The organism is Promicromonospora sp. NPDC023987 (assembly GCF_040639055.1).
Classification (GTDB): Bacteria; Actinomycetota; Actinomycetes; order Actinomycetales; family Cellulomonadaceae; genus Promicromonospora.
On record NZ_JBEZZF010000011.1, the window covers coordinates 56,672 to 112,538 of the forward strand.

45 protein-coding genes (1 of these 45 only partly in view) are annotated in these 55,867 nt (G+C 71.3%); 20 read left to right on the forward strand and 25 right to left on the reverse strand.

Annotation, left to right across the window (positions count from 1 at the left end):
• Positions 1 to 242 carry the 3' end of a sugar transferase gene (locus AB0F40_RS07770; protein ID WP_357465551.1) on the forward strand. Its footprint begins 1,318 nt before the window's first position, so 242 of the gene's 1,560 nt are visible here — the last part of the coding sequence; its start codon lies off the left edge, out of view; its stop codon occupies positions 240 to 242.
• A gap of 6 nt (positions 243 to 248) precedes the next feature.
• Here the strand turns inward: AB0F40_RS07770 and AB0F40_RS07775 are convergent, their stop codons facing one another.
• Both AB0F40_RS07775 and AB0F40_RS07780 read right to left on the reverse strand, forming a co-directional pair.
• Positions 249 to 722, reverse strand: coding sequence for a GNAT family N-acetyltransferase (locus AB0F40_RS07775; RefSeq protein ID WP_357465552.1), 474 nt, complete (start codon positions 720 to 722; stop codon positions 249 to 251).
• Positions 723 to 735: 13 nt separating this feature from the next.
• Complete coding sequence (locus tag AB0F40_RS07780; RefSeq protein WP_357465553.1) at positions 736 to 2,754, reverse strand: S9 family peptidase; 2,019 nt, start codon at positions 2,752 to 2,754, stop codon at positions 736 to 738.
• Positions 2,755 to 2,778: 24 nt separating this feature from the next.
• Between AB0F40_RS07780 and AB0F40_RS07785 the strand changes: the two genes are divergently transcribed.
• Positions 2,779 to 3,327: a PaaI family thioesterase gene (locus AB0F40_RS07785; protein WP_357465554.1), complete on the forward strand. Its 549-nt coding sequence runs from the start codon at positions 2,779 to 2,781 to the stop codon at positions 3,325 to 3,327.
• 107 nt (positions 3,328 to 3,434) lie between these two features.
• Here AB0F40_RS07785 and AB0F40_RS07790 read toward each other — a convergent pair whose 3' ends face one another.
• Together AB0F40_RS07790 and AB0F40_RS07795 are read right to left on the reverse strand one after the other, a co-directional pair.
• Complete coding sequence (locus AB0F40_RS07790; RefSeq protein WP_357465555.1) at positions 3,435 to 3,917, reverse strand: DUF456 domain-containing protein; 483 nt, start codon at positions 3,915 to 3,917, stop codon at positions 3,435 to 3,437.
• Between the two features lie 24 nt (positions 3,918 to 3,941).
• A complete protein-coding gene (locus AB0F40_RS07795) occupies positions 3,942 to 4,295 on the reverse strand; it encodes a hypothetical protein (RefSeq protein WP_253869033.1) in 354 nt (117 codons plus the stop codon).
• 509 nt (positions 4,296 to 4,804) lie between these two features.
• Here AB0F40_RS07795 and AB0F40_RS07800 point away from each other — a divergent pair.
• From AB0F40_RS07800 to AB0F40_RS07815, 4 genes are all read left to right on the forward strand, one after another.
• Positions 4,805 to 6,520 (forward strand): nitrite/sulfite reductase, encoded by a 1,716-nt coding sequence (locus AB0F40_RS07800; RefSeq protein WP_357465556.1) that lies wholly within the window; start codon positions 4,805 to 4,807, stop codon positions 6,518 to 6,520.
• Positions 6,517 to 7,377 (forward strand): phosphoadenylyl-sulfate reductase, encoded by an 861-nt coding sequence (locus AB0F40_RS07805; protein ID WP_357465557.1) that lies wholly within the window; start codon positions 6,517 to 6,519, stop codon positions 7,375 to 7,377. The genes AB0F40_RS07800 and AB0F40_RS07805 overlap by 4 nt, the downstream gene beginning before the upstream one ends.
• Positions 7,378 to 7,512: 135 nt before the next feature.
• Positions 7,513 to 8,823, forward strand: a complete 1,311-nt coding sequence (cobA, locus tag AB0F40_RS07810) for a uroporphyrinogen-III C-methyltransferase (RefSeq protein ID WP_357465558.1) — start codon at positions 7,513 to 7,515, stop codon at positions 8,821 to 8,823.
• Between the two features lie 265 nt (positions 8,824 to 9,088).
• Complete coding sequence (locus tag AB0F40_RS07815) at positions 9,089 to 11,890, forward strand: immune inhibitor A domain-containing protein (RefSeq protein ID WP_357465559.1); 2,802 nt, start codon at positions 9,089 to 9,091, stop codon at positions 11,888 to 11,890.
• Positions 11,891 to 12,034: 144 nt separating this feature from the next.
• Here the strand turns inward: AB0F40_RS07815 and AB0F40_RS07820 are convergent, their stop codons facing one another.
• The 5 genes from AB0F40_RS07820 to AB0F40_RS07840 all read right to left on the reverse strand — a co-directional run bounded on the left by AB0F40_RS07820 (position 12,035) and on the right by AB0F40_RS07840 (position 18,473).
• The gene (locus tag AB0F40_RS07820; RefSeq protein ID WP_357465560.1) at positions 12,035 to 12,730 is read right to left on the reverse strand and encodes a hypothetical protein; all 696 of its coding nucleotides are present in this window, start codon (positions 12,728 to 12,730) and stop codon (positions 12,035 to 12,037) included.
• A 174-nt stretch (positions 12,731 to 12,904) separates the two neighbouring features.
• Entirely contained in the window at positions 12,905 to 15,670 is a 2,766-nt protein-coding gene (locus AB0F40_RS07825; protein WP_357465561.1) for a choice-of-anchor P family protein, read from the reverse strand.
• Positions 15,671 to 15,787: 117 nt separating this feature from the next.
• A complete protein-coding gene (locus AB0F40_RS07830; protein WP_357465562.1) occupies positions 15,788 to 16,264 on the reverse strand; it encodes a hypothetical protein in 477 nt (158 codons plus the stop codon).
• 101 nt (positions 16,265 to 16,365) lie between these two features.
• A complete protein-coding gene (locus tag AB0F40_RS07835; RefSeq protein WP_357465563.1) occupies positions 16,366 to 17,067 on the reverse strand; it encodes a response regulator transcription factor in 702 nt (233 codons plus the stop codon).
• On the reverse strand, positions 17,064 to 18,473 hold the full coding sequence (locus tag AB0F40_RS07840; RefSeq protein ID WP_357465564.1) for a PspC domain-containing protein: 1,410 nt from the start codon (positions 18,471 to 18,473) through the stop codon (positions 17,064 to 17,066). Before AB0F40_RS07840 ends, AB0F40_RS07835 begins: the two co-directional genes overlap by 4 nt.
• Before the next feature lie 136 nt (positions 18,474 to 18,609).
• Between AB0F40_RS07840 and AB0F40_RS07845 the strand changes: the two genes are divergently transcribed.
• The 4 genes from AB0F40_RS07845 to AB0F40_RS07860 all read left to right on the forward strand — a co-directional run bounded on the left by AB0F40_RS07845 (position 18,610) and on the right by AB0F40_RS07860 (position 23,015).
• Positions 18,610 to 20,256: a PspC domain-containing protein gene (locus AB0F40_RS07845; RefSeq protein ID WP_357465565.1), complete on the forward strand. Its 1,647-nt coding sequence runs from the start codon at positions 18,610 to 18,612 to the stop codon at positions 20,254 to 20,256.
• Positions 20,253 to 20,921 carry a hypothetical protein gene (locus AB0F40_RS07850; protein ID WP_357465566.1) on the forward strand — a complete coding sequence of 223 codons (669 nt, stop codon included), beginning with the start codon at positions 20,253 to 20,255 and terminating at the stop codon, positions 20,919 to 20,921. The genes AB0F40_RS07845 and AB0F40_RS07850 overlap by 4 nt, the downstream gene beginning before the upstream one ends.
• 111 nt (positions 20,922 to 21,032) lie before the next feature.
• Positions 21,033 to 22,208: a glycosyltransferase gene (locus AB0F40_RS07855; RefSeq protein ID WP_357465567.1), complete on the forward strand. Its 1,176-nt coding sequence runs from the start codon at positions 21,033 to 21,035 to the stop codon at positions 22,206 to 22,208.
• 171 nt (positions 22,209 to 22,379) lie between these two features.
• Positions 22,380 to 23,015 carry an A24 family peptidase gene (locus tag AB0F40_RS07860; RefSeq protein WP_357465568.1) on the forward strand — a complete coding sequence of 212 codons (636 nt, stop codon included), beginning with the start codon at positions 22,380 to 22,382 and terminating at the stop codon, positions 23,013 to 23,015.
• 72 nt (positions 23,016 to 23,087) lie between these two features.
• Here the strand turns inward: AB0F40_RS07860 and guaA are convergent, their stop codons facing one another.
• The 4 genes from guaA to AB0F40_RS07880 form a co-directional block, all read right to left on the reverse strand.
• On the reverse strand, positions 23,088 to 24,680 hold the full coding sequence (guaA, locus tag AB0F40_RS07865) for a glutamine-hydrolyzing GMP synthase (RefSeq protein ID WP_357465569.1): 1,593 nt from the start codon (positions 24,678 to 24,680) through the stop codon (positions 23,088 to 23,090).
• A 95-nt stretch (positions 24,681 to 24,775) separates the two neighbouring features.
• Positions 24,776 to 25,924 (reverse strand): galactonate dehydratase, encoded by a 1,149-nt coding sequence (gene dgoD, locus AB0F40_RS07870; protein WP_357465570.1) that lies wholly within the window; start codon positions 25,922 to 25,924, stop codon positions 24,776 to 24,778.
• A complete protein-coding gene (locus tag AB0F40_RS07875; RefSeq protein WP_357465571.1) occupies positions 25,921 to 26,544 on the reverse strand; it encodes a 2-dehydro-3-deoxy-6-phosphogalactonate aldolase in 624 nt (207 codons plus the stop codon). Before AB0F40_RS07875 ends, dgoD begins: the two co-directional genes overlap by 4 nt.
• Positions 26,541 to 27,569, reverse strand: coding sequence for a 2-dehydro-3-deoxygalactonokinase (locus AB0F40_RS07880; RefSeq protein ID WP_357465572.1), 1,029 nt, complete (start codon positions 27,567 to 27,569; stop codon positions 26,541 to 26,543). Before AB0F40_RS07880 ends, AB0F40_RS07875 begins: the two co-directional genes overlap by 4 nt.
• A gap of 69 nt (positions 27,570 to 27,638) precedes the next feature.
• Here AB0F40_RS07880 and AB0F40_RS07885 point away from each other — a divergent pair, with 69 nt between their 5' ends.
• The gene (locus tag AB0F40_RS07885) at positions 27,639 to 28,424 is read left to right on the forward strand and encodes an IclR family transcriptional regulator (RefSeq protein ID WP_357465573.1); all 786 of its coding nucleotides are present in this window, start codon (positions 27,639 to 27,641) and stop codon (positions 28,422 to 28,424) included.
• Between the two features lie 3 nt (positions 28,425 to 28,427).
• On the opposite strand, the gene AB0F40_RS07890 is transcribed toward AB0F40_RS07885, so the two are convergent.
• The 5 genes from AB0F40_RS07890 to AB0F40_RS07910 form a co-directional block, all read right to left on the reverse strand.
• Positions 28,428 to 29,093, reverse strand: coding sequence for an OmpA family protein (locus AB0F40_RS07890; protein WP_357465574.1), 666 nt, complete (start codon positions 29,091 to 29,093; stop codon positions 28,428 to 28,430).
• Positions 29,090 to 29,737, reverse strand: coding sequence for a hypothetical protein (locus AB0F40_RS07895; protein ID WP_357465575.1), 648 nt, complete (start codon positions 29,735 to 29,737; stop codon positions 29,090 to 29,092). The genes AB0F40_RS07890 and AB0F40_RS07895 overlap by 4 nt, the downstream gene beginning before the upstream one ends.
• A 271-nt stretch (positions 29,738 to 30,008) precedes the next feature.
• Positions 30,009 to 30,518: a hypothetical protein gene (locus AB0F40_RS07900; protein WP_357465576.1), complete on the reverse strand. Its 510-nt coding sequence runs from the start codon at positions 30,516 to 30,518 to the stop codon at positions 30,009 to 30,011.
• 226 nt (positions 30,519 to 30,744) lie between these two features.
• Positions 30,745 to 32,490: an ABC transporter ATP-binding protein gene (locus AB0F40_RS07905; RefSeq protein ID WP_357465577.1), complete on the reverse strand. Its 1,746-nt coding sequence runs from the start codon at positions 32,488 to 32,490 to the stop codon at positions 30,745 to 30,747.
• Positions 32,487 to 34,328, reverse strand: a complete 1,842-nt coding sequence (locus AB0F40_RS07910) for an ABC transporter ATP-binding protein (RefSeq protein WP_357465578.1) — start codon at positions 34,326 to 34,328, stop codon at positions 32,487 to 32,489. The genes AB0F40_RS07905 and AB0F40_RS07910 overlap by 4 nt, the downstream gene beginning before the upstream one ends.
• A gap of 60 nt (positions 34,329 to 34,388) precedes the next feature.
• Between AB0F40_RS07910 and AB0F40_RS07915 the strand changes: the two genes are divergently transcribed.
• Positions 34,389 to 34,796, forward strand: coding sequence for a DUF3817 domain-containing protein (locus AB0F40_RS07915; protein ID WP_357465579.1), 408 nt, complete (start codon positions 34,389 to 34,391; stop codon positions 34,794 to 34,796).
• Here AB0F40_RS07915 and AB0F40_RS07920 read toward each other — a convergent pair.
• Positions 34,784 to 35,602, reverse strand: coding sequence for a hypothetical protein (locus AB0F40_RS07920; RefSeq protein ID WP_357465580.1), 819 nt, complete (start codon positions 35,600 to 35,602; stop codon positions 34,784 to 34,786). The two genes, AB0F40_RS07915 and AB0F40_RS07920, sit on opposite strands and share 13 nt — an antisense overlap.
• A gap of 126 nt (positions 35,603 to 35,728) precedes the next feature.
• Here AB0F40_RS07920 and AB0F40_RS07925 point away from each other — a divergent pair, with 126 nt between their 5' ends.
• Positions 35,729 to 36,895 carry an aminotransferase class I/II-fold pyridoxal phosphate-dependent enzyme gene (locus AB0F40_RS07925; RefSeq protein WP_357465581.1) on the forward strand — a complete coding sequence of 389 codons (1,167 nt, stop codon included), beginning with the start codon at positions 35,729 to 35,731 and terminating at the stop codon, positions 36,893 to 36,895.
• Between the two features lie 81 nt (positions 36,896 to 36,976).
• Here the strand turns inward: AB0F40_RS07925 and AB0F40_RS07930 are convergent, their stop codons facing one another.
• The gene (locus AB0F40_RS07930; protein WP_357465582.1) at positions 36,977 to 37,879 is read right to left on the reverse strand and encodes an SURF1 family protein; all 903 of its coding nucleotides are present in this window, start codon (positions 37,877 to 37,879) and stop codon (positions 36,977 to 36,979) included.
• 117 nt (positions 37,880 to 37,996) lie between these two features.
• Between AB0F40_RS07930 and AB0F40_RS07935 the strand changes: the two genes are divergently transcribed.
• The 4 genes from AB0F40_RS07935 to AB0F40_RS07950 all read left to right on the forward strand — a co-directional run bounded on the left by AB0F40_RS07935 (position 37,997) and on the right by AB0F40_RS07950 (position 47,333).
• On the forward strand, positions 37,997 to 40,486 hold the full coding sequence (locus AB0F40_RS07935; protein WP_357465583.1) for a phosphoketolase family protein: 2,490 nt from the start codon (positions 37,997 to 37,999) through the stop codon (positions 40,484 to 40,486).
• A 49-nt stretch (positions 40,487 to 40,535) separates the two neighbouring features.
• Entirely contained in the window at positions 40,536 to 42,653 is a 2,118-nt protein-coding gene (gene pta / locus AB0F40_RS07940; RefSeq protein WP_357465584.1) for a phosphate acetyltransferase, read from the forward strand.
• Positions 42,650 to 43,876 (forward strand): acetate kinase, encoded by a 1,227-nt coding sequence (locus tag AB0F40_RS07945; protein WP_357465585.1) that lies wholly within the window; start codon positions 42,650 to 42,652, stop codon positions 43,874 to 43,876. Before pta ends, AB0F40_RS07945 begins: the two co-directional genes overlap by 4 nt.
• A gap of 175 nt (positions 43,877 to 44,051) precedes the next feature.
• A complete protein-coding gene (locus tag AB0F40_RS07950) occupies positions 44,052 to 47,333 on the forward strand; it encodes an RICIN domain-containing protein (RefSeq protein ID WP_357465586.1) in 3,282 nt (1,093 codons plus the stop codon).
• 1,004 nt (positions 47,334 to 48,337) lie between these two features.
• On the opposite strand, the gene AB0F40_RS07955 is transcribed toward AB0F40_RS07950, so the two are convergent.
• Positions 48,338 to 48,652: a hypothetical protein gene (locus AB0F40_RS07955; RefSeq protein ID WP_357465587.1), complete on the reverse strand. Its 315-nt coding sequence runs from the start codon at positions 48,650 to 48,652 to the stop codon at positions 48,338 to 48,340.
• A 373-nt stretch (positions 48,653 to 49,025) separates the two neighbouring features.
• Here AB0F40_RS07955 and AB0F40_RS07960 point away from each other — a divergent pair, with 373 nt between their 5' ends.
• Positions 49,026 to 49,937 carry a DUF4031 domain-containing protein gene (locus AB0F40_RS07960; RefSeq protein ID WP_357465588.1) on the forward strand — a complete coding sequence of 304 codons (912 nt, stop codon included), beginning with the start codon at positions 49,026 to 49,028 and terminating at the stop codon, positions 49,935 to 49,937.
• Between the two features lie 200 nt (positions 49,938 to 50,137).
• Complete coding sequence (locus tag AB0F40_RS07965; RefSeq protein WP_357465589.1) at positions 50,138 to 50,761, forward strand: YdcF family protein; 624 nt, start codon at positions 50,138 to 50,140, stop codon at positions 50,759 to 50,761.
• A 12-nt stretch (positions 50,762 to 50,773) separates the two neighbouring features.
• Here the strand turns inward: AB0F40_RS07965 and AB0F40_RS07970 are convergent, their stop codons facing one another.
• The 4 genes from AB0F40_RS07970 to AB0F40_RS07985 all read right to left on the reverse strand — a co-directional run bounded on the left by AB0F40_RS07970 (position 50,774) and on the right by AB0F40_RS07985 (position 54,808).
• Positions 50,774 to 51,256: a hotdog fold domain-containing protein gene (locus tag AB0F40_RS07970; protein ID WP_357465590.1), complete on the reverse strand. Its 483-nt coding sequence runs from the start codon at positions 51,254 to 51,256 to the stop codon at positions 50,774 to 50,776.
• 211 nt (positions 51,257 to 51,467) lie between these two features.
• The gene (locus tag AB0F40_RS07975) at positions 51,468 to 53,102 is read right to left on the reverse strand and encodes a succinic semialdehyde dehydrogenase (protein ID WP_357465591.1); all 1,635 of its coding nucleotides are present in this window, start codon (positions 53,100 to 53,102) and stop codon (positions 51,468 to 51,470) included.
• A gap of 105 nt (positions 53,103 to 53,207) precedes the next feature.
• Complete coding sequence (locus AB0F40_RS07980) at positions 53,208 to 53,687, reverse strand: GNAT family acetyltransferase (RefSeq protein WP_357465592.1); 480 nt, start codon at positions 53,685 to 53,687, stop codon at positions 53,208 to 53,210.
• A complete protein-coding gene (locus tag AB0F40_RS07985; RefSeq protein ID WP_357465593.1) occupies positions 53,684 to 54,808 on the reverse strand; it encodes a GuaB3 family IMP dehydrogenase-related protein in 1,125 nt (374 codons plus the stop codon). Before AB0F40_RS07985 ends, AB0F40_RS07980 begins: the two co-directional genes overlap by 4 nt.
• A 171-nt stretch (positions 54,809 to 54,979) precedes the next feature.
• Here AB0F40_RS07985 and AB0F40_RS07990 point away from each other — a divergent pair, with 171 nt between their 5' ends.
• Complete coding sequence (locus tag AB0F40_RS07990) at positions 54,980 to 55,702, forward strand: exonuclease domain-containing protein (RefSeq protein ID WP_357465594.1); 723 nt, start codon at positions 54,980 to 54,982, stop codon at positions 55,700 to 55,702.
• Positions 55,703 to 55,867: the final 165 nt, after the last annotated feature.

Genomic DNA, 55,867 nt, shown 5'->3' on the forward strand with positions numbered 1-55,867 from the left:
TCGTCGGCCCGCGCCCACCGCTGCCCCACGAGGTCGCGGCCTACGAGGAGCGGATGCGCCGCAGGCTGCTGGTCAAGCCCGGTATGACGGGGCTGTGGCAGGTCACGGGACGGTCGGACCTGTCCTGGGAGGAGTCGGTGCGCCTCGACGTCTACTACGCCGAGAACTGGACGCCGTTCCTCGACCTGCTGATCCTGGCCCAGACGGCCCGCGCGGTCGTCTCGGGCCGCGGCGCCTACTGAGCTCCGTCAGCCTCGCGTCAGCCGCATCGGGGTGTGCGGGATCCCGTCCTCGAGGAACTCGTCGCCGTCCGGCTCGAACCCGTGCTTGCCGTACCAGCGCGTCAGCGGGGACTGAGCGTCCAGCACGACGTCGCGGTCGTCGCCGGCGTCCTCGATGTACCTCAGCGCCGCACGCATGAGCTCGTCGGAGTGCCCCTTGCCTCGGGCGCCCTTGACCAGCGCCACGCGGCCGATGCGCCAGACCCCGCCGTCGTCGAGGACGCGGGCGGTGCCGAGCACGCGGGTGCCGCCGTCGGACACGGAGTCGGGCGCGGCCTCGCCGAGACCGACGACCTGCACGGTCGTCGGCTCGAGGTCGCGCCCGTCCAGGTCGTCGTACGGGCAGTCCTGCTCGACGACGAACACGTCCTGGCGCAGCTTCCAGACCCCATAGGCGATGGCGACATCGAGCTGGGCGAGCGGGGCGGTGATGATCTGCACGGGGACGATGCTCTCATCCAACCGGCAGGTGCCGCTTCCACCAGTCCAAGATCAGCTCGAAGCGCTGCTGCCGGTGCCGCGGGCGGCCGGAGCGGGACAGCTCGTGGTTCTCGCCGGGGAAGACCACCAGCTCCGTCTCCACGCCGTGCCGCTTGAGCGTCGAGTAGTAGCGCTCCGCCTGGGACAGCGGGCAGCGCAGGTCGAGCTCCGAGTGGATGACGAGCGTGGGCGTGCGCACCTGCTCCGCGACGGCCTGCGGCGACTGCGCGGCCACCTGCTCCGGGTTCTCGCCCACGTACTCGAGGCCGAAGAACGAGCCGATGTCGCTGGTCCCGAAGAACACCTCGGGGTCGAGGAAACCGCGCTCCACGATCGCGCCGGCGAACCGGTGGTCGTGCGCGATGGTCCACGCCGTGAGGTACCCGCCGTACGAACCGCCGAGCACGCCCACGCGGGACCCGTCCAGGCGCCCGTCGGCGGCCACTGCGCCGTCCAGGAAGTCCAGCACGTCGTGCAGGTCCACGGTGCCCATCGCCTGCCGGATCGCTCTGCCGTGGGCCTGCCCGTAGCCCGCGGAGCCGCGCGGGTTGCAGTACACGACGGCGTACCCGGCGTCGACAAGCACCTGCGTCTCGTCGAACAGGTCGACGCCGTAGGAGCCGTAGGGGCCGCCGTGGATCATCAGCAGCGTCGGGTGGTTGCCGGTTCCTTCCGGGACGGCGAGCCAACCGTGCACCGGGTGTCCGTCGCGCCCCGTGACGGTCAGCTCCTTCGGGGTCACGAGGCCGGTGGCGCGCAGCGGCGCGGAGAAGTCGGTCCGACGCCGGAGCTCCCCACCTCCCGCCAGGTCGACGACACCCAGGTCGCCGTAGCTCTCGGGGTCCGCGTACGCGACGGCGAGGGTCCCGCCGCCGAAGCCGATCTCCGAGACGACGACATCACCGCTGGTCAGCTGGGTTGTGGCGCCGTCGTCGGCGACCCGGAGGACCTGCTGGGTGCCGCGGCTCGCGAGGGTGAGCAGCACTCCGCCGTCCGCCAGCGGCAGCGGCTCCCCGCCGATCTCCTGCGTCTCCGGGTCGGTGAGGCGACGCGGCCCGGGGTCGGCCCACGCGGACAGCACGTACAACGCGGCGTTGCGGGCCACGAAGTCCTTGCCCTCCGCACCGAGGTCCTGCGCGACGACGTACAGCTCGCCGCCGGGGCCGAACGCGATCGCCTGCGGGGCGAGCGTGCCGAGGTCGACGTCGGAGCCACCGCCGGCCGGTGCGGCGAGCGGCAGCACGCGCACGATGCCGCGAGCCACCTGCCCCGGACCTTGCTCGCGCTCGGCGATGACACCGATCGAGGCTCCGTCGGGTGTGAACGCGATCCCGCTGTGGTCGACGTCGTCGGTGGTCACCCGCCGCGGCTCCGGCACAGTGGGGCGCGGCTCGGCCTCCCCCTGTGCGGTCGGTGCGGGCTGCACCACCGGCTCGGCGGCGACGTCGGGCACGTCCACGACGAACACGTGCTGCGGGCGGTCCCGGTGATAGCCGACGCCGTTGCGCGTCCAGCTCCACTCCGTGATGCGGCGCGGCGGCTCGGCGCCGGGCGCTATGCCCTCGACCGAGCCGTACCGGCCCGGCTCGGGTTCGCGGCTCAGGAAGGCGAGGCGCTTGCCGTCCGGCGACCAGCGGAAGTCGCTCACGCCCAGCGTGCGGTCGGTGACCTGGACGGCCTCGCCGCCATCGGTCGGGAGCACCCAGAGCTGCGGCGCGGCCTGGGGCTGTGCGCGCAGGAAGGCGACCCGGGCGCCGTCGGGCGACATGCGCGGGGCCGTGTCACGGAAGCCGCGGGTGAGGCGACGCGACAGATCGTCGGTCGAGCTTGCCGAGCCCCCGCCCGCCGATCCCAGCGGCACCCGCCAGAGCTGCCCCACGGTGGCGTCGGCGTCGAGGTCGGGGCGGGTCACCGACACGACGGCCCAGGTGCCGTCCGGATGGACGGTGGGCCGCGAGACGGTACGGATCAGAGGAAGGTCAGTGGCCTGCATGACCTGGACATTACCCTTACCGACATGTCCGAAACACAGCAGACAGACGCCCCCACGAGCGCTCACGAGGCCTGGGGCGAGCCACGCACCCGCGAGCTGACCTGGTACGACCCGATGCAGCTCGCAGCACAGGCGCCGCTGACGTCCGGCGTCGAGTTCCTGCGCCGGATGCGGGACGGCGTCATCCCGCCGCCGCCCATCGCCGCGCACTTCGGCCTCGACATCGACGTCGTGGAGGAGGGGCTGGTCACGTTCAGGTGCTCGCCCGACGAGTCCGGCTACAACCCGATCGGCACGATCCATGGCGGCGTGCTCTGCACGCTCCTGGACACGGTGTGCGGCTGCGCCATGCAGTCGGTGCTGCCCCAGGGCAAGGGCTACACGTCGGTGGAGATCAAGGTCAGCTACGTCAAGGCAGCGCGTCGGGGCGGTGGTCCGCTCACCGCGGAGGGCACGGTGGTCAAGGCGGGCTCGCGCGTCGGCTTCACCGAGGGCGTCGTGCGGGACGCGACGGGCGCGGTCGTAGCGACGGCGTCGAGCACGCTGCTGGTGTTCGACCTCCCGGTGGCGTGAGCCTGGCGGTTCGCACGCGAAGGTCCGCTTCGAGAATGTGATCAGGCACGGTTTCGGGTATGAAACCGTGCCTGATCACATTCTGGAGGCGGACCTTGCCCGCTGCGTCAGGTGATGAGGAGGCCGATTACCCAGACGCCCGACGCCAGGAGCGCGCCGACCAGCTGCACGCCGATGGTGATCAGAGTGGCCTGGACGGCAGTCTTGGTGGACCGCCAAGCCGCCGGCACATCCTTGTGCCGGGCCCACTCGAGCAGGAAGATCGCGCCGACGAAGAAGAGGAACAGGCCGATCACCGGCACCACGAAGAAGCCGATGATGCCGGCGACGCCACCCACGGCGAGGGTCAGCCAGGGCACCTTGGCCTTGCGCATGTGCTTGCCCGCGATCACCCACTGGGCTATTTCCGCGATGACGATGACGACCGCCGCGATGCTGAACACGACCCACGCCTCGACGCCGCCGGTCATGATCGCCCACACGAGGATGCCGCCCAGCACGAGGACAGCGCCCGGCAACACCTGGACGACGATGCCGATCAGGCCCACCAGGATGGCCACGCCGACGAGTACTTCTCCGAGAACGCTCACGGCCGCACCCTAGCGGTCGGGCGATCAGTTCCAGAACACCGCGACCAGGATGTTTACCAAGGTGAGGCCGAGCACGGAGCCCTTGAGGCCCGGTGAGACGTCCTCGCCCTTGCGGACGGCGAGCACGGCCAGCACGGCGACGGCGAGCGCGACGACCAGCTTCACGCCGATCTTCGCCATGTCCAGCTCACCACCGCCGAAGGGCCCGGCCATCTCCGCGATGCCGACCATGATGATCCCGGCGGCGGCGGCACCCATGGCGCCGTGCGAGACACCCTTGTAGAGCGCCTTGGTGCGCAGCGACGCGATCGAACCGCCGAACACGAGAGCCCAGCTCGCGAAGTGCAGGAACACGAAGACGTTGTAGAGGAACTCCATGGCCGTCAGCCTATCCGCGGCGGACACCGTCAAGGCACGTCATGGTCCACGAGGCACGCCCTGATCCACCGATCCAGGCGAGTTCCGCAGAAGATGGCGTGGCACGCGGACGATGGCGTGGCCGGCAACGCACGAACCGGACATGCATAGGCAGCGTCGATGCGAGCGATAGGCATCCACTATGTGGACGTGGCCTTCCGCCCGTCACCAACCGGGGTTAACGTCTTCGCCATGACCAAGGCAGCGCGCATCTTCCTCGTGACGACTCGTCACGAGATGCCCATGTGTGCCATGCCGACCGGTGCCTGCGACTGCTGTCGCAGCTGTCAGCTCTGACGCGCTCCCTCGCCCCTGCACGCTCGTCCCCGCAAGGTCGCCACCCGCCGTCGAACCGCAGCACCGAGTCCCTGGTCATCCCCGGGAATCGGCTACCTGTGCCCGCCCGACGCGCACCACTCCCCCAGCTCAAGCTCCACGCCCGCGCGCCCCGCACGAACAGGACCCCACACATGGTCAACACCGCCCCTGCCCCGACCAAGACCGCGAAGCGTCCTGCCCGCCCGAACGGCCAGTGGAAGGTCGACGGCCCCGCTCCGCTCAACCACAACGAGGAGTTCAAGGCGGAGTCCGACCCCCTGGAGGTCCGCGACCGCATCGAGCGGATCTACGCCAAGGAGGGTTTCGACTCCATCCCCGGCGACGATCTGCACGGGCGTTTCCGCTGGTGGGGCCTGTACACGCAGCGCAAGCCCGGGATCGACGGCGGTAAGACCGCCACGCTCGAACCGCACGAGCTCGAGGACAAGTACTTCATGCTGCGCGTGCGGATCGACGGCGGGGCGCTGAGCACCGAGCAGCTGCGGGTCATCGCGGGCATCAGCACCGAGTTCGGCCGCGGCTCCGCGGACATCACCGACCGTCAGAACATCCAGCTCCACTGGATCGAGGTCGAGGCGATGCCGGAGATCTGGCGGCGCCTCGAAGCCGTGGGGCTGAGCACCACCGAGGCCTGCGGCGACGTACCGCGCGTCATCCTCGGCAGCCCGGTCGCGGGGGTCGCGAAGGACGAGCTCATCGACCCGACGCCGGTGATCGAGGAGATCCAGAAGCGCTTCATCGGGGACCCCGCGCTCGCGAACCTCCCCCGCAAGTTCAAGACGGCGATCACCGGCCACCCGAGCCTCGACGTCGTGCACGAGATCAACGACGTGTCGTTCGTCGGCGTCGAGCACCCCGAGCGCGGCATCGGCTACGACGTGTGGGTCGGCGGCGCCCTGGCGACGACGCCGCGCTTCGCGGAGCGCCTCGGCGCGTTCGTGTCGGCCGAGGAGGCGCCGGAGGTCTGGCACGGCGTCGTCCGCATCTTCCGCGACTACGGCTACCGCCGGCTGCGCAACAAGGCCCGCCTGAAGTTCCTGCTCGCCGACTGGGGCGTCGAGAAGTTTCGCGACGTCCTCGAGACGGAGTACCTGGGCTACCGGATGACCGACGGCGACGCCCCGCCCAGCCCCGCCGAGCTGGGCCTGGCCGAGCGCGGCGACCACGTCGGGGTCCACGAGCAGCACGATGGCCGGTTCTACGTCGGCGCAGCGCCCACGGTCGGCCGGGTCGCCGGCGAGAACCTGGCACGGCTCGCCGACGTCGCCGAGGCGCACGGCAGCCGCCGGGTCCGGCTGACGCCGCTGCAGAAGGTGCTGGTCCTCGACGTCGCGGAGGACCAGGTCGAGCCGCTGATCGCCGGCCTGGACGAGCTGGGCCTGCACGCCCGGCCGAGCCTGTTCCGCCGGAACACGATCGCCTGCACGGGGATCGAGTACTGCAAGCTCGCGATCGTCGAGACCAAGGCCACGTCGGCCGAGGCGATCACGCAGCTCGAGGAGCGGCTCGGGGACCTCAAGGACCTCAAGCCGCTGACCCTGCACGTCAACGGCTGCCCCAACTCCTGCGCTCGGATCCAGACGGCGGACATCGGCCTCAAGGGTCAGCTCGTGATGGACGACGACGGCAACCAGGTACCCGGCTTTCAGGTGCACCTCGGTGGCGGGCTCGCCTCGGTGGAGCGGGACGACGCCGGTCTGGGCCGCACCGTGCGTGGCCTCAAGGTGACGGCCGACGGGATCGGCGACTACGTGGAGCGCGTGGTGCGCCGCTACGACGCCGACCACGACGGCGACGAGACGTTCGCGCAGTGGGCGCACCGCACCGACGAGGAGGCCTTGCGATGACCACGGTGGAAGCAGCTCCGACGTCCTCTCTGTCGCTCTCCGGGCACGACGCCGTGGCGAACCCGCGGCTCGCGCGCGTGCGCGCTCGCGCCGCCGCCCGCGAGAGCATCCGTGCGGTCCGGCCGACCGCCCGGGCCAGGCGCCGCCGTCGGACCCCCGAGGAGCTGCGGGCCGTGGTGGAGCGCGGTCAGGCCCAGCTGAACGCGAGCGAGGGCACGCCAGAGGCCGACGCCCAGGCGGTCATCGCGTGGGCGGTCCGGGAGTTCGGGCCGTACATGGCGGTGGCCTCCTCGATGCAGGACACCGTGCTGTCGCACCTCGTGGCGGAGCAGTTCCCGTTCGTGGACGTGCTGTTCGGCGACACGGGCTACCACTTCGCCGAGACGCTGGGCACGCGCGGCGCCGTCGAGATCGAGCTCGACGTCAACGTCGTGGACGTGCGCCCCGAGCTGACGGTGGCCGAGCAGGACGCAAGGTACGGGCCACGCCTGCACGACCGCGACCCCGAGGCCTGCTGCGCCATGCGCAAGGTGGCGCCGATGAAGAAGGCGCTGGAGAACTACGAGGCGTGGGCCACCGGCGTGCGCCGCAGCGAGACGGCCGCTCGCGCCAACGCGCCGCTGGTGAGCTGGGACGAGCGCAACGGTGTCGTGAAGATCAACCCGATCGCCGCGTGGACCGACGACCAGGTCGCGGACTACGCGAGCCGGCACGGCCTCGTCGTGAACCCGCTGCTCGCCGACGGCTACCCGTCGGTCGGCTGCGAGCCCTGCACCGCTCGGCCGCTGCCGGGCGAGGACGCGCGCTCGGGCCGCTGGGCGGGGCGCGACAAGGACGAGTGCGGTCTCCATGTCTGAGGCCGTGCAGACCGTCCGCCGGACCGGCAAGGTCCGCCTCGAGCATGCGATCGCGCATGGTTTGCGGCTCGAAAGCATGCGCAATCGCATGCTGGAGGCGGACCTTTTCCGGACCGCTCACGGGAGGCCACGATCATGAGCCACGACGTCTATCCGCTCGGACTGAAGGTCGCGGGGCGGCTCGTCGTCGTGGTCGGCGGCGGGCCCGTCGCCGCGCGCCGCGTCCGCTCGCTCGTCGAGGCTGGCGCGCGCGTCCGCCTCGTCGCGCCGCACTCCGTGCTCGCCGAGTCCGGTCTGCCCGTGGCGTCCGAGACCCCCGAGCCGACCGACGGCCCCGGTCCGGCCGAGATCGAGTGGGTCCACCGCGACTACCGCACGGGCGACCTCGACGGTGCCTGGCTCGTGCACACGGCCACGGGTTCGGCGGTGGTCGACCGCCAGGTGTCCGACGACGCCGAGCACGCCCGGGTCTTCTGCGTCACCGCCGGCGACGCCTCGGTGGGCAGCGCGTGGGTTCCCGCGGTTGCCCGCACCACCCTGACCGACGACGCCGAGGTGACCGTCTCGGTGACCGCCGGCCGGGACCCGCGGCGTGCGCAGGCGATCCGCGATGCGGTGGCGGCCCAGCTCCAGTCGGGCAGGCTGCCGCTGCGCCGCCACCGGCCCAAGCTGCCGACGCAGGTCGAGCCCACCCCGCTGGTCGAGCCTGTCGAGACCCCCGTCGCACTCGGTCGCGTCTGGCTCGTCGGCGGCGGCCCCGGCGACACGGGCCTCATCACGGCGCGCGGCCGCTCGGTCCTCGCTCAGGCCGACGTCGTGATCGTCGACCGGCTCGGTCCGCGCGCCCTGCTGGACGAGCTCTCCCCCGACGTCGAGATCGTCGACGTCGGCAAGACCAGCGGCAACCACCCGGTACCGCAGCACGAGATCAACGCCCTGCTGATCCAGCACGCCCAGGCGGGGAGCGACGTCGTCCGCCTCAAGGGCGGGGACCCGTACGTGCTGGGCCGCGGCGGCGAGGAGCTCTCGGCCTGCCGAGCCGCCGGCATCGAGGTCGAGGTCGTGCCCGGCGTGACGTCGGCGGTGTCGGTGCCGGCGGCGGCGGGCATCCCGGTCACCCACCGCGGCGTCGCGCGCGGGTTCAGCGTCCTGACCGGGCACGACGGCGCCGCCGAGGTACCCGGCGGTGCCGACCACACGCTCGTGCTGCTCATGGGCGTCACCCGCCTGGCCGACACGGCCGAGGCGCTCGTCACCGCTGACCGTCCCGCCGACACCCCGGCCGCGGTGATCGAGGACGGCTACGGGCCCGGGCAGCGCGTCACCGTCGGCACGCTGGCGACCATCGCGGACCGCGCGGCCGAGGTCGGCGTCAAGCCGCCCGCGGTGATCGTGGTCGGCGCGGTGGTCCGCCTCTCCCCGGCCTGGCCCCACCAAGCTCGTTGAGTGCTGGGTATCTGTTGGCGCGAAGGCCATCAACCCGACAGATGCCCAGCACTCAACGGATTTTCCTGCGGGTGAATTCAACTCGCTAATGCAGGAAAAGCCCCTGTTCCCCTATCGCCATAGGTCGAGTTCCGGTATGCATGCAAAGGCCGCCACATTCCCGCGGCCTTCTGCTCTGCCGTAACGCCATCAATGTTGACGGCCTGATCTGGGAGAACGCATGAGAACACAGACACGACGTGCGCTTCGGTGCACGGTGGCCGCGATGCCTGTCGTCGCGCTCACCGTGGCCGGGCTCGCCGCGACCGGAGGGGCGACGACGGCGTCGGCCACCGGGAGCGGTGCGCCGGCCGTCGAGAGGTCCGAGCACTACATCAACTATGCCGATGTCGCGGCCCAGCCCGAGATCGGCGACGACGTCGAGATCACCGCCGACGGCCGCACCATCGTCCACAAGGCAGAGGGCAAGAGCGGCGTCGGCGTCGACTCCTCCGTCCAGACCGCGTCGGACGAGCTCGCCAAGAAGTTCTCCAACGGCAACCCGGCGGCGGCGGAGCAGCTCGCCGAGCTGGAGAGCCAGGCCATCCGCACGGGCAGGAGCCCAAAGGAGATCAAGGAGTCTCGCTACAAGAGCGCGCCCCGGACCCAGGAGGCTCGCCTCCTGACCATCCTCGTCGAGTTCGACGAGAACGCGAACGACGACTTCACCGACCAGATGGTGCCCACCTTCTGGGGCTCGTCGGAATGCATGCCGGGTAACGTCCAGAACGGGCCGCTGCACAACAACATCCCGAACCCCGCAGAAGCATCGCAGCCCGACAACAACACGATGTGGGTCGAGGACTTCTCGTCGGAGCACTTCGACAAGATGCTCTTCACGGACGAAGGCATCACCGAACGGGTGCGCCCCGACCTCACCGGACCTGACGGCCGGCCGGGCATCGACATCTCCGGCTACACGATGAAGAACATGTACGAGGAGATGTCGCGCAACGCCTACACCGTCTCGGGTGAGGCCACACCGTGGGTCAAGGTGCCGCACTCCGAGGCCTGGTACGGCGCGCAGCGCTGCTTCCTCAACGACGAGGGCGAGTGGGAGGCCGGTGCCTACCAGACCATGAACGGCCACCCGGACAACCCGAGCGGTCCCGGGCAGCTGCCGATCGACGCCGTGGCGAAGCTCGCCGCGATGCAGCCCGACTTCCCGTGGGCCGACTACGACATCGAGGACCAGGCCGACCGGGACGGGGACGGCAACGTCCACGAGCCGGACGGCGTGATCGACCACGTGGTCCTCGTCCACGCGGGCAAGGACAAGTCCGGTGGTGGCGGCGAGCAGGGCACGTACGCCATCTGGGCCCACTCGTCGAACGTCCCCGGTGGCGCGCCCATCCCGGGCACCGACCTGAGGCTGTCCAACTACATCGTGCAGCCGGAGGACTCCGGCGTGGGTGTCTTCGCCCACGAGTACGGCCACGACCTCGGCCTGCCCGACCTGTACGACACCGCCAGCGGCGGCGACTCCGACGTGGACTTCTGGGACCTGATGAGCTCCGGGTCGCACTCCGGCCCGATCTTCCAGTCGATGCCCACGCACATGGGCATCTGGGACAAGTGGGTGCTCGGCTGGGTGGACCCGGTCGAGGTGAACCCGGGCGACGACAAGCTGGCCGTCAAGGTAGGCCAGGCCTCGCGCCCGCTCCGGGGCACCCAGGACGGCGTCAAGATCAACCTGCCGGACAAGCGCATCGAGCTCGGCGTGCCCCACAGCGGTGAGGCCATGTGGTACACCGGATCGGACCAGAGCTGGGCCGACGTCCGGCTGAACCGCACGCTCGACGTCCCCGCCGACGCCACGTTCTCGTTCTGGGCCGACTACAGCATCGAGGCCGACTGGGACTACGGGTTCGTCGAGGTCTCCACCGACGGTGGCGCCACCTGGGACGAGCAGAAGGTCCTGGACGACGCCGGCGCCGAGGTCACCACACCGGACGGGTATGCCGACCCGAACGGCCGCATGGCCGACTACGGCACCAAGAAGTACGGCCTCACCGGCACCACCGAGGGCTGGGCCCACCTGAACGTGGACCTGTCCGCGTTCGCCGGGCAGACCGTCCAGGTACGCCTGCGCTACGCCACGGACGCGGCGTTCGAGGACCGTGGCTGGTTCTCCGACGACTTCGAGCTCACGAGCGGGAGCGAGGTCGTGTGGAGCGACGACGTGGAGTCGGGTACGGCGGGCTGGACGCCCGAGGTCTCGACCTTCACGGACACCACGGGCAACGGCTGGCACATCTACTCGGGCTCGTCCGTCCAGGAGCACTTCTACCTGGTCGAGTGGCGCAACCTCGACGGGTTCGACGAGGGTCTGAAGTACGCGTACGACACCACGTACGCGGCTCCGCAGACTGACGCGTGGAAGGTGGAGAAGCTCGCCTACAACGCGCCGGGCATGCTCGTCTGGTACCGGGACACGACCTTCGGCCGCCAGAACCACGTCCTGAACAACCTCTCCGAGCTGCCGAGCACCGGAGCGAAGGGCGGCCTGCTGCTGGTGGACAGCCACTTCGACCCGCTGCGGCGCGACGACTCGGCAACGCCGGACACCTCGGCACTGAAGAACCTTCCGTCCCGTCCGCAGTCCTCGAACGTGGCGTTCGGCCTCCAGCCGACGTACCCGTTCACCGAGTGCGTCACGGGTGAGGACACCACCGTGGAGTTCTGCACGGACTTCGAGGCCCAGGCACCGGTGCGCACGTTCACCGACGACGCAGGCTGGTACCCCGGGATCGAGGTCAACGACGGCAGCCTGTTCTACCGTGACAACGACGCGTCGACCGTGGTGCCGTCCGTCGACAACTCGCCCTACACGGTGCGGATCGTCGACGAGAACGGGGAGCTCCTGCCGGACGAGTTCGGGCAGGACTTCGGCATCGGTGCCATCACCGGCACCGGAGACCCGGCGGACGCCGGTGTCGGCTACGGCACCGTGATCCACCTCAAGAAGGCCTTCAAGGGCAACACCTCTGCCCTGATCAAGATCACGCCGCCCCTCTCGGGGCAGTGATCCACACCGCCGGGCGGGCAGCACCGCTGTCCGGTCGGCAGCAGTCACAGAAGTAGTCACAGAACAGGGCGGGGCCACCAGCCAGGTGGCCCCGCCCTCTGTGACGTTCCGGTGCCGGAACGACTCCGGGGACGCGTCAGGCGCTCACCGTATTTCTTCCGCTCGCACGAGGACGTAGCGGAGCAGGTCGACGTCGGCTGTCGGGACCGCGATGCTCCAGGCCCCGGACCGTGAGGCACCTTCGAGCTGCGTGTACGCCGACCTCTCGAACGCCCCGCGCGTGGGCGGCTGCGTCCCGAACAGCCGGTGCGGTGCCGCGCCCAGCACGGACTCCAGCGACTCCACGGACGCGTCGTCCAGCCCGACCCTGAGCGAGACCCGACGGACCTTGCGCTCCATCAGGTAAGCGACCACCACGACGGCGCTGCCGCCCGTGACGGTCGCCAGGTCCTGGGCCGGGGTGGGCCGGCGGCCGGCGGCCAGAAAGAGGTCGTCGAGCGCCGTCCTGGAGCCCGCGCTCCGTCGCACGGCCGTCGCCACGTGCGATCCGCGCGCACGAGCACCGGTCCCCCGGCTCTCGCGGACGCTCAGCACGAGCCACTCGGCCGCCGCGGCGATCGTCAGGGCACCCGCAGCGATCCGCAGGACGAAGTTCACGGGATCCCAGGAGTTCGACGCGTTCGCGTAGGTGCTCACCATCCAGATGATGGCGGCGATCACGGCGATCATGAGGCTGACTAGTCGGCTGGTCCGCATGGAGGTCGGTTTCTTCGTCTCGGTCGGTCGGGCCAGCCGTCGTCTGCTCGGCATCAGCAGCACCATCTCGCCGAGACCCTGCACGACGAATGCTCCCCGCTGGGGGCACAGAGCGTACCAATGCCTCCCTGCAGGTCGGGCGTGTTCCGGCCTTCTTCATCCCCCGAGGTGGAGGTCGGCGGCCGGCCTCGAGACCGGCCCGGGTTGGGACCTGTCTCGAGGCGAGCCGCCGACCTCATGCACGGCTGCCGGCCAGGCTCAGCTCGCGCAGTTGTGCACCCCGCTCGTCGCGGACGCCACGACGACGTCGGCCAGGCCGCCCTCCAGCGCGGTCAGGCGCAGGGCGCGGACGGTCAGCCCGTGGTCGGCGTCCGGATCGGGGACCTGCTCGTTGACGACGATCCGGGCCACGCCGGGCAGGTCGACCTCGGTGTTCGGCTCGGTGCCGATCTCGATGACCTCACCACCGACCCGCAGCGTCATCTCGGTGCTGCCGGTCGCCGAGCCGTCGCCGGCACACGTGCTGGTGGCCTGGGCCGTCGCGTTCTCCAGCTCGATCACCGGCAGCCCGGGGATGCCGATCCGTACCTCGTCCACGCTCGTGGTGGCGACCGACGTCCCTGGCGCGAGGCTCGTGGTCACGTTCGGGCAGAGGGCGTCGGCCTGCAGCAGGATCAGGCTGAGCTCGGCCAGGCAGGGCGTCCCGGTGGAGGTCGCGTCGGCCGTCCTGATCTCGCCCGTGTCGGGTGTCGGCTCGATGTCGAACCCGACGAGCGGGAGCGGGACGCTGCCGCTCAGGCCGTAGGCCCTGCCGGTGTAGTACTCGAGCAGCACCGTCGCCGACGCGCTCGACGGCTCGTAGTAGTCGTCCCCGCCGAACTCCACGGAGACGGGCACCGTCGCGTCCGCGTTCAGTGGCTGGTCCACCGGGTCGATGGTGCAGGCAACGGCGCCCGAGGAGCCGGTGGTCCCCGTGCACTCCTGCCGGTCCGCACCGGCGCCCAGTGCCAGGGTCACCTCCCGGTCCGCGACGCCAGGGCCCTCTGTCGTCTCCTCGGTGAGAACACCGGAGAGCTCGACGGCGGTCCCGTTCGCCACGCGTTCCGGGCCCGTGTACCGCAGGGCCGTCTCCTGCCGGGTGACCGTGAACGGCGCCGAGTCGCTCGACGGCGCCAGCGTCGCCGTCCCTGCGAACGTCACGCCGACCGTCGTGGAGCCTGGCACGTCCGTCGGCGTCATCGAGCAGGTCGCCACGCCCGAGCCGTCGGTGGTGGCCGAGCACTCCTGCGACCCGCCACCTGAGCCGAGCGAGAACGACACGGTCTGCCCCGACACCGGGTTTCCGCCCGCTGTCAGCGTCGCCGACGCTGCAAACAGGTCGTGGAAGTCGGCCTCGGCCGGCCCCGTGTAGGTGACCACGGTCGGCTGCCGACCGATGGTGAAGGCGACGGTGTCCCTCGCGGGCTCCACGTCCCGGTTCCCCGCGAAGTCCGCGGTCAGGGTGGTCTCGCCCGGCGCGTCGGTCGGGGTGAGCTCGCAGCTCGCCTCACCCGCACTGTTGGTGGTCCCCGAGCACTCCTGTGACCCACCGCCGGAACCGAGCGAGAACGACACGGTCTCGCCCGCCAGCGCGCTACCGCCGGCGGTCAGCGTGGCCGACGCCGTGAACGTCTCGTCCAGCGCCGCCGACGTCGGACCGGTGTAGCTCAGGCCCGACTCCTCCTGGGGCAGGGCCGCCGCCAGGTCGATCCGCGGCGTCGTGACCTCTCCGCCGTCGCTCGGGTACGGCACATCGAAGCCGGTGTCCTCCAGCAGGGCCTCGAGCTCGTCCACCGAGTCGCCGGGCCGCTCCTCCCGCAGCAGCGCGAAGGCGCCGGCCACGTGCGGGGCGGCCATGGAGGTGCCGCTCTTGGTGCCGTACCCGTTGTCCGAACCGCTCGGGACCGACGACTCGATATCCGTCCCCGGGGCGAACACGTCGAGCTGCGCGCCGCGGTTGGTGTAGCCCGCCACGCTGTCGTCGTCGTCGGTAGCGCCCACGGTGATCGCCTCCGGCACGCACCCGGGGGAGCCGACCGCGGCAGCGTGGTCGTCGTTGCCCGCCGAGATCACGGGAGCGACACCGGCTGTCCGAAGCCCCTGCAGCACCTCGCGGTAGTCGCTGTCCTCGCAGTGCTCGCCGTACTCGCCGGAGCCGAGGCTCAGGTTCACCGCGGCGATGTCCCGGTCCGCAGCGAGGCTCTGGACGTGCTGCAGGGCCTCGATGATGTCGTCGTCCGACGCTTTGACGCACGGCGCCTGCCCGACCCCGTTCTCGTCCTGGCAGTCCTCGTCCTCGTCGTAGCGGGAGAAGACCTGGATCGCGATGATGTCGGCCGCCGGGGCCACACCGTCTCCCGGGGCGTTGCCGGTGGCAGCGCCGGCCGCGGTTCCTGCCACGTGGGTGCCGTGGTCGCACAGCGCTTCGTCGCACTGGGCCGCGCCGGCTCCCGTCTGTTCCTCCTCGCCGTTCGGGCACAGGCTCTCGCCGTCGCCTCCGGCGGAGAAGCACGCCTCGGCGGCCACCTTGCCGCCGAAGAACTCGTGCGCGGCGTCGATTCCCGTGTCCAGGACCGCGACGGCCTGCCCACCGCCGGTGATCCCCCGCGCATGCAGGTCGTCACCGTTGATGACCGGCAGGCTGGAGTCCATCGTGGGCTCGTTGAGGCGGTTGGGATGCACACGGACCACGTCGGGCGACTGGGCGAGCTCCTCGATCGCCTCGGCGTCGGCGGTCACGGTGACCAGCGGATACAGGTCGAAGACCGTGGTGACCCGGATCCCGCTGTCCCTGGCCCGCATCTCTCCGAGCACCGCTCGCTGGTCACCGACGCTCGGGACCTGCACGATGACGCTCTGCGGTCCGTCGCTCTCGGCCTTGGCGATCAGGGCCCGTTCCCCGGCGTCCGGTGGCGAGCTGTCGGGTGGTAGCGCCGCCCCCGCAGGGGACGCCACCCCGATGAGGGCCGTACAGGCCAGTACCACGGCGAGAACCGCCGCGGCCGGTCTCCGAAAGTGCCGTCGCTGAACGCGCATTCGACTATCTCCCTCTGTCCGGGTGCGGTGCAGATCAATGGAGCAAGGTGGTCGGGGCAGGCTGATTCATTCGAGCGGGATCGACTCGTTCTCCCAGACGCGGGTCACCCGCGACGAGTCGAACAGAGCGACCAGGCCGTCCTCGTCGACGGTGAGCGTGAGCTGAGCGGTGTTCCTGAAGCGCGTCTGCACGCTCACGTGGGCGGGGTCGAGCTCCGCGATCAGGTCGTCCTGGGCCTCGGCGACGAGCCGCTGCCGCTCCGCGGTGTTCAGCTCGGCGGCCCCGTCGAGGGACACCTCGACGATGACGCTGGTGGTGCCGTCGGCACGGACCTGGTCGAGCAGTTCTTGTTCGTCGGGGGTGCGCGAGGCGGTCGCGGACGGCTCCGGGCTCGCCGGGGTCGGCGTCGGCGTGCCCTCGGCCGAAGGCGACGCCGGCGTCGAACCCTCCGCGGACGGTGAGGGCGACGATGGCCCGCCGGTACATCCGGCCAGGAGCAGCAGCTGACCGGCTACAACAGCAGCAACGATGCGGCTCGGCACGGTGTCCCCCTGCGGATCTCGGCGTCAGGCCGTCGAGATCGACACTCACATACAGGATGAAGCGGGCGCAAGGAAAGTCTCTTCAGCCGACCAGGTCCCGGTCAGAGCAGCCTGCGCGCCACCGCCCAGCGGGTCAGCTCGTAGCGGGACGAGAGCTGGAGCTTGCGGAGCACCGCGCTCACGTGCGTCTCCACGGTCTTGATCGAGATGAACAGCTCGCTCGCGACCTCCCGGTACGAGTAGCCGCGCGCGATGAGGCGCATCACCTCCTGCTCGCGCTTCGAGAGGCGGTCGAGCTCGTCGTCGGCCACGGCGATGTCGTTCGCGGACGCGCCGAACGCGTCCAGCACGAACCCGGCCAGCCGCGGCGAGAAGACGGCGTCGCCGCCGGCCACCTGCACCACCGCCGACGACAGGTCGGCCGGAGCGATGTTCTTCGTGACATAGCCGCGAGCGCCTGCCCGGATGACGGCGACGACGTCCTCAGCGGCGTCAGAGACGGAGAGGGCGAGGAATCGCACGCCCTCGGCGAGCAGGTCGGCGCAGCGCTGCACCACCTCGGCGCCGCCGCCGCCGTTACCGCCGGGCAGGTGCACGTCGAGCAGCACGACGGGAGGGCGGTGCTGGTGCACCTGTGCCACGGCGGTGTCGACGTCGGACGCCTCGCCCACCACGGTCACCCGGTTGTCCAGGGAGGCCCGCACGCCGGTGCGGAACAGGTGGTGGTCGTCCACGAGCACCACGGGCACCGGGATGGTCACGGTGCCCTGCGTGCTGCCCGACGGCGTCGCGGGGGTTGTCATCTCGTCGCACCTTCCACAGTGGTGGGCGCAGTACCGGGGGCCGTCGTGGCCCGCGCTCTGCCGTTCTTGTCGGTCTTCTTCTCGCCGTTCGCGGGCTTGTCCAGCGGCATCCGGAGCCGCACCTCGGTACCCCAGCCGGGCCTGCTCACGACCTCGGCGGTGCCGCCGCGACGGCGAACCCGGCCGAGGATCGACTCGCGGACGCCGAACCGGTCCTGCGCGATCTCGTCGAGGTCGAAGCCGTCGCCGCGGTCGCGGACGAACACCTCCGCCACGGCGTCAGTGACCTCAAGGTATACGGACACGGGCGGCGCGCCGTGCTTGAACGCGTTGAGCAGCGCCTCGCGGGCCGCCTGCAGCATTGCCGAGGTGCTCTCGGTGGGCGGGCAGTCGCCCACCACCACGGTCTCCACGGTGAGCGGCGCCACGGCGTCCTCGATCTCGGCGACCAGCTCCTTGAGCTCTGCGGCCACGGAGGTGCCGGGTTCCTGCCGGTCGTCGTAGAGCCAGCCGCGCAGCTCGCGCTCCTGGGCGCGGGCCATGCGGGACACCGCCTCGGGGTCGGACGCCTGTGCGCGGATCAGGGCGAGGGTCTGGAGCACGGAGTCGTGCAGGTGGGCGGCGATGTCGGCACGCTCGGACTCGCGGGCGTGGGCGGCGCGCTCGTCGCCGAGCTGGCGCACCAGCCGGAACCACCACGGCAGCGAGACGAGCGCGATGCCCGCGACCATGGCGATGGACGCGACGGTGGCCTGCATCAGCACGCTCGCGGGGGTGTCCTGGCCCACCAGCATCAGGACGCCGAGCATGGTGAGCACGACGCCGCCGGCGAGGCGGAGCAGGGCGGTGCGCGAGCGCAGGCCGGTGCTGGTGCCGTCCACCCACCGGCCCCGCTCGGTGGCGTCGATCTGGCTCCAGGCCAGGGCGACGCCACCGAGTCCGATGAGGGCGGGCAGCACCCACGACGCGACCGGGTCCCAGTCCGCGCGGAACGCGAGCATGAGCGCGGCGCTCGACAGCAGGACCACGCCGATCCAGATGTCGCGGACCGCGAGGCGGGACACCGGTCCGGAGAGTCGCACCCGGTCGGCGAGCGATCTCGTCCGGTCCGCGGCACCGGCGTCGGCGTCAGCGTCGGTCGTCAGGCGCGGGGCGAGGCGCCGGCGGTCGGCGGGCAGGACGTCGTCGGCCACGGCGGGGACGCCCGCGGGGACGGTGATCCACCAGAAGACGTAGGCCACCAGGCCGGCTCCGGCGAACCAGACGAGGATCAGGAACACGACCCGGACCAGCCACACGGGCACGCCAAGGTGGGCCGCGAGGCCGGCGGCGACACCCGCTACCCAGCGGCCGCTGTATCCCGGTCCCGCCGCGGCGGGCCGGCGAAGGGTGAGTCTCTGCTTCACACCCCGATCGTCACATGCCCGAGGGCCCCTGAACACGGCTGTGCCCGGATCTCAGGGTCCCGCGCAGGGCTAACCAGGGTTGGTTCAGGGCAGGTCCCGATGCCGGATCTGGCGCCGGTCGACCAGCATTGTCATCATGAGCACCGACGAGACGCGTCCAGAGGGCGCCACGAGTGAGCCAGGCGGCTCGGCCGACGCCGGGCCGGCCAACGCCGGGCCGGTCGGCCCGGACGTCCACCACGCCGGCCCGGCCTTCGAGCCGGCTGCCGATCCAGCGACCGGCCCGACCGCCGATCCTGCACCGGTACCACCCGGACAGCGGCCCTACCCGGAGTCCGGCTTCTTCGCATCGATCCGCCGTGGCCTGTTCCCGCGCTCCGAGCAGCGCTGGGTGGGCGGCGTCGCCGGCGGTCTCGCCGAGCGGGTGGGCTGGGACCCGCTGCTGGTGCGCGGCCTGCTGATCGTGAGCATCTTCTTCGGCGGAATCGGCCTGATCCTGTACGGCGCGGCATGGGCCCTGCTCCCGGAGCGTGACGGCCGGATCCACCTGCAGGAGGCGGCGCGCGGCAACTTCGACGTGGCGATGCTCGGTTCGGTGGCCGTGTTCCTCATGGGCTTCGCCTGGGGTGGCCCGCTGGGCGGGTGGGGCGGCGCCGAGCTGCAGCTGCTGAACTTCCTCTTCTGGCTGGCCGTGGTCGGCGGGGTCGTCTACCTGATCGTCCAGGGCGTGCGGCGGCAGCGCGAGAACAACGCCGCCCGCCGCACGGGCGCCGTCCCCGCGCAGGTTCCGACGGTGCCGACCCCGGGGGGCCCCGCTGCTTCCGGTACGCCCATGCCCGGGGTACCGAACCCCGGCGGAACGCCGGCACCATTCACGCCCGCTCCGCCGGTCGACTACCGCCGGTCCGACGGCCTGGTCTACGCGACCGGCGCAGGCCCTGCCCCGCACCGGCAGAAGCAGGCGCCCTACCGGTCCGGGCCTGCCCCGGCCCTGGCGCCGGCCCCGCAACCGGTCTACACCCCGCCTCCGGTCCGCCCGCACCGCGGTCCGGGCGGCACCGTCGTCGGGATCACGATGGGAGTGATCCTCCTGGCCGGTGCCCTGCTGCTGGGCATGCACCGCCTCGGCGGAGAGCTGCCCGGGGACGCCGGGCTCGCCTCGGCCTGGCTGGGTGTCGGAACCGTGGTGCTCGGTATTGCGATCTTCGTCTCGGCCATGCGTGGCCGCTCGAGCGGTCTGCTCGGGTTCTTCGCGATCGTGGCGATGCTGTTCGGCCTCACGTACGTGTCGGTCGCCGGTGCGGCGGGTCCGCGCTGGGTGGACGAGGCCGTGACGAGCGGCCGCGAGATCGGGGAGTACGTGAACGAGCCCAACGACCCCGACGCGGCCACCCTCACCGAGGGCACCGTGGCCGTGCAGACCCAGCGTGAGGCGGAGAACGGCTTCTACATCCGTTGGGGCGACCCGGTCATCGACCTCTCCGAGCTCGACCTGTCCGAGGTCGAACCGGGTAACCCCGTGGTAGTGCCCATCCAGCTCGGGGCGGGCATGACCGAGGTGCTGGTGCCGTCCGGCGTGGCGGTCGAGGCGAACGCCTACATCGCCGCCGGCGCCGTCCAGTGGAACGTCGACGACATGGGCCGCGCCGCGAGCGGCGTCGGCTCCGACAACTACTTCGCGAGCGACGAGGTAGGAGACGACGGTGCCGTGCTCAGCCTCGATATCGAGGCCGGGGCCGGCGAGGTCATCGTCAGCGAGATCAAGTCAGGGAGCACGCCATGACCGAGCACCCGAACGACCGAGAGAACCAGAGCGACACCACCAGTCGGCCCGAGGGCCGGGACACGAGCGAAGCCATGGACAACAAGACCACGCAGGATCCGGACACCACCGAGGTGCTGCCGTCCGCGGAGACCCCGTTGACGCAGGAGATCAGCCAGGCCACCCAGCGGATTCCCCAGGGTTCCGCCGCCGAAGGAGAGGTGCACCCCGCCTACGGCGTCGCCGCGGCACGGGTACAGGAGCAGGAGGCGGCGGACGCCGCCGTCCAGGACGCTCCGGCGCCCGACGACTCCGACCCGCTCGCCCCGCTGCGCGGTCCGGCGCCCGAGGCGACCACCCCGGCGGCGGACCCGGAGCCCGGCACGGCGCCGACCAGCACCGAGTCGGCCCAGGCAGCCCAGTCGGCCCAGGCACAGCCCGTCCAGCAGGTGCAGGCAGGTCAGCAGGTGCAGGCAGGGCAGCTGGCGGCGCCGGCGGCCGTGCGGCGCGGGCCGCGTGTCGGGACGGCGGTGTGGGGCCTGATCGTGATCGCGGTCGGCCTGGGGATCCTCGCGGTCTCCGTCGGCGTGCTGTTCGACCTGGGCGTCGCGCTGATCGTGCTGCTCGGCACGGCGGGTGTGATCCTCGTCGTCGGTTCGGTGATCTCCAGCCTCCGGCGGCGCTGAACCGTCGCCGCGGCGCGAGGTCGGCACATTGCATCGAGGTCGGTCCAGGTCTGGACCGACCTCGATGCGTTCTGCCGACCTCGACGGTGAGTGCCTGAGAAGATGGACGGCGTGCGGATCACCCATCTGTCGGACACCTACCTTCCGCTGCTCGGCGGCATCGAGGCCCAGGTGAGCCGCCTCGCCCTCCAGCAGGCGGCGGCCGGGCACGACGTCGAGGTCATCACCACCACTCCGGCGGCCCCCGGCGCGCACGGGGTGAGCACCGCCGTCGAGAAGGGTGTGACAGTGCACCGCATCGCCGCGCGGGTGCCGGGCGGCTGGCCGGTCCACCCGCGCTCCACCGCCCACGTGACCGCGCGTCTGCGGGAGGCGATCGCGCGGGGTGAGCGGCCCGACGTCGTGCACCTGCACATGGGAGTGCTCGCCCCCACCGCGCAGGCCGCGCTGCGACCGGTGACCCGGCTGGGGCTCCCCGCCGTGCTGACCGTGCACAGCGTGTGGGGCGGCGCCTGGCGCGTGTTCGCGGCGACCGACGCGGTGCTCCGTTGGTCGCGCTGGCCCGTGCGCTGGTCGGCGGTGAGCGAGCTGACGGCGGCGCCGCTGCGGCGGATCCTGGCCTCGGACGAGGCAGGCCGGGGCGACGTGGCGATCCTGCCCAACGGCCTCGACCTGGACGCCTGGCGGGTACCGCGTACCGAGCGCGGAGCACGGCCGGAGGGTTCGGCGGTGCACGTGGTGTCCGCCGCCCGGTTCGCGCCGCGCAAGCGGATGCTGCCGCTGCTCACCGCGGCCGCCGACGCCGCGGCCAGACTCCCCGACGGCGCACTGTTCGTGACGCTCGCCGGCGACGGTCCTGAGCGCGCGGCCACACGGCGGTTCGTCGTGGAGCGCGGGCTGCGCGACGTCGTCTCCCTGCCCGGGCGGCTCACCGCGACCGAGCTCAAGCGGCTCTACGCGCGGGCCGATGTCTTCGCCGCGCCCGCCGTGGCAGAGGCCTTCGGCCTCGCCGCGCTCGAGGCGCAGGCCGCTGGGCTCACCGTGGTGACCCGCTCGGGTTCGGGCGTGGCCGAGCGAGTGGTCGACGGCGCCACCGGCCTCGTGGTGCCCGACGACGACGCGCTGGCCTCGGCGTTCGTGCGGCTCGCGACCGACCCCGCCCTACTGGACGACCTGCTGGAGCGAGCGGCGACGCCGCCGTCGGGCATGACGTGGCCGGAGGTGCTGACGGCGACGGAGCGGGCGTACGAGGAGGCGGCGGCCCTGACTGCCGCGGGCCGGGGGTAGTTCCCCTCCCGGATGTGGCCTCCTGTCGCGTACCTCTCCTTCGAGGCCTAAGTTCCTCGTCTTTGAGGCGGCTGAAAGCGAAGAAACTTAGGCCTCGAAGGGGATAGATCGACGCCGCTCGGCGACCGCTGTTGTGGTGCGGTCAGCGGGGGCCGCCGATAGCCTCGCCCGGTGAGCCCTTCCGACCCGGCTACCAGCGGTGCGACGACGCCGGCCGAGCCTTTCGTCGTCCGCCAGTACGGACGCGCCCGGGCCGAGGTGCGGCCGTACGCACGGGCCATCGGCCTCGCCGCGATGCCGGCCGCCGGCTGGGCCGTCTGGGCGAGCGGCCTGGGCTGGCTGACGCCGGCGTACCTGGTGCTGGCCGTCGCGGGCGCGGCGCTCGCCGTGATCGACGCACGCACCCACCGGCTGCCGAACGCGCTGGTCTTCCCTCTGACCTGGGCGACGGCGGTCCTGCTCACGCTGGCGGCCCTGGGCACCGGCGCCTGGGGTTCGCTCGGGCGGGCGGCCCTGGGGGCGCTCGCGTTCTTCGCCGTCTACCAGGTGCTCTACCTCATCGCCCCGCGCGGCGGCCTGGGGTACGGCGACGTCAAGCTCGCCCTGAGCCTCGGCGCGCTGCTGACGTGGCACTCCTGGTACATCCTGCTGGTCGGCGTCTTCGCCGCGCACATCGTCGCCGGAGTGGTCGCGATAGTCCTGCTGCTCGGACGCCGCGCGGGCTGGAGAACGGGCATCGCCTTCGGTCCGTACATGCTGCTCGGCGCCATGCTCGGGCTGACCTGGGCACACCTCATCAGCTGGTGAGCACTCGCGGGGCGAGCCTCCGCCGCACAGCACCGCGGCCCCGCCCCAGGAGAGGGACGGGGCCGCAGGAGGTCACTCCCACTCGATGGTGCCCGGCGGCTTGCTCGTCACGTCGAGCACCACGCGGTTGACCTCGCGGACCTCGTTGGTGATGCGCGTCGAGATGGTCGACAGCACGTCGTACGGCAGCCGGGTCCAGTCGGCGGTCATCGCGTCCTCGGACGAGACCGGGCGCAGCACGATCGGGTGCCCGTACGTGCGGCCGTCGCCCTGGACGCCCACCGAGCGGACGTCGGCGAGGAGCACGACGGGGCACTGCCAGATCTCGTTGTCCAGGCCGGCCCTGGTCAGCTCCTCGCGGGCGATGGCGTCGGCGCGGCGCAGGATCTCCAGGCGGTCGGCGGTGATCTCGCCGACGATCCGGATGCCCAGGCCGGGGCCGGGGAACGGCTGGCGCGAGACGATCTCCTCGGGCACCCCGAGCTCGCGGCCGACCGCGCGGACCTCGTCCTTGAACAGGGTGCGCAGGGGCTCCACCAGGGAGAAGTCGAGGTCGTCGGGCAGGCCGCCCACGTTGTGGTGGCTCTTGATGTTGGCGGCGCCCTCGCCACCGCCGGACTCCACGACGTCGGGGTACAGCGTGCCCTGCACGAGGAACTTGACTTCTTCCCCGGCCTCCCCTGCTTCTTCGATGATGTCCCGCTGTGCGTCCTCGAACACCCGGATGAACTCGCGGCCGATGATCTTGCGCTTGGTCTCCGGGTCGCTGACGCCGGCGAGCGCCGTGAGGAAGCGCTCCTTCTCGTCGCGGATGATGAGCTTCACGCCGGTCGAGGCGACGAAGTCGTTCTCGATCTGCTCGACCTCGCCGGCCCGCATGAGGCCGTGGTCGACGTGCACGCAGGTGAGCTGGTCACCGACGGCCCGCTGCACGAGCGCGGCCGCGACGGCGGAGTCGACGCCGCCGGACAGCGCGCAGATGACGCGGGAGCTGCCGATCTGCGCCTTGATGGCGGCGACCTGGTCGGCGATGACGTTGTCGGGGGTCCAGTCGGGTGCGAGGCCCGCGCCCTCGTAGAGGAAGTGCTCGAGCACCTGCTGGCCGTGCGCGGAGTGCCGCACCTCGGGGTGCCACTGCACGCCGAACAGCCGGCGGTGCGTGTCCTCGAACGCGGCGACGGGCGAGCCGTCCGACGTCGCGAGCACCTCGAACCCGACCGGCGCCTTGTGCACGGCGTCGCCGTGGCTCATCCACGCGGTCTGGTGCTCAGGGGTGTCGGCGAGCAGCATGCCGGAGGCGCACACCTCGACCTCCGTGCCGCCGTACTCGCTCAGCCCGGTCTGCGCTACCTCGCCGCCCAGCGCCTGCGCCATGGCCTGGAACCCGTAGCAGATGCCCAGGACCGGGACGCCGGCCTCGAACAGCTTCGGATCCACGAACGGGGCGCCCGTCGCGTACACGGAGGAGGGTCCGCCGGACAGGATGATGGCCGCGGGGTCCTTGGCGAGCATCTGCTCGACGCTCCAGGTGTGCGGCACGATCTCCGAGTACACCTTCGCCTCGCGCACCCGGCGCGCGATCAGCTGGGCGTACTGCGCGCCGAAGTCGACGACGATGACCGGTCGGGGGGTCTGGGGCTGGCTGTCAGGGGCAGTGGACGACACCCGGCAAGTCTATGGGTCCGACGGCGGCCGGGCGCTCCACGGCCGTGTAACTTCGCGCACCCCGCCGTCGGCCCGCCGGACGAGGACCGGACGGCTCACCACTCGGCGAACGAACCGTCGTCGTGCCGCCAGACCGGGTTGCGCCAGCGGTGCCCCTCGGCAGCGCGCTCACGGACGTACTCCTCGTTGACCTCGATCCCGAGGCCGGGGCCTTGCGGGATCGCGACGGAGCCGTCCTCGTAGGCGAAGACCGTGGGGTCGGCGATGTAGTCCAGGAGGTCGTTCGAGGTGTTGTAGTGGATGCCGAGGCTCTGCTCCTGGATCACGGCGTTGTAGGCGACGGCGTCGAGCTGCAGGCACGCGGCGAGGGCGACCGGCCCGAGCGGGCAGTGCGGGGCGACCGCGATGTCGTAGGCCTCTGCCATCGCCGCGATCTTGCGGACCTCGGTGATGCCGCCCGCGTGGGAGAGGTCGGGCTGGATGATGTCGACGACGCCCGAGGTGATGACGTCCTTGAAGTCCCACCGGGAGTAGAGGCGCTCGCCCAGCGCGATCGGGGTGGCGGAGTTCCGGAGCACGTCGGCGATGCCGTCGACGTGCTCGGACAGCACGGGCTCCTCGACGAACATCAGGTGGTAGGGCCGCAGCGCGTCGAGGAGCACCCGGGCCATGGGCCGGTGCACGCGGCCGTGGAAGTCCACGCCGATGCCGATGTTCGGTCCGACGGCCTCCCGCACAGCGGCGACGTTGGCGACCACCTTTTCGACCTTGTCGCGCGAGTCGACGTACTGCAGCTCCTCGGGTCCGTTCATCTTGACCGCGGAGAAGCCTCGCTCGACGGCCGCCTTCGCCTGCGCCGCGGTCTCGGCCGGGCGGTCGCCGCCGATCCACGAGTAGACCTTGATGCGATCGCGCACCTGACCGCCGAGGAGCTCGTGGACCGGCACCCCGAGCGCCCTGCCCTTGATGTCCCAGAGCGCCTGGTCGATACCGGCGAGCGCGCTCATGTGGATCCCGCCGCCGCGGTAGAACCCGGCGCGGTACAGGACCGTCCAGTGGTCCTCGATCCGGCGGGGGTCCTTGCCGATCAGGTAGTCGGACAGCTCCTCGACGGCCGCCGCGACGCTGGCCGCCCGGCCCTCGAGGACCGGCTCGCCCCAGCCGACGATCCCCGTGTCGGTCTCGATCTTGAGGAAGAGCCACCGCGGCGGCAGGGCGAAGGTCGTCATCGAGGTGATCTTCACGGCGTGCTCCTGACGTCGGTGTGCCAGATGCGGACGAGCTCGGCCGCTCTGGCACCGACCGCCTCCGGCCTGTCGCCCGGGCGGTAGAGCGACGTGCCGACCCCGGCCCCGGCCGCCCCCGCGCGGGCCCAGTCGGCGAGGTTGGTGGCGTCGACGCCGCCGACGGGCACGAGCTCCGTCCCGGGTGGCAGCACGCTGGCCCAGGCCCGCATCCCGTCGGTGCCGACGGCCGTGCTCGGGAAGAGCTTGATCGCGCGTGCACCCGCGTCCAGGGCCGTGAACGCCTCGGTCGGCGTCGCCGCCCCGGGGTAGCTCGCCAGGCCGAGCCGCACCGTCTCCGCGACGACGTCGGCCCGGGTGTTCGGCGAGACGATGAGCGAGGCCCCGGCGTCGGCGGCCCGGCGGACGTCGTCCGGGGTGAGGACCGTGCCAGCCCCCACGCGGCGCTCGGGTGGCCCTGCCGCACGGATCCGCCGGATGGACTCCAGGGGGTCCGGCGAGTTGTAGGGCACCTCGACGGCGTCGAACCCGGCGTCGAAGATCACCTGTGCCACGTCGACGGCGTCGGCGGGTGTGACCCCGCGCAGGATGGCCACGAGGCCGGTGGGTCGGGAAGTCATGCGGGCTGCTCCTCGGTGGCCGCGGTGGCCGCGGTGATCTGCGTGGTGGCCGAGCCGGGCGCGGCCGGTGCCAGACCGGCATCGAGGGCGACGCGCCACAGCCCGTGGGCGGCGGCGTCCTCTCCAACTGTGCGGACCGACGCGCCGCTGCGCTCCAGCGCGAAGCGGTAGCGGTGCGCGGTCGCCGGCGGCCCGCACAGCGCGACGACGGCGGCCGGGCTGCCGCGCAGCGCGTGCCGCACCTCGGCGCCGATGAGCAGGCCCGAGACGTAGTCGGCCACCTCGGTGGGATCGAGCCGGCCGGCGAGGACGAGGGGTCGTGCCGTGAAGAGCAGGGCGGGCAGACCACGGTCGTCCCCCTGGGCGACCTCCGTCTCGAGCCCGCGCCCGAAAGCCGCCGAGACCTCGGTGCCCGGCTCGCCCGTCGCGAGCCGCGCGAGGATGCTGTCCCGCATCAGCAGGCCGTAGAGCTCGCCGGTCATCGCGGTGGTGAAGCCGGTGACCCGGCTGCCGTCGAGGCGCACCCACTTGGAGTGGGTGCCCGGCAGCACAACGGTCTCGGGCCGGTCGGCCAGCACGGCGAGCGCCCCGGCGAGCTGGACCTCCTCGCCGCGCATCACGTCGGGGTCCGCGCCCGTGGCTCGCAGCCCGGGCACGAGGTGGACTACGGAGTCGCCGGCGGGCACGACGGTCAGCCGCTCGGCGAGCCCGCCGAGGTCCGCCGGGACGTCGAGGTACCCGGCCTCGGCCCAGCCGTGGTTCGAGCCGGCCATGCCTGCGCACAGCACCGGCACGCCGGGGTGCTCGTCTAGCCACGGGCGGCACAGCCGCGTGAACGTCCGCTCGAACGCGGTAGCTCGCTCGCGGGCCGAGTCGGCTCGCCCTGAGACCGTGAGAGCGCCGTCGTCCGTGCGGACCTGGCCGAGGACCGAGCCGGTGCCGCTCAGGAGCCAGGCTCGGAACGTCGTGGTGCCCCAGTCGAGGGCCACGAGCGCGGCATCGCGCTCCTGTGCGTCGTCAGCCATGCCTCGGACGATAGAAGCGGCATCCCGACTATCCGAACCACGTCCCTATTATCGGGATAGCCTGGCGCGATGACCGACCCCTCCGCCGGGCCCCCTGGTACGCAGACGCTCGCCCGGGGCATCGCCGTGGTCAACGCCGTCGCCAGGGGCAGGACCCGCCTGCGCGACATCGCGGAGGAGATCGGCGTCGGTCGCAGCACCACCCACCGCCTGCTCCAGCTGCTCCTCGCCACCGGTTACCTGCGCCAGCTCGACGACGGCGCGTACGCGCTCGGGCCCGCCCTGATCGAGCTCGGCTACCAGGCGCTGCAGGAGAACCCGGTGACCGCCATCGCGGCACCCGTGCTGCGTGCGCTCGCCGAGCGTGTGCACGACACGGTCCACCTCGCCATCGAGGACCGGGGCCAGGTGCTCTATCTCGACAAGATCCCGGGGACCCGCGGCGCCGTGATGCGGTCGCAGGTCGGGCACCGCATGCCGCTGACCCGGACGGGGATCGGCAAGGCGCTGCTCCTGGACAGCCCCGGGCGCTGGAGCGAGCGGTTCCTTGCCGAGCGGCCGGCGGCGGCCGGGCACGGCCTCGCGCAGGACGTCCTGACCGTCGACGCGTTCGTCCAGGTCATGCAGGCTTCAGCGGGCCGGGGAGTGGCGTTCGACCTGGAGGAGAACGAGCCGGGCATCCTTTGTGTCGCCGCACCGGTCCGTGGCCCCTCCGGCTCGATCGTCGCGGCCATCAGCGTCACGGCGACCCGGCCCTACATGCCGCCCGAACGGCTCGAGACGCTCGCCCCCGTCGTGCACGACGCCGCGGCCCGGATCTCGGCAGGACTGGGCTGGCGGGCATCCGGCGGGTAGTGCTCAGCCAACGGTCCCCGTGTAGCTGACCTCGACGCGCCGGTTCTTGGCGCGACCCGCCGGGTTGTCCTTGCCGTCGACCTCGTTCTCCGCGATCGGCTGCTGCTCGCCGTGGCCCTCCACGGTGAGCCGCAAGTCCGGGCGGGCGTCCCGGAGGATGCCCGCCACGGCGTCCGCCCGCCGCTGCGAGAGCTCGTCGTTGGACGCGTCGTCACCGATCGAGTCGGTATGGCCGTCCACCGCGACCTTCGCGTCCCGGGGGACGTCGTCGAGCAGGTCACGGATCGCCGCGTCGGCAGCCTTCGTGACCTCGTGCTCGCCGAACTGGAAGAGCAGGTCGGACGTCAGCCGGACCGTCGTCGACTCGTCCTTCTCGACCACGGTCTCCAACGGCGTGGTGGAGTCGTCGGGCCGCAGGTCCCAGGTGGCGTCCGCGGGCACCAGGTCCCACCGCGAGCCGTCGGGCCGCAGGTCGAAGGTGGCATCGGCCCGCATGGTGTCCGTGACCGTCACCGACTCCAGCCGTTCCAGGTCCGCCTGCTGTTCCTCGGCGATCTCCGCCATGAGCGCCGGATCAGGTGAGGGCTCCGCCGACGGCGAGCTCTCGGCGCCCACGGCCAGACCTCCGACGGCGAGCGCCACCATCAGCGCACCGGAAGCGAGCGTCACGAATCGCCGTCCAGGTAGGTCACGTCCGCCTGGGTGAAGCCGGGCAGCCCCTCGATCGGCATGACGTCGACCTTCGCGGGCTTGCCCTCGGGTGCGGGCAGCGATGCCCAGCCCTCGACCGTGCCGTGATTGGGCAGCTTGGCGGCGACCACGTCGCGGACCGACGAGACCATCGAGTCCTCGCACAGGATCGGGTCCGTGCCGTCGCCCTTCCACGAGCCGTTGGTGCAGAACGGCCGGTACACCTTCAGGTTGGTCGCGTCGATCACGGTCGCCGCCGTCCCGAGACCCATGTCGTAGTACGAGAGGACGGCGTCCGGCTCGGCGTCCTCGCCGTCCCAGCGCGTGGCCCAGCGGACCGTCATGGTCTGCTCGGACACCTCCACCGACCGCAGCGTGATCGTGACCGTACCCTGCACGCCCGCGCCGTCGGGGATGTCCGACGTCGTCTCCGCCATCGACCCGGTGACCGTCCGCGCCGAGCCAGTCGCCTCGACGGGAGCCGCCGCCTCACCGCCCGCGACCGCACCGCCCTCCGCGGGAGCATCGCCTGCCGCCCCGTCCTCCGGCGTACCGGTGCAGGCGCCCAGCGCGAACACCCCCGTCACCAGCAGCGCGACAACCCGACCCGACGTTCGCCTCATGCGTCTTCCTCTCGTGGACGTCGACTTCGTCTCGCCGAGGTCGACCGAGGCGAAGGTCCCACACCGCCGAGCCGCACGCACCGATATTTTCGGGGCACCTCTGCCCTGGACACCGTGAGCTATTCGTGCTGCCAGCTGCGCCAGAACCTGGCACCCAGCCGAGACATCGTCCAAGCCCCGTGTTAATCTCGGAGCAGCCTCCCCCCAAGGGGTGCGAGGAAGTGAGGCCGGGACCCCCTGATGGACGTCAGGAGCCCGGCATCGCGTTTTTCTAGAGGATCTCGATGTCGATCTCGCGTATCGCTGTTCCAAGGATCAGCCGTAGCGCGTCAACGCCACCAGATCGAGCGGCATTGACGATGCCGGCGACGGCGTCCGGAACCCACAGCATCGGTTCCTCGTGAGGCAGAGCGAAGTCGACGCGGAGCGCAGCCGAGATGACGGTCTTGCTATAGAGGGCCGCCGCCATCGTCTTGTCCTTCTTGTTCAGTGCCGCATGGCGCGACTCAAGATGGACCGCCGTCACTCCGATCTGGTCGAGCTCAAAGAGCAAGCGCTCCATGCACTGACGCCTCGCGCGCTCCTGCCGCTTGGAATCCAGGGGCATCCCCACCACAACGATGCTCCATGCATCCAGCTCGGCGATGAGCGCTGCGATCTTCTCCTGACGAGCCTCGCTCTCGTGCCGCCAGTGGAGCCTCTTCGCCTTCCCGGAGCGCAAGGCGCGGAGGCTGTCGCGAGTCTCCTCGCATGCCTCCGGGTCAGCCACGACCGCGGCCATGAAGTACATCCCTGTCCCAGAGTCGGATGGGCCCCGCATCGACTCGTCCACCCAGGCGTGCAGAGCGAAGTCGCCAGCGTCAGATGCTCCCCGGTTCACTGGAGGATCATCCCCTGGTAAACGACCTCATACCAGTCCAGTCGCCATTGCATATACGCAACAGCCAGCTTTGACCGACAGGCTCGTCTACGGCGCCCAAGGCGGGCACCTATTCCTGCAGGATCAGCTATTCGTGCTGCCAGCTGCGCCAGAGCTTCGCGTACTCACCACCCGCCGCGACCAGCTCGTCGTGCGGGCCGATCTCGGTGATGCGGCCGCCGTCGAGCACCGCCACCCGGTCGGCGTCGTGCGCGGTGTGCAGGCGGTGCGCGATGGCCACCACCGTGCGCCCGTCGAGCACCGCGTTGAGCGAGCGCTCCAGGTGCCGGGCGGCGCGCGGGTCCAGCAGCGACGTCGCCTCGTCGAGGACGAGCGTGTGCGGGTCGAGCAGCACCAGCCGCGCGAGCGCCACCTGCTGCGCCTGCGCCGGAGTGAGCTTGTAGCCGCCCGAGCCGACCTCCGTGGCCAGGCCGTCGTCGAGCGCGTCGACCCAGCCGTGCGCGTCCACGGCCCGCAGTGCGTCCATCAGCTCGTCGTCGCTCGCCTCGATCTTGGCGAGCCGCAGGTTCTCGGCCAGCGATCCCACGAACACGTGGTGCTCCTGGGTCACGAGTGCCACGTGCTTGCGCAGGTCTTCCAACGGCAGGTCCACCAGCGGCACGCCACCGACCTTCACCTCGCCGCCGGTGGGCGGGTGGATGCCGGCCAGCATGCGGCCGAGGGTCGACTTGCCGGATCCCGACGGACCGACGATCGCCAGCCGCTCCCCCACCCTGAGATCGAGGTCGATGCCGTGCAGCACGTCGGTACCCGCCCGGTAGGCATAGCGGACGTCGGTGCCGCGCACCTCCTCGTCGGCGGGCACGGCGTCGCTCGCCGTACGGTCCATCGGCACCAGCCGGACACCGATGATGCGGGACAGGGACGTCGCGGCCACCTGGATCTCGTCGAGCCAGAAGATGAGCTCCCAGACCGGGCCCTGCAGCTGGTAGGTGTACATGACGATCGTCGCGACCGCGCCGATCGTCACGGTGCCCTCCGAGGCCAGGAACCCGCCCCAGACCAGCACCGAGATCGGCGCGAGCATGAAGGCGAAGTCCACTCCGGGGAACAGCACGGTCCGCAGGTTGAGCGTGCCGACCTCTGCCTCGAACGCCTCGTGGAGGTCGTCGTCGCCGCGCGTCGTCCGGCGCCGGCCGATCTTGAGCGCGTCGATGGTGCGCGCGCCCTCGACCGACTCGGTGACGGTGCCGTCGAGCCGCGCGTAGGCCGCGGACTCCCGCTGGTAGGCGGGGGTGGCCCGCTTCAGGTACCAGCGCGCCACCACGACGAGCACCGGCACGCCGACGAACATCCCGAGCGCCACCAGCGGGGATACGATCAGGCTGAACACGATCGTCAGCACCAGGGTGACCACCGCGATCACCAGGCGCGGCACACCGAAGCGCACGGCGTTCTGGATGCGGTTGACGTCGCGGGTCGTGCGGGCGATCAGGTCACCGGTGCCTGCGGTCTCCACCGTCGACAGCGGCAGGGAGGTGACCGTCTCGACGAACTCCTCGCGCATGTCCGCGAACACCGTCTCGCCGAACACCATGGCGCGCCGCTGCGCGAAGCGGGTGATCAGCGCCTGTACCACCACCGCGGCGACCGCCACGAGCACCAGGTTCCGCGCCACCTCCAGGGTGGTGCCCGCCGTGACGGCGTCGACGAGCTTGCCGAGCACGAGCGGTCCGGCCAGGCCCGCCATCGCCGCCACCGTGTTGGCCACGGTGATGACGATCAGGGGCGCCCGGTGCCGCCCGAGCATCTTGCGCGTGTACTGCCACGTGTCGGCCGCATCGGCGATCGGCAGGATCTTCTCCGTGCTCATGCCTTGTCTCCCTCCGGCGCCTTGGTCGCGCCCAGCAGCTCGTCGAGCTCGGCGTCGAGGTCCTCGTCCAGCGAACGGCCGACCACCCGCCGGTACCGGGCGGCCTCGCGCCCGCCGTCGGCGGTGGTGGGCAGGTCCAGCAGCTCGCGGTGCGTCCCGTGCGTGACCACGCGCCCGTCGTCCAGGAAGATCACGTCGTCCACGTGGTCGAGCACCAGCGGGCTCGCCGTGACGATCAGCGTCGTCCGGCCGCGGCGCCACCCGGTGAGCCGCTCTGCGATGCGTGCCTCGGTGTGGGCGTCGACCGCCGAGGTCGGCTCGACCAGCACCAGGATCTCCGGGTCCGTGAGCAGCGCCCGGGCCAGCGCCACCCGCTGCCGCTGCCCGCCGGACAGCGAGCGCCCCTTCTCCGGGATCTCGCCCTCGATCCCGTCGGGCAGGGAGTCCAGCACGTCGTGCGCGTCGGCGATGTGCATGGCCCGCAGCAGCGCCTCCCGGTCCGCGGAGTCGCGCACGTCGAGCTCGCCCGCGAGCCGGCCGGAGAACAAGGACGGCGTCGCGTCCGCGACCACTATGCGGTCGCGCAGCTCGTGCTTGTCGAGGTCGGCCAGCCGGACGCCGCCGAGCGTGACCGGCGTTCCGGCCTCCGCGTCGTCGTCGAACCGGCCCATCCGGACCGCGACCTGTGCCGACTCGTCCGGGTCCGGGCTGACCAGCGCGACGACCCGCCCGGGCTGGAGCACGACCCCGGTCGTCCGGTCGACCAGCGGGACGCCGGCCGGCGGCATGACCGCGACCGACGGGCCCGCGCCCGTAGCCGGCACGACCTGCAGCACCTTGACCACCTTGCCCGCCGCGACGTGCGCCTTGGTCGCTACGTTGACCGACTGCACGAGGAGGTGCACGGGCCACGACAGGAATGCTGCGTACCCGTAGAACGAGACGAGCTGACCCGTCGTGATGCGCCCGGCGATGGCCTCCACCACGCCGAGGTAGACGACCAGCGCGATGAAGAGGCCGGGCAGCAGGATCTGCAGCGCGTCCAGCACCGACTGGGTGCCCGCCACCTCGACGCCGGCCGCACGCACCTTCTGCGACTGCGTCCGGTACCGGCCGGTGAAGACCTTCTCGCCCCCGATACCCCGCAGGATCCGCAGCCCCGAGACGGTGTCCGCGCCGAGGGTGGTGAGCCGGCCCTGTGCGTCGCGCTGGTCCTTCTGCCGCTTCTGCAGCGGCTTGACCAGCAGCGCCAGGATCGCGGCGACGACGGGGAGGCCGAGCGCGATGACGACGCCCAGCGTGACCGACTGCGAGAGCATGAGCACCACCACGATGCCGTAGGTGGCGATGCTGCCGATGGTCTGCCCCGCGATGGCGAAGATCTCGCCGATGCGCATCGTGTCGTTCGCCACCGACGACACCACCTCGCCGGTCGGCAGCTCCTTGGTGATGTTGTGCCCCGAACGAGACACGGTGCGCGTCACGAGCTGGGACGTACGGAACGCCGCGTGCATCCACGCCGTGATGTCCCACCGGTGGCCGATCGCGTTCGACGCGATCCAGACCAGCCCGACGCCCAGCATGATGCCCGCCCAGGTCCAGGTGGTGCGGCTCAGCCCTGACGTGCTCGCGCTGTCGATGATCTGTCCGAGCAGGTACGGCTGGAAGGCGCTGCACGTGAAACCGAGCACACCGAACGCCACCGCCACGAGCACCACACGTGCCTGCTTCCGGGCGAGCCACAGGAGCAGGGTGAACGGACCGCGCAGCGGCGGGGTGCCGGGATCGGCGAAGGGGAGGGAGCGCACGATCACCACGGTACGGAGGACCACTGACATTGATCCACGCTTTATCCCGGCGGCAGATCCCACGCCGGAGAAGGCATATCCTCGATGACTGTGAGTACCCCTCAGACCGCTCCCGAGATCTCCGCCGAGGCAGCCGCGACCGCGATCCGCAAGGCCCGCGGCGCCATGGCCCGCTACCGCTTCATGGCGCTCGTCACCGGTGTCATGCTGCTGATCCTCTGCGTCGAGCTGGGCATCAAGTACGGCGTGGGCGCGCTGACCGACGTCGACGGGGTCATGCCGTTCATCGCGTGGGTGCCGTTCGCCCACGGATGGATCTACGTGGCGTACCTGGTCACCGTCGCTGACCTGTGGTCGAAGATGCGCTGGGGGTTCGGCCGCCTGATCACGATGGTGATCGCGGGTGTGGTTCCGGTGATGTCGTTCGTGCTGGAGAAGAAGATCCACACCGAGGCCGAGGCGAAGCTCGCCGCACTGGAGACGCGCTACCTGGGCTGACGCCTCTGCGCGTCCAGCTCCGCCCGCAGGCGGGTGCCCAGCATCCCGACGATCTCGGTGCCCGGCTCGTCGTCCTCCGGCAGCATCTCGAGGAACGCCGAGGCGATGAGGTCGTCGACGGCTTCGTCCGCCTCGAGCTCGGCCTCGAGGAAGTCGAGCACGGCTCGTACCTCCGCCGAGGGGTCCGGGTCCGCGGAGGTGAACAGCCGGACGACCGTGGACCGCTCGTCGTCGGTCCAGTCGTCGTCGATCTCCAGGGATGCCCCGCCGGTGAGCAGCGCGACCTGGCGCTCCGCGACGTCGCAGAGGAACGGGTGAGCCAGCACCTCGTCGTGGTATCCGTAGCGCTCGACGTCCGCGAGCGGCCGCAGCGCGGGCACCGCCTGGAGCAGCCGGTCCAGGAACGTGGCGACCGCCGGTTCGTTGCGGTGGTCGCGGTCCTGGTCGAGAGCGGCGCGCACCCGCGGGCCCAGCGTGTCGGCGAGGTCCCCGCCCTGCTCGCCGGGGGACGGGACGTGGATCAGGTAGGCGCTGATGACGTCCTCGCCGACGACCGGCGGCCCGGCTTCCAGCTCGGCGCCCAGCGCACGCATCGCCTCCCGCGCGGCCGGGTCACCGGCTCGTACTCGCGCCATCAGCTCCGCGGAGACCAGCTCCATCACGAAACCGTCGGTCATCAGCTCGGCCTCGAGGCCGGCCTCGAGCCCTGCCGCGACCTCACCTGCGGCGACCTCCCCCGCGAGCGGCACTGCGCGGACCAGGTGCCCCCACCAGGCCGATCCGGTCCAGGGTCCGGTGTCAGTCATCGTCGTCCTCTCGGTTCACCGCTCGTCGCAGGCCGCTGATCAGCCGGTGCGCCTACCGTCGGACCATCCTTGCGCATCACCTGGGCGTCCCTGCCGGAGGCGTGCCGCACCTGGTTCAATGCAAGCGTGACCGCTCATGCCTTCGACGCCCTCACCGCTGACCGCCTCCGCGACAACGGCAGCCTCAAGTGGACGGCCTTCCCCGGCGCCATCGGGGCCTGGGTCGCCGAGATGGACTTCCCGCTCGCGCCCCCGATCGCCACCGCGCTGCACGACGCCGTGGACCGCGGGCTGTTCGGCTACCTCCCGCCGAGCCTCGTGACCGGCATGGTCGAGGCGTACGTGTCGTTCGCCGCAGACCGGTACTCGTGGAAGGTGGATCCGGACCGGGTGCGCCCCGTGTCCGACGTGCTGACCGCGCTCGAGCACACCATCACGCAGTTCTCGCGCCCCGGTTCGCCGATCATCCTGCCGACTCCCGCCTACATGCCGTTCCTCACGCTGCCCGGCGGGCTCGGCCGCGAGGTCATCCAGGTCCCGATGCTGCGCGACGCCGACGGCCGGTACACCTATGATCTCGACGCGCTCGACGCCGCGTACCGCGCGGGCGGCCACCTGCTGGTGCTCTGCAACCCGCACAACCCGATCGGCCGGGTGCTGGAGCCCGACGAGATGCTGGCGGTAGCCGAGGTGGTGGACCGCCACGGCGGGCGGGTCTTCTCCGACGAGATCCACGCGCCGCTCGTCTATCCGGGGCACCGGCACGTCCCGTACGCGTCGCTCGACGAGACGACGGCGGGCCACACCCTGACCGCGACCTCCGCCTCGAAGGCGTGGAACCTGCCCGGCCTCAAGTGCGCGCAGATCGTCCTGTCCAACGACGCGGACGTGCAGCTCTGGAACCAGGTGGGCCGGCGCGTCGAGGGCGGGGCGTCGACGCCCGGCGTCCTGGCGAACCGGGTCGCGTACGCCGAGGGCCGGAACTGGCTCGACGACACGGTCGCCTACCTGCACGGCAACCTCACCCGGCTGGGCGAGCTGCTCGACGGGACCGGGATCGGCTATCGCGCACCGGAGGGCACCTATCTGGCCTGGCTGGACTGCCGGGGCCTGGACCTTTCCGAAGCGGCCACCGGTGTCGCGGACCACTTCCGTGAGCACGCGGGCGTCGCCCTGACCGACGGCGGCCTGTGCGGTGAGGAGGGCCACGGTTTCGTACGGTTCAACGCCGCGATGCCGCGGCCGGTCCTCGAGCAGGCCGTGAGCCGCATGCTGGAGTCCCTGGGCCGCTGAACCGGACGGCCCGGACGAGCGACCCCTACGGGACGCGCGCGACACGCCGATGATCCCGTGCGTCGCGTAGGGGTCGACAGGTCAGGCGGACGGAAGTCCCGCGATGCCCGTGTCGGCGTCGGTCGGCTCGCCGCCCCGACGACCTCCGGCCATCTCGTCCCGCACCAGGCGGATCCACAGCAGGACGGCGAACCCGCCGAACAGCCACCACTGCAGCGCGTAGAAGATGTTCTGCAGGTTGGCGCCCGAGCCGCCGTCGATGGTGGGTCGCGGCAGGGCGGCGACTCCACCGCTCTCCGGGGAACCAGGGCCCCCGGTCGCCACGAGGTAGCCCGTGTAGATGGGCCCGCCCCACTCGTTGACGAGCGCGCTGAGGGCGATCTGCTCGGTCTGCCCGTCCACCACCGCAGCGCTGCCCGACGTCGCCTCGCCCGCCTGCAGCCAGCCCGTCACCGTGACCTCACCCTCTGGGCGGGTCAGCGTCTCGGCGTCGGCGGGTGTCTCCACCCAGCCCTGGACCACCGCCAGCACGGGCGCGCCGGAGAGGTCGGCCCAGGACTCGCCGCCCGCTCCGTCGTCGGACACCCGGAAGGGGGCCAGGACGAGATAGCCGGTGCGGCCCTCCAGGACGCGGCCGGGCACCACCAGCGAACCAGTGGGCTCGAACTCGCCGGACACCCGGACCTCACGGCCGACGAGCTCGCCCGGAAAGCTCTCCTGCGGGGCGAGCACGTCGCCCAGCCAGGACGGTCCCTCGGCGGCGGCCTCGGCCGCCTCCTGCAGTGCGGCCAGCTCCGCACGCTCGTACGCGCGGTCCAGCTGCCAGCTGCCCAGCCTGCCGCACACGAGCGCTGCCAGCACGAACACCAGCAGCAGCCCGATCATGCGGGGCTGCCGGGCGACCTGGAGGAAGGTGCGGCGCTCGGGGCGTGCATCGGCGTCGGGCGCCGTCTGCGTGGATGTGCTGGGGGCACTGACAGGCATGAAGTCAACGGTAACCGCCCGCGGACGTGTCGCGTGCCCAGCCGTTCTGCGTTCGAATGAACAAGGAACGAACCCGGCACCGATTCCGCACGTAACGTGCAGGTAGGAGCGTGAGTGATGACAACGACCACAGTCCCCGACTCCCCCGCCACCGGATGGCGCGCGACCGGCGTCGCCCAGCTGGAGGCCGCCGACCTGGAACGTCTCGATGCGTGGTGGCGGGCCGCCAACTACCTCTCGGTGGGCCAGATCTACCTGCTCGACAACCCGCTGCTGCGCGAACCGCTCACCGCGGACCACGTCAAGCCGCGGCTGCTGGGCCACTGGGGCACCACGCCGGGACTGAACTTCCTGTACGCGCACCTGAACCGGGCGATCAAGGAGCGGCAGCAGGACACGGTCTACGTCACGGGCCCCGGCCACGGCGGCCCGGGCCTGGTCGCCTCGGCGTACCTGGACGGTACGTACTCCGAGGTCTACAGCGACATCACCGAGGACACCGAGGGTGTGCAGCGCCTGTTCCGGCAGTTCTCCTTCCCCGGCGGCGTCCCCAGCCACGTCGCCCCGGAGACGCCGGGATCGATCCACGAGGGCGGTGAGCTCGGCTACGCCCTGAGCCACGCCTACGGGGCCGTCTTCGACAACCCCGACCTGCTGGTCGCGGCCGTGGTGGGCGACGGCGAGGCCGAGACCGGGCCGCTCGCCACGTCCTGGCACTCGAACAAGTTCGTCAACCCGGCCCAGGACGGCGTCGTGCTGCCGATCCTGCACCTCAACGGCTACAAGATCGCCAACCCGACGGTGCTGGCACGCATCCCCGAGCAGGAGCTCAGGGACCTCATGGTCGGCTACGGGCACAAGCCGTACTTCTTCGAGGGCGGGTACGACAAGGACGAGCCGCCGCTCGAGACGCACCGCCGGTTCGCGGCCCTGCTCGACGAGGTGCTCGACGAGATCGCCACGATCAAGGAACGTGCCGCGAAGGGCGATCTGAGCCGCCCGACCTGGCCCATGATCGTGTTCCGCACACCCAAGGGATGGAGCGGGCCGGACGAGATCGACGGCAAGAAGACGACGGGGTCGTGGCGCGCGCACCAGGTGCCGCTCGCGAGCGCCCGCGACACCGACGAGCACCTGCACGTGCTCGAGGAGTGGCTCAGGTCGTACCGCCCCGAGGAGCTGTTCGACGACGACGGCCGCGTGCTGCCCGAGATCACCGAGCTGGCGCCGGAGGGGTCGCTGCGGATGAGCGCCAACCCGCACGCGAACGGCGGGCTGCTGCTCAAGGACCTGCGGCTGCCCGACTTCCGCAAGTACGCGGTGGACGTCCCGGCACCCGGCGGGACGAAGTCCGAGGCACCGCGGGTACTGGGCCAGTGGCTCACCGACGTGATTCGGATGAACCCGGACAACTTCCGGATCTTCGGGCCGGACGAGGTCGCGTCGAACCGCCTGCAGGCCGTGTACGACACGACCGACAAGCAGTGGAACGCCGAGTACATCGGGCCGGAGGTCGACGAGCACATGGCTCGCGCCGGCCGCGTCATGGAGGTGCTGAGCGAGCACCAGGTGCAGGGCTGGCTGGAGGGCTACCTCCTGACCGGGCGGCACGGGCTGCTGACGAGCTACGAGGCGTTCATCCACATCATCGACTCGATGTTCAACCAGCACGCCAAGTGGCTCAAGGTCTCGAACGACATCCCGTGGCGCCGGCCCATCGCGTCCCTGAACTACCTGCTGTCCAGCCACGTGTGGCGGCAGGACCACAACGGGTTCAGCCACCAGGACCCCGGGTTCATCGACCACGTGATGAACAAGAAGGCGGAGATAGTGCGGGTCTACCTCCCGCCGGACGCCAACACCCTGCTCAGCACGTACGACCACTGCCTGCGCAGCCGCCAGTACGTGAACGTCGTGGTCGCGGGCAAGCAGCCGACGCCCAACTTCCTCGACATGCCGGCCGCCGTCGCGCACTGCACGCGCGGCCTCGGTATCTGGGACTGGGCGGGCACCGAGACACCGGGCGAGGAGCCGGACGTCGTCCTGGGCTGCGCCGGTGACGTACCGACCCTCGAGGCGCTCGCCGCGGCGGACATCCTGCGCCGCGAGCTGCCCGACCTCAAGGTACGCGTGGTGAACGTGGTGGACCTGATGCGGCTGCAGGACGCGACCGAGCATCCGCACGGCCTGACCCACCGCGAGTTCGACGGCCTGTTCACGACCGACAAGCCGATCATCTTCGCGTACCACGGGTACCCGTGGCTCATCCACCGCCTCACCTACCGTCGCGCCGGCCACCCGAACATCCACGTGCGCGGGTACAAGGAGGAGGGCACCACGACGACGCCGTTCGACATGGTCATGCTCAACGACCTCGACCGGTACCACCTGGTGATCGATGTCATCGACCGGGTCCCGTCGCTGGGCAGCGCCCACGCCGGGCTGCGCCAGCGCATGCAGGATGCCCGGCTGCGCGCCCGCGCCTGGACCCGTGAGCACGGCGACGACATCCCCGAGGTGCGCGACTGGGTCTGGCCGGACGCCCAGGACCTGGCGGACGGCGACCAGGTTGACGCTACGCTCGGCACTGGTGGAGACAACGAGTAGCAGCAAATTTCGCCATGCGAGATCTGGCCCAGTGAACACGGAGCAGCATGTGACCGGCGCGACCCGCAGCATCGTCATCGCATCACCGGAGGGCGCGAGCGGGAAGTCGACGGTCGCCCTGGGCGTCCTCGACCTCCTGGTCCGCAAGGGCCAGCGGGTCGGGGTCTACCGGCCGGTGTCGCGCGCCACGGAGGCCGAGGACACCAGCGGCGAACGCGACCACGTCCTCGAGCTCCTCCTGCAGCACGACGGCGTCGACGTCGGATACGCCGACGCCATCGGCGTGACCTACGCGGACGTGCACGCCGACCCGGAGGCGGCACTGAGCCGCATCGTGTCCCGGTTCCACGACCTCGCCGCGCGCTGCGACTCGGTCGTGGTGCTCGGCACCGACTACACCGACGTCGCGGGCCCCACCGAGCTGTCGTTCAACGCGCGCATCGCGGCGAACCTCGGGGCGCCGGTGCTGCTCGTGGTCTCCGGCCGCGAGCGGGCGCCCGAGGACGTCCGCGCCCTGGCCGACGTGAGCCTCGCCGAGCTGGCGGCGCACCACGCGCAGGCGATCGGTCTCGTCGTCAACCGCGCGGACACCCACAGCGCGCTGGACGTGCGGACCCTGCTGGCCACGGCCCAGCCCGACCTACCGGTGTGGACCATCCCCGAGGAGCCGTTCCTGCAGGCCCCGACCGTCGGCCAGCTCCTGGACGCCGTGGACGGCACGCTCGCGCTGGGTGATCCCGAGCTGCTGGGCCGCGAGGCTCTCGAGCTCCTGGTCGGCGCCATGAGCTTCGAGCACCTGCTCGAACGGCTGACCGACGGCGCCGTCGTCATCACGCCCGGCGACCGCACCGACCTCCTGATCGGCCTGCTCGCCGCGCACCAGACGCCGTCGTTCCCCTCGCTGGCCGGGATCATCCTCAACGGCGGGTTCTACCCGCAGGGCCGCCCGGCGGAGCTGCTGGAGGCGATGCGCCCCAAGCTGCCGGTCATCACCACCCAGCTCGGCACGTACCCGGCGGCCCGCGCGGCCGCCACGACCCGCGGCCGGGTCGACAAGGGCTCGGTGCGCAAGGTCGAGACCGCGCGCGCCCTGTTCGAGCGGAACGTCGACTCAGCGGCGCTCGCCGCCCGCCTCGACCTGCCGCGGCCGCAGGTCGTCACGCCGCTGATGTTCGAGTACCAGCTCATCGAGCGAGCCCGGAACGACCGTCGGCACATCGTGCTGCCGGAGGGCACCGACGACCGGATCCTCCGCGCCGCGTCGACGGTGCTGGCCCGGCAGATCGCCGACCTGACGATCCTGGGCGACGACGAGCCGGTCCGCGCCCGCGCGGCCGAGCTGGGCCTCGACATCGAGGCGGCCCGGGTGCTGTCGCCGCACGACCCCGAGCACGTGGAGCAGTTCGCCGCCGAGTACACCCGGCTCCGGGCGCACAAGGGCATGACCGTCGAGCGGGCGCGGGAGATCGTCACCGACGTCTCCTACTTCGGCACGATGATGGTGCACCTGGGCCTCGCCGACGGCATGGTGTCGGGCGCGGCCCACTCGACGGCCCACACCATCCGGCCCTCGTTCGAGATCATCAAGACGAAGCCCGACACGTCGTCCGTGTCGTCCGTGTTCCTCATGTGCCTGGAGGACCGCGTGCTCGTGTACGGCGACTGCGCGGTCATCCCCGACCCGACGTCGGACGAGCTCGCCGACATCGCGATCTCCTCCGCCGCCACCGCCCGGCAGTTCGGCGTGGAACCGCGCATCGCGATGCTCTCCTACTCCACGGGCACGTCCGGTTCGGGCGCCGACGTGGACAAGGTCCGCACCGCCACGGAGCTCGTCCGCGAGCGCATCGCGCAGCTCGACATGGAGCTCGACGTCGAGGGCCCCATCCAGTACGACGCCGCGGTGGACGCCTCGGTCGCCGCGTCCAAGCTGCCAGAGTCCGACGTCGCCGGGCGGGCCACCGTGTTCGTGTTCCCCGACCTGAACACGGGCAACAACACGTACAAGGCGGTGCAGCGCTCGGCGGGTGCTGTCGCCGTCGGCCCGGTGCTGCAGGGTTTGAACAAGCCGGTGAACGACCTGTCCCGCGGCGCCCTGGTGCAGGACATAGTGAACACGGTGGCGATCACCGCCATCCAGGCCCAGTCAGAGGAGCCCACCGCATGACCCAGACCGTCCTCGTCCTCAACTCCGGCTCGTCGTCGCTGAAGTACCAGCTCGTCGACCCCGCGTCCGGACAGTCGGTGGCCGGTGGCATCGTCGAGCGCATCGGCGAGTCCAGTGGATCGGCGACGCACCAGTCGGGCGAGTCCGAGACGGTCCGCGACGCCCCCGTGCCGGACCACGGTGCGGCACTGCGCCTCGTGCTCGACCTGTTCGACGAGGTGGGGCCGTCCCTCGCGGACGCCGGCATCACCGCCGTCGGGCACCGGGTGGTGCACGGCGGCGCGGTGTTCACCGAGCCCACGCTGGTCGACGACGACGTCGTGACCGCCGTGCGCGACCTCGTCCCGCTGGCCCCGCTGCACAACCCGGCGGCCGTCAAGGGGATCGAGGTGGCGCGCGAGCTGCTGTCGCACCTGCCGCACGTCGCCGTCTTCGACACGGCGTTCTTTGCGCCGCTGCCGGCTGCCGCCGCGACCTACGCCCTGGACCGCAAGGTCATGGCGGAGCACGGGATACGGCGGTACGGCTTCCACGGCACGTCGCACGAGTTCGTGTCCGCTGCGGTGGCGGATCATCCAGCCGTCGTCGCGAAGCTCGCTGCGGAGGGCCGAGGGCCCGAGACGCTGCGGCAGGTCGTGCTGCACCTGGGCAACGGCGCGTCGGCGTCGGCGGTGCTGGGCGGGCGCCCGGTCGAGACGTCGATGGGCTTCACCCCGCTCGAGGGCCTCGTGATGGGCACCCGGCCGGGCGACCTGGACCCGGGCATCGTGTTCCACCTGGTGCGTACGGGCATGTCTGCGTCCGACGTCGACACGCTGCTCAACAAGCGGTCCGGCCTGCTGGGGATGTCGGGTGTCAACGACATGCGCGAGGTGCGGAAGCTGGCCGGCACGGGTGACGCCGACGCGCGCCTCGCCCTGGCGGTGTACCTGCACCGGTTGCGCAAGTACGTGGGGGCCTACGCGGCCGTGCTGGGCGGCATCGACGTGCTGACGTTCACCGCGGGTGTCGGCGAGAACGACCACCGGATCCGCTCGGGGACGGTGCGGGACCTCAAGTTCCTGGGGTTGACGATCGACCCGGCGGCGAACGAGGCGCGGTCGGACGAGGCGCGGGTGGTGTCGGCCGGATCGGGCAGCGAGAAGCCCTTGGTCATGGTGGTGCCGACCAACGAGGAACTGGCGATCGCGCGGCAGGCGATGGAGCTGGTCGAGGGCTCGTAGCCCCGCGCGCAACCAGAAAGTGGCGGCCGGGCCTTGACGCCCGCGGCGCCGCCGTGGAAGATCACCTCATCCATGATGACGTCAACATCGCTCGGCACTGCCCATCGTGTTGACGTAAACATTTCCGACACCGCACGTCCTGACCATCGCACCGGCGCGAGAGGAGGGCTCACCGATGAGCTCGATCAGAAGGAATCCAGGACGACGACGCGCAGGCGTCGTCCTGACGACGGGTGCGCTGCTGGGGGCCGGGCTGATACCGGCGTCAGCCACCGCCCAGCCCGCCGTCACCCAGCCAACCGCCGCCATGACGGACGCCCCCGGGGTGACCGTGCGCCCCGACCCGTCGTACGCGGGTGAGCCCTTCGAAGGCTGGGGAACCAGCCTCGCGTGGTTCGCCAACGCCACCGGCGGCTACCCGGACGAGATCAGGAACGAGCTCGCCGGCATGCTGTTCGGCGACGACGGGATGAACCTCAACATCGCCCGCTACAATATCGGCGGCGGCAACGCCCCCGACGTACCCGACTACCTGCGTGCCGGCGGCGCCGTCGACGGATGGTGGAAGGCCCCGGACGGCACCACCCGCGAGGATGTCGACTGGTGGGACCCGGCGAACCCGGACCACTGGGACCCGGACGCCGACGCCACGCAGCGCTGGTGGGTGGACCGGATCAAGGACGACGTCACGCACTGGGAGACGTTCAGCAACTCCCCGCCGTGGTTCCAGACCGTGAGCGGCTACGTCTCCGGCGGTCTCGACGCGAACGACGACCAGCTCCGGCCCGAGAGCATCGGGGACTTCGCCGCCTACGTCGTCGGCGCGACCGAGCGCCTCGAGGACGCGCACGGCATCGACGTCGACACCATCGATCCCTTCAACGAGCCGAACACGGACTACTGGGGCACCCAGCTCGGTGCCGACGGCGATCCGACGGGCGGCCGGCAGGAGGGCGCGCACATGGGGCCCGGCCTGCAGCAGCAGGTGATCCCGGCCCTCGCGGACGCCATCGACGGCTCGACGACGGACGCCGCGATCTCCGCGATGGACGAGACGAACCCGGGCAAGTTCGCCACCAACTGGAACGCGTACCCGGACGCGGTGCGCGACCAGGTGTCCCAGCTCAACGTGCACACCTACGGCACCGGGCAACGCACCACCGTCCGCGACATCGCCAAGGGCGAGGACAAGCCCCTGTGGATGAGCGAGGTCGGCGGTTCCTGGTCCACCACCGGACAGGACTTCGAGTCGATGGAGTCCGGACTGGGCAGCGCGCACCAGATCGTGGACGACCTGCGCGAGCTCGAACCGTCCGCGTGGGTGTTCTGGCAGCCCGTCGAGGACTACGACAACATGGCGCCCGGCGGCGAGAGCCCCGAGGGCGGCAACTGGGGCGAGATCCAGATCCCGTTCTCCTGCACCGCGGAGGACACGCTGGAGACCTGCCCCATCTACACGAACACCAAGTACTGGGTCACCCAGAACTTCACGCACTACATCACGCCAGGTGACCGCCTGATCGGCGTGGACGACACCGACAGCACCGCCGCCGTGTCCGCCTCGGGCGACGCGGCGACCGTCGTGCACGTCAACGACACGACCGAGGACCGCGACGTCACGCTCGATCTCTCCGGCTTCGGGGACATCGCGTCCGGCGCGACGGTCACCCCTGTCGTGACCAGCGTCGACGGCTACCTCGTCGAGGGCGAGCCCATGACGGTGCAGGACGCCGCCGCGACGCTCACCGTGCCCGCGGAGTCCGTGACGACGTTCGTCGTCGACGGCGTCTCCGGCGTCGCGGACGACGCCCCGCTGGCGCAGGACGGCCACATGTTCCGGCTCGACGGCGCCCAGTCGGACCTCTCCCTCGCGCCCGACGGTGACGGCGGCGTGCAGATCTCGACCGATGACCCGGCCGCGTCCGAACAGCTGTGGACTCTCGCCGACCTGGGCGCTTTCGAAGGCTCCGGCACACACCGCGCGCGGTACGCCGTGACCAATGTGGGCACCGGCGAACAGCTCGCCGTCGACGAGGACACCTCCGCGGTGCTCGTCGACGCCCCGGCCGACGTCGCCGACACACCGGATGTCGCTCGGTGGATACTGTCCACCACGGGGGACGGCACGTACACGCTGGTCAATGCGGTATCAGGCACCCTGCTGGAGGTGGGCGGCGAGGCCAGGGCCGACGGGTCGCCCGTCGGCACGTACCTCGCCAACTCCAACGCGAACCAGCGCTGGGCGATCGTCGACGAGACCGTGCTGGGCACCGAGCCGGTCGACGCGTTCACCCTTCCGGGGACGGCGCCGGAACTGCCCGGGACCGTCACCCCCGTGTACCCGGGCGGGCCGCGCGGCGCGCTGCCCGTGGCCTGGGACCTGCCCGGCGACGACGCGTGGGCGCGTGCCGGCGTGGTCGAGGTCGCCGGCGCCGTGGCCGTCCCAGCGGGCGGAACCGTCGAGGCCACCGCGACCGTCGTCGTCGACACGCTGGACCGGACCCTGCCCGCCGAGGGTGCCGCCTACGTGGCCGGCGCGGCCGAGCTGCCCGCGGTGGTCACCGCAGTGGCCGCCGGCGGCGCGGAGGTGGAGCGCCCGGTCACGTGGGACGAGGCTCCCGACGGCGCATTCGATGAGATCGGCGTGGTCGAGCTGACCGGCACCGCCGACGCCGGGGGCGGAACGACGCTGCCCGCGACCGTCCGGGTGCTGGTCAGCGAGCCGGGCGAGGCGAACGTGGCCCTCGCGGCCGGCACGACGGCGTCGGCCACCTACGCCGAGCCCGGCTACCCGGCCGAGCAGGTGATCAACGGCGACCTCGATGACAAGGGCTGGTCCAACTGGCGCTCCGATGCCAAGAACACGGAGGACACGCTCACCGTCACCCTGCCGACGGAGCGCGACATCACCCGCGTCGTCACTCGCTTCTTCCGCGATGGCTCGCACCTCAGCTGGGCGAGCGCGGTAGCCCTCGAAGCCCGGGTTGACGGCGAGTGGCAGACCGTCGGTGATCCCGTCCCGGTGACATCGGACGGCGCCGCTCCGGTGGTCGATCTTCCCGCTGACGTGCGCGCCGACGCCGTCCGCGTGGTCATGACCGCCCAGGACGACACGCACATGATCGTCAGCGAGATCGAGGTGCTGGCGAAGGTGCCCGGTGAGCCCTCGCCGGTCTGGGAGTCGTCGGTGAAGTACCGCGCCGGTGACGAGGTCTTCCACGACGTGGCGTACTACCGCGCGGCCTGGACCACCAAGAAGGAGCCGGACGGCTCAGTGCGCGGGCCGTGGCAGGAGATCGTCCGGTCCGGGGACGGCACCGCCGTCTGGACTGCGTCGCGGATCTTCGTGCGCGGCGACGTCGTCGTGCACGACGGCGAGCGGTACCGGGCGAAGTGGTGGACCCGCGACCAGGAGCCCGGGGATCGGTTCGGGCCGTGGCAGGTCGTCGGGTCGTGACCTGACACCTTGTTCATACAGAACGGCCCCGCCGGTTTCTCCGGCGGGGCCGTTCTGTTGTGTGCCGTCGGCTCGACAAGCGACGAGGAGTCGGCCGCTTGCCAGAGCGGTGCTGGCTGATCGGCGGCGGGCAGCTGCTCGACGAACCAGTGTTCGCGCACCTGCGGGATCACGATGCCCAGCTCCTGACCGTCGGCGGTGACCGCCTCCCAGACCGGGGTTCCCGGGTCGAGGAACCACAGGTCGCTCTTGTTCCGCGGGCGCGGCTCATGGCTCTGCAGAGTCAGCGCCATCGGATCACCTACGGGCACCGGCCTCAGTGGTGTTCTCTCCCTCGGTCCCCTCGCCCGTCGTGGCGACGGTGGCCAGCTCGCCCTCGCCGTCCCAGCCCAGCAGCTGCGCGGTCTCGCCGTCGCCGTCGTCCTCGGCCTGAGCCGCCGCACCTGCTAGTTAGAAGCCATCCAGTCAAGAAGAGCACGACGGTAGTGCATCGACTGCGCACCAGACTTTAAACGCATGTCAAAGACCATAGACGAATCTATGAAACGACCTGCGACATCCGCCTCCACCGCAGCGGCACACGAGAGTTCGAACGATAGACAGCTGTCACCGGTCGACGTCGTCCCGGCCCCAAACAGGTCGAAACAGCGTGCTACCTCTGAGGTACACGAGACGACTCTCTCGACCGACTCTTGGGCATCCTGCCAACCTTCCACGACGGCCCGCACGGCCGCGATAGCGGATGCAATGCCAGGACCGCCCTCGAAATCATGCCGAGTGGCAGCCTCTTCCAGACGAATCATGGTGTCAAGTGTCCGGCGTCGTCGCGCCGAGCCGTCAGCACCAGACTGAAGTTCCCCCCAACACGCCTCAAGAGCCTCTGCGACAGCGAACCCGTCTTCGTAACGCGTGAACCTTTCGAAATAGACCGACACCACAGACGCAACCCGTGTCGCATTCGCGAGCGAGATTAGTCTTGACGGAAGTTCTACAGAGGGCATTCATCAACTCCCAAATATCGCGATCTTGCTGGTAACAAGGCGGCCACCGAAGCGCTCGATCAGCGGCGCACAGTAGCCTTCGCAGAAGTCTTTGCTCGCAATAATTGCTTTGGGCTCCACTCCGAGCATCACCGATTCTTGCAACAATTTCGCCTCGGCGTGGTTCCGTCCGAGCAAATTCGGCTCTCCCGCGGCCTGGGCCTTAATCTTGCCGGGTAGCCGCGGATACATTCGAATGGACTGTCCAGTCGATACGACAAGAGACGACTGAACATCCGTGATCTCAGCACGCGCTCCGACAGCGAACAAGTCGATCAAGCCTTCAGCGCTGGGTATCTGGAGCCCGGACGCCGTACGGAAGCCCGAACCCTCGGCATCTGCACGGCCGGGTTGACGGTCTCCCCCGTGGCGGGGTCTGTGGTCTCTGGGTGCGGTCGCCTCCGAAGGGGTCGGCGTAGATGCGGTCGACGCTGTCGGCAGTCCAGACCGTGTTCGGGACTGCCGCCACCGGGGTGCCCTGGTGGTCGCACACCAACGAGGTGACGCCACCGAGACCACGCCCGTCGCGCACTGCGGACACGACGCCATCGGTGACAGTGACCTCCTGCCCCCCGGGCAGGTACACCGTGCTGAACCGGCCAAGGATCACCCGCGCGGCGATCGTTCACCCGCCGCGCCGTAGGCTCGCTCCGTGACCCTCTTCATCGATCCGCCGGCCTGGCCCGCGCACGGGACTCTGTTCTCCCATCTGGTCTCGGACGGGTCGCTGCAGGAGCTCCGGCTGTTCGCGCGGGCGGCCGGCGTGCCCGACCGGGCGTTCGACCTCGACCACTACGACGTCCCCGCCGAGCGGTTCGACGGGCTGGTCGCGGCCGGAGCGGTTGCCGTCGAGGGCGGAGACCTGGCCCGGCGGCTCGCGGGCTCGGGCTTGCGCGTCTCGGGTGCCGAGCGCAACCGCGCCAAGCGTGCAGCGCTGCTGACCCGGTGGGACGGCCTGTGGGCCGATCCCGGTCTGGCGCACAAGGCCGGCGAGGAGCTGGTGAACCGCTGGCGCGAGCCCCACCGCGTCTACCACTCGACCCTGCACCTGGCCGTTGTCCTGGACGCGCTCGATTCCATCGCTGCCGAGACCCGGGTCTCCGAGCGCGCGCTCTGGCGAGCCCGCCTCGCCCTGTGGTTCCACGATGCCGTGCACGACGGCGTCGCGCGGCAGGACGAGGAACGTTCGGCCGCGCTGGTCGCCGAGCTGCTCGGCCCCCTGGCCGGGAGCGAGGTCTCGAGCGCGGACGTCGACGAGATCGCACGCCTCGTCCTGGTCACGGCGGACCACGATCCCGCGCCCGACGACGACGTCGGCGGCCTGGTCAGCGATGCCGACCTGGCGGTGCTGGGCGGCAGCCCCGCCGTCTACACGCGATACACCCGCCAGGTGCGCGCCGAGTACTGCGACGTGCCCGACCCGCTGTTCCGCTCCGGGCGGGCCCAGGTGCTCCGCACGCTCCTGGCCGGCGCGCTTCTGTTCCGGACGGCACCCGGCGCCGCCCGCTGGCAGCACGCCGCGGAGACGAACCTCCGAGCTGAGCTGGCCCTCCTGTCCGCGTAGCGCCGGGACGGACCTCAATGGTCGGTAAAACGTCAGGTGATCGGCAACCCGAGTTACCGATCACCTGACGTTTTACCGACCACGCCACTCTTCGCCGCCGCAGCCCGCACACCGCTCTCCGCACGCCACCCGCCACCACGCCACTCCTCGCACGCCACCCGCTCGCCGCACACCCGCCCCAGCACGGTACGGTTCCCGACGTGACTCCCCTCAAGACCGCCGCGATCGTCGCGGGCGTGCTCGCTGTCGCGTTCATCGTCCCCGTGACCGCGGTGCAGGCCACCGGGCACACCCGCGTGCGGCACGATCCGAGCGAGATCGAGAAGGCCGACGCCGTCATCGTGCTCGGGGCCGGCCTCCGCACCGACGGGACACCGTCCACCTACCTGCGCCGCCGCGTCGAGGAGGGCGCCGCGCTCTACCGCGCGGGGATCGCGCCGACGGTCATCCTGAGCGGCGACGCGCACGACAACGCCGACGGCACCCGGTACGACGAGCCCGGCTCGATGCGTGCCTGGCTCCTGGACAACGACCTCGGCGTGCCGGACGACGCGATCGTCCTGGACCGCGAGGGCTTCAACACCACCGCCACGTGCCGCCGCGCCCATGACCTCTACGGAGTGCGCACCGCCGTCGTCGTCACGCAGGACTACCACCTGCGCCGCACGCTCTTCTCGTGCGTGGAGGCCGGGCTCGACGCCGTCGGGGTGGGCGTGAGCGCCGCGACCTCGGTGCCGGTGCAGGCAGCCTGGTGGCACGTGCGGGAGCTGCCTGCGAGCTGGAAGGCCGCCGTCCGCTCCCTGGCCCGGCGCCGCCCCCGCTGACCTGTCAGAACCTCACTTCTTCTTCGGTGTGACCCACAGGTGGATCGTGCCCTCGACCACCACGGTCCCGTCAGCCAGAACGCCGCGCACCCGCACCGGCAGGTCCGGGTCGACGCCGTCCCACTGCGCCTGGTCGGTCTCGGCCACGCACGTGACATCACCGGTCGACTTCGCGAGGTAGGCGACCTCCATGCCCTTGGGCAGCCACCGCTTGTCGTCGGGCACGGTGGCCTCGGCGAGCGAGCCCATCGCCATCTCGAGCCCGTTGCAGACGGCGATCGCGTGCACCGTGCCGATGTGGTTCCGGTTGCGCCGCCGGTTGGGCACCATTACCTCGCCGTAGTTCGGCCGCATGTCGACCACGCGCGGGGCGATGCTGCCGAAGTACGGGGCCTTGAAGGTGTAGGCCGCCGTGAAGATCCGCTTGCCGAGCAGCCCGCCGATGACCGGCAGGGAGTTGGCGGACTTCCAGAAGGCGTGGAGCTGCGTCGTCATGCGGGCGAGCGTACCGGGCGCTGCGCCTCCGTCTCACGCTCCACCCATATGGCGTGAGACTGCGGCTCCGCTCCAGGCGAGTGCCTCGTACCTCGGCCCGCACCCTGCGCTGCACCTTCGCGTCACACTTCACCCGTATGGCGTGAGACTGCGGCTCCGCTCCAGGCGAGTGCCTCGTACCTCGGCCCGCACCCTGCGCTGCACCTCCGTCTCACGCCATGCGCAGGCGGCGCATCGCCTCCAGCGCCGTCGTGAGCACGCGGCTCGGGGTGTCCCCGCCCAGGCCGTAGAGGCTGTCGAGCGTGGCACCGAACCGGGCGCCCCGAGCGGTCACGACCGTCTGCTGCCGGGTGAGCCCGTCGATCGACGCCGCCCCGTGTCGCCCACCCAGGCCGGACGCCTTCCAGCCGCCGAGCGGCGCCGAGACCGACCCCCAGGTCATCGTGTACCCGTCGTTGATCGCGACCGAACCCGTCTCGATCCGCGTGGCCACGCGTCGCGCCCGGCCGACGTCGCGGGACCAGACGGCGGAGTGCAGGCCGTACTCGGTGTCGTTCATGACGGCCACGGCGTCCTCGTCGCACTCGACACGCGTGATCGAGACGACCGGCCCGAAGGTCTCCTCGCGCGTGACCACTGCCTGCGCGGGAACGTCGTCGAGCACCGTCGGGGCGTAGAAGTACGGGCCGACGTCGGCGCGGTGCACCCCGCCGGCGAGCACCCGGGCACCCCGGGCCAACGCGTCGTCGACGTGCGCCGTCACCTTGTCGAGCTGCGCGGCGGAGGTGAGCGAACCGACCTCCGCCGAGTAGTCGAGAGCCGGGCCGAGCCGCAGGCCCCGCACTGCACGCACGAACTTCGCGACGAACTCCTCCGCGACCGCCTCGTGCACGACCAGACGCTCGATGGACACGCACAGCTGGCCGGCGTTCGAGAAGCAGGCCCGCACGATGCCCGGAACTGCCGCGTCGACGTCGACGTCGTCCGTCACGTAGAGCGCGTTCTTGCCGCCCAGCTCGAGCGTGGCACCGATGAGGCGCTCGCCCGCGCGTGCCGCGACCTTGCGCCCCGTCGCGGTCGAACCGGTGAACGCGATGTGGTCCACGTGCTCGATCAGGGCCTCACCGACCTCGGGACCGCCCGCGACCACCTGGAACAGTCCGGCGGGCAGGCCTGCGTCGTCCAGGGCCTCGGCCGCCCACAGCGCGGTGAGCGTGGTCTGCGGGTCCGGCTTGAGGACCACGGCGTTGCCGGCCAGGAGCGCCGGCAGCGCCTCGGAGAGCGCGAGCACCAGCGGGTAGTTCCACGGCGAGATCGCCCCGACCACACCCACCGGCCTGCGGTGCACCTGCACGCCCGCGAGCAGCGGGACCATGCCGAGCGCCCGGCGGGACGAGAGGTAGCGCTCGCCGCGCACCGCGTAGTGCCGAGCGACCTGGGCGATGTCCGCGATCTCCTCGAAGGCGGCCCGGCGCGACTTGCCGGTCTCGAGCTGGACTAGGTCGAGCGCCTCGGACTGTCGCTCCAGGACGATCCGGCCGAGCCGCTGGAGAACCCCGGCCCGGTCACGTACCGACAGGCGCGCCCAACTTCGCTGCGCCACCCGCGCCCGGACGACGCACGCGGCGACGTCCTCCGCGGATGACACCGGGAACGTCACGAGCGGAGCGCCCGTGAACGGGCACATGGACCGGTGGGTGCCCGTTCCCTCGGAGGTTGCGATCCGAGCCACGAGCGGGGCCATGACCCCTGGCTCGAGGACAAAGGTCCCCTGCGGGTGCTCCGGGTCGAGCACACCGCCGACCGCACCACTAGCCGCTGCGTCGGCTGCTGCGTCGTCGATCATGGCGGCCACCCTACGCGCAAAACCCTGCGCCACGTATTGATAGGTGTGTGAAACTAAGTTTCATAGAACGCTCTGCCAGCCACGTCCACCTCGCCCGACACAACCTCAGTCGGACTCGATCCAGCGCCCCAGGACCGTGCACTCCTGGTCGGCGTAGCCCATCCGACCGTAGAAGCCGAGCACGTCCGTGTTGGCGGTCCGCACCATGAGCTGGATCTTGCGCGCGCCGCGCGCGACCAGCCACGCCTCGGCAGCGACCACTGCCGCCCGGCCGAGGCCCGAGCGTCGCAGCTCTGGCGCGACGGCCACGTAGTAGAGCCAGCCGCGATGCCCGTCGTAGCCCGCCATCGCGGTGGCGGCCACCCGGCCGCCGGTCCGCGCCACCAGGACGGTCGAATCGTCACCGGCGCGTGCCTCGGCGATGTCGACGTACGGGTCGTTCCAGGGGCGGGTCAGCTCGCACGTCTTCCACAGCTCGACGACCTGCTCGACGTCGGCGTCGGTGATCTCCACGAACTCGCCGTCGGCGACCGGCGCCGCGGCAAGGACCGGGGCGAGCGGCTCGCCGTCGGGCCGACCGCTCATCGCGGCTGGTACGGCGACACGACGACCTCGACCCGCTGGAACTCCTTGAGGTCGGAGTAGCCGGTGGTCGCCATGGCGCGCCGGAGCGCGCCGACCAGGTTCAGGGTGCCGTCCGCCTGCTTGCCCGGGCCGAAGAGGATCTCCTCGAGCGTGCCCACCGTGCCGACCTCGACGCGCTCACCGCGCGGCAGCTGCGGGTGGTGCGCCTCGGGGCCCCAGTGGAAGCCCTGGCCGGGCGCCTCGGCGGCACGCGCGAGCGCGGCGCCGAGCATGACGGCGTCCGCGCCGCAGGCCACTGCCTTGACGATGTCGCCGGAGTGGCCGACGCCGCCGTCCGCGATGACGTGCACGTAGCGGCCGCCGGACTCGTCGAGGTAGTCCCGGCGGGCGGCCGCGACGTCGGCCATCGAGGTGGCCATGGGTGCGTGGATGCCGAGGCTGACGCGGGTGGTGTGGGCGGCACCGCCGCCGAACCCGACCAGCACGCCCGCCGCGCCCGTGCGCATCAGGTGCAGCGCGGCGGTGTACGTCGAGGCCCCGCCGACGACGACCGGCACGTCCAGCTCGTAGATGAACCGCTTGAGGTTGAGCGGCTCGGCGTTGCCCGACACGTGCTCCGCCGAGACCGTGGTGCCGCGGATGATGAACAGGTCGACGCCGGCGTCGACCACCGTCTTGTAGAACTCCTGCGTGCGCTGCGGGGTGAGCGCACCCGCCACCGTCACGCCGGCGGCCCGGATCTCCTTGAGCCGCTGCGTGATGAGCTCCGGCTTGATGGACTCCGAGTAGATCGCCTGCATCCGCCGCGTCGCCTCGTCGCCCGGCAGTGCCGCGATCTCCTCGAGCAGCGGCTCGGGCGACTCGTAGCGCGTCCACAGGCCCTCGAGGTCCAGCACGCCGAGGCCGCCGAACCGGCCCAGCGCCACAGCGCTGTCCGGGCTCATCACGGAGTCCATCGGTGCCGCCACGATCGGCAGGTCGAAGTGGTACGCGTCGATCTGCCAGCCGACCGAGACGTCCTTCGGGTCGCGCGTCCGCCGGGACGGCACCACCGCGATGTCGTCGAAGGAATAAGCGCGCCGCCCGCGCTTGCCGCGTCCGATCTCGATCTCGTTGCTCACCCACCAAGCCTACCCATCGGACCTGGTGCGGCGCGCAGCTTCCCGTGATGTGCGGGGTGGGGCGGGCCACAGTGTCGGTGACCGGTGGCAAGGTTCTCCCTGGACGCACCGGGCGGCCGTACCGAGCGAGGCGCATATGGCACAGAAACCCGGACGAGCAGGGAGGACACCATGAACGAGACCTGGATCAACAGGCCGCTGCTGGGCTTCGACACCGAGACCACAGGGGTGGACGTCGCGGGCGACCGCATCGTCACCGCGGCTCTCGTGCTGCGCACGCCCGGGGTCGCCACGGAGGTCCGCACCTGGCTGATGGACCCGGGCATGGAGATCCCGGCTGAGGCCGCCGCCATCCACGGCATCTCGACGGAGCACGCGCGCGCCCACGGGGTCCAGCCGCTGGAGGCCCTCGAAGAGATAGCGACCGAGCTCGCCACCCACCTGGCCGACGGCGTGCCCGTCGTCGCCTACAACGCTGCCTTCGACCTCTCGCTGCTCGACTCCGAGCTGCTGCGCCACGGGCTCAAGACCCTCCCGCAGCGCCTGGGCCATCCGGTGGAGCCGGTGGTGGACCCGCTGGTCATCGACCGCTGGCTGGACCGGTACCGCTCGGGCAAGCGCCGCCTCGGCGACCTGTCGCAGTGGTACGGCGTCACGTCGGACGGCGACCTGCACACCGCCGAGGTGGACGTGCTCGCCACGCTCGACGTGCTGGAGGCGCTGACCCGCCGTTTCCCGCAGCTGGCGCGCATGTCGTTGGCGGATCTGCATCAGCAACAGATCGGTGCGCACCGCCAGTGGGCCGTGAGCTTCAACGAGTGGCGCCGGGAGCAGGGCCTGAACGGGCCGGGCGCATCGGGTACGTGGCCGGTGCAGTACTCGGCCGGCGTCTGAGCCGGCGGTCCGCCGACCGAACTTGTTCAGCTGTTGGTCGAGCTTCGCTGGTCAGGCTCTCCCGGTGGTCGAGCTTGTCGCCTCCGGGCGGGCGAAGGCCGCCCGGATCCAGCGCAGGTAGAAGGCAAGGCTCACGACGGTGAGTACGGCGGCGAGCACCACGAG

What these genes read in the sequence shown, in the direction of transcription:
- AB0F40_RS07815 (WP_357465559.1), top strand. Translation starts at nt 9,089, where the DNA reads ATGCCTGTCGTCGCGCTCACCGTGGCCGGGCTCGCCGCGACCGGAGGG.
- AB0F40_RS07875 (WP_357465571.1), bottom strand. Translation starts at nt 26,544, where the DNA reads ATGACTTCCCGACCCACCGGCCTCGTGGCCATCCTGCGCGGGGTCACA.
- AB0F40_RS07950 (WP_357465586.1), top strand. Translation starts at nt 44,052, where the DNA reads ATGAGCTCGATCAGAAGGAATCCAGGACGACGACGCGCAGGCGTCGTC.
- AB0F40_RS07785 (WP_357465554.1), top strand. Translation starts at nt 2,779, where the DNA reads ATGTCCGAAACACAGCAGACAGACGCCCCCACGAGCGCTCACGAGGCC.
- AB0F40_RS07850 (WP_357465566.1), top strand. Translation starts at nt 20,253, where the DNA reads ATGACCGAGCACCCGAACGACCGAGAGAACCAGAGCGACACCACCAGT.
- AB0F40_RS07910 (WP_357465578.1), bottom strand. Translation starts at nt 34,328, where the DNA reads ATGTCAGTGGTCCTCCGTACCGTGGTGATCGTGCGCTCCCTCCCCTTC.
- AB0F40_RS07930 (WP_357465582.1), bottom strand. Translation starts at nt 37,879, where the DNA reads ATGCCTGTCAGTGCCCCCAGCACATCCACGCAGACGGCGCCCGACGCC.
- AB0F40_RS07800 (WP_357465556.1), top strand. Translation starts at nt 4,805, where the DNA reads ATGGTCAACACCGCCCCTGCCCCGACCAAGACCGCGAAGCGTCCTGCC.
- AB0F40_RS07845 (WP_357465565.1), top strand. Translation starts at nt 18,610, where the DNA reads ATGAGCACCGACGAGACGCGTCCAGAGGGCGCCACGAGTGAGCCAGGC.
- AB0F40_RS07970 (WP_357465590.1), bottom strand. Translation starts at nt 51,256, where the DNA reads ATGACGACGCAGCTCCACGCCTTCTGGAAGTCCGCCAACTCCCTGCCG.
- AB0F40_RS07905 (WP_357465577.1), bottom strand. Translation starts at nt 32,490, where the DNA reads ATGAGCACGGAGAAGATCCTGCCGATCGCCGATGCGGCCGACACGTGG.
- AB0F40_RS07885 (WP_357465573.1), top strand. Translation starts at nt 27,639, where the DNA reads ATGACCGACCCCTCCGCCGGGCCCCCTGGTACGCAGACGCTCGCCCGG.
- AB0F40_RS07900 (WP_357465576.1), bottom strand. Translation starts at nt 30,518, where the DNA reads ATGGCCGCGGTCGTGGCTGACCCGGAGGCATGCGAGGAGACTCGCGAC.
- AB0F40_RS07945 (WP_357465585.1), top strand. Translation starts at nt 42,650, where the DNA reads ATGACCCAGACCGTCCTCGTCCTCAACTCCGGCTCGTCGTCGCTGAAG.
- AB0F40_RS07895 (WP_357465575.1), bottom strand. Translation starts at nt 29,737, where the DNA reads ATGAGGCGAACGTCGGGTCGGGTTGTCGCGCTGCTGGTGACGGGGGTG.
- cobA (WP_357465558.1), top strand. Translation starts at nt 7,513, where the DNA reads ATGAGCCACGACGTCTATCCGCTCGGACTGAAGGTCGCGGGGCGGCTC.
- AB0F40_RS07920 (WP_357465580.1), bottom strand. Translation starts at nt 35,602, where the DNA reads ATGACTGACACCGGACCCTGGACCGGATCGGCCTGGTGGGGGCACCTG.
- AB0F40_RS07980 (WP_357465592.1), bottom strand. Translation starts at nt 53,687, where the DNA reads ATGAGCGGTCGGCCCGACGGCGAGCCGCTCGCCCCGGTCCTTGCCGCG.
- AB0F40_RS07805 (WP_357465557.1), top strand. Translation starts at nt 6,517, where the DNA reads ATGACCACGGTGGAAGCAGCTCCGACGTCCTCTCTGTCGCTCTCCGGG.
- AB0F40_RS07880 (WP_357465572.1), bottom strand. Translation starts at nt 27,569, where the DNA reads ATGGCTGACGACGCACAGGAGCGCGATGCCGCGCTCGTGGCCCTCGAC.
- AB0F40_RS07975 (WP_357465591.1), bottom strand. Translation starts at nt 53,102, where the DNA reads ATGATCGACGACGCAGCAGCCGACGCAGCGGCTAGTGGTGCGGTCGGC.
- AB0F40_RS07990 (WP_357465594.1), top strand. Translation starts at nt 54,980, where the DNA reads ATGAACGAGACCTGGATCAACAGGCCGCTGCTGGGCTTCGACACCGAG.
- AB0F40_RS07835 (WP_357465563.1), bottom strand. Translation starts at nt 17,067, where the DNA reads ATGACAACCCCCGCGACGCCGTCGGGCAGCACGCAGGGCACCGTGACC.
- AB0F40_RS07795 (WP_253869033.1), bottom strand. Translation starts at nt 4,295, where the DNA reads ATGGAGTTCCTCTACAACGTCTTCGTGTTCCTGCACTTCGCGAGCTGG.
- AB0F40_RS07780 (WP_357465553.1), bottom strand. Translation starts at nt 2,754, where the DNA reads ATGCAGGCCACTGACCTTCCTCTGATCCGTACCGTCTCGCGGCCCACC.
- AB0F40_RS07935 (WP_357465583.1), top strand. Translation starts at nt 37,997, where the DNA reads ATGACAACGACCACAGTCCCCGACTCCCCCGCCACCGGATGGCGCGCG.